The 55,337-nt window shown below is 63.8% G+C and carries 57 protein-coding genes and 1 tRNA gene (1 of these 58 running past the window's edge); 52 read left to right on the top strand and 6 right to left on the bottom strand.

Going from position 1 to position 55,337, the window contains the following annotated elements:
* The 44 genes from fliQ to ACODRW_RS21675 form a co-directional block, all read left to right on the top strand.
* Positions 1–83: the end of a flagellar biosynthesis protein FliQ gene (fliQ, locus tag ACODRW_RS21890; RefSeq protein ID WP_488878180.1), read on the top strand. The gene continues 184 nt to the left of window position 1, outside the view; only the last 83 of its 267 coding nucleotides appear in the window; its start codon lies off the left edge, out of view; it ends in the stop codon at positions 81–83.
* A gap of 11 nt (positions 84–94) precedes the next feature.
* Positions 95–859: a flagellar biosynthetic protein FliR gene (locus ACODRW_RS21885; RefSeq protein WP_488878179.1), complete on the top strand. Its 765-nt coding sequence runs from the start codon at positions 95–97 to the stop codon at positions 857–859.
* A complete protein-coding gene (locus ACODRW_RS21880; protein ID WP_486636605.1) occupies positions 860–1,921 on the top strand; it encodes an EscU/YscU/HrcU family type III secretion system export apparatus switch protein in 1,062 nt (353 codons plus the stop codon).
* A 37-nt stretch (positions 1,922–1,958) separates the two neighbouring features.
* Positions 1,959–4,010 carry a flagellar biosynthesis protein FlhA gene (gene flhA / locus ACODRW_RS21875; RefSeq protein ID WP_488906682.1) on the top strand — a complete coding sequence of 684 codons (2,052 nt, stop codon included), beginning with the start codon at positions 1,959–1,961 and terminating at the stop codon, positions 4,008–4,010.
* A gap of 12 nt (positions 4,011–4,022) precedes the next feature.
* Entirely contained in the window at positions 4,023–4,703 is a 681-nt protein-coding gene (locus tag ACODRW_RS21870; protein WP_166451308.1) for a flagellar hook-basal body protein, read from the top strand.
* A 15-nt stretch (positions 4,704–4,718) separates the two neighbouring features.
* Complete coding sequence (gene flgG, locus ACODRW_RS21865; protein ID WP_166451307.1) at positions 4,719–5,498, top strand: flagellar basal-body rod protein FlgG; 780 nt, start codon at positions 4,719–4,721, stop codon at positions 5,496–5,498.
* The gene (gene flgA / locus ACODRW_RS21860; protein WP_488906681.1) at positions 5,498–6,421 is read left to right on the top strand and encodes a flagellar basal body P-ring formation chaperone FlgA; all 924 of its coding nucleotides are present in this window, start codon (positions 5,498–5,500) and stop codon (positions 6,419–6,421) included. The genes flgG and flgA overlap by 1 nt, the downstream gene beginning before the upstream one ends.
* Before the next feature lie 30 nt (positions 6,422–6,451).
* Entirely contained in the window at positions 6,452–7,576 is a 1,125-nt protein-coding gene (locus ACODRW_RS21855; protein ID WP_488906680.1) for a flagellar basal body P-ring protein FlgI, read from the top strand.
* Between the two features lie 14 nt (positions 7,577–7,590).
* Entirely contained in the window at positions 7,591–7,932 is a 342-nt protein-coding gene (locus ACODRW_RS21850) for a flagellar basal body rod protein FlgB (RefSeq protein WP_166451304.1), read from the top strand.
* Positions 7,933–8,376, top strand: coding sequence for a flagellar basal body rod protein FlgC (locus ACODRW_RS21845; RefSeq protein WP_166451303.1), 444 nt, complete (start codon positions 7,933–7,935; stop codon positions 8,374–8,376). It abuts the gene before it with no gap.
* Entirely contained in the window at positions 8,373–8,651 is a 279-nt protein-coding gene (gene fliE / locus ACODRW_RS21840) for a flagellar hook-basal body complex protein FliE (protein WP_235084201.1), read from the top strand. Before ACODRW_RS21845 ends, fliE begins: the two co-directional genes overlap by 4 nt.
* Positions 8,652–8,831: 180 nt before the next feature.
* Complete coding sequence (gene fliF, locus ACODRW_RS21835; RefSeq protein ID WP_488906679.1) at positions 8,832–10,214, top strand: flagellar basal-body MS-ring/collar protein FliF; 1,383 nt, start codon at positions 8,832–8,834, stop codon at positions 10,212–10,214.
* The gene (locus ACODRW_RS21830) at positions 10,214–10,753 is read left to right on the top strand and encodes a hypothetical protein (protein ID WP_486636610.1); all 540 of its coding nucleotides are present in this window, start codon (positions 10,214–10,216) and stop codon (positions 10,751–10,753) included. The genes fliF and ACODRW_RS21830 overlap by 1 nt, the downstream gene beginning before the upstream one ends.
* Complete coding sequence (locus tag ACODRW_RS21825; RefSeq protein WP_486636611.1) at positions 10,746–11,429, top strand: FliH/SctL family protein; 684 nt, start codon at positions 10,746–10,748, stop codon at positions 11,427–11,429. The genes ACODRW_RS21830 and ACODRW_RS21825 overlap by 8 nt, the downstream gene beginning before the upstream one ends.
* Positions 11,426–12,748 carry a FliI/YscN family ATPase gene (locus tag ACODRW_RS21820; protein ID WP_488906678.1) on the top strand — a complete coding sequence of 441 codons (1,323 nt, stop codon included), beginning with the start codon at positions 11,426–11,428 and terminating at the stop codon, positions 12,746–12,748. The genes ACODRW_RS21825 and ACODRW_RS21820 overlap by 4 nt, the downstream gene beginning before the upstream one ends.
* Positions 12,749–13,186, top strand: coding sequence for a flagellar FliJ family protein (locus ACODRW_RS21815; RefSeq protein WP_488906677.1), 438 nt, complete (start codon positions 12,749–12,751; stop codon positions 13,184–13,186).
* Complete coding sequence (locus ACODRW_RS21810) at positions 13,183–13,860, top strand: hypothetical protein (RefSeq protein ID WP_488906676.1); 678 nt, start codon at positions 13,183–13,185, stop codon at positions 13,858–13,860. The genes ACODRW_RS21815 and ACODRW_RS21810 overlap by 4 nt, the downstream gene beginning before the upstream one ends.
* A gap of 2 nt (positions 13,861–13,862) precedes the next feature.
* Positions 13,863–14,279, top strand: a complete 417-nt coding sequence (locus ACODRW_RS21805) for a flagellar hook assembly protein FlgD (RefSeq protein WP_166451295.1) — start codon at positions 13,863–13,865, stop codon at positions 14,277–14,279.
* Complete coding sequence (locus ACODRW_RS21800; RefSeq protein ID WP_253314305.1) at positions 14,276–15,469, top strand: flagellar hook-basal body complex protein; 1,194 nt, start codon at positions 14,276–14,278, stop codon at positions 15,467–15,469. The genes ACODRW_RS21805 and ACODRW_RS21800 overlap by 4 nt, the downstream gene beginning before the upstream one ends.
* Positions 15,466–16,251, top strand: coding sequence for a FliM/FliN family flagellar motor switch protein (locus ACODRW_RS21795; protein WP_488906675.1), 786 nt, complete (start codon positions 15,466–15,468; stop codon positions 16,249–16,251). The genes ACODRW_RS21800 and ACODRW_RS21795 overlap by 4 nt, the downstream gene beginning before the upstream one ends.
* Positions 16,248–16,565 (top strand): FliM/FliN family flagellar motor switch protein, encoded by a 318-nt coding sequence (locus ACODRW_RS21790; protein WP_253314303.1) that lies wholly within the window; start codon positions 16,248–16,250, stop codon positions 16,563–16,565. Before ACODRW_RS21795 ends, ACODRW_RS21790 begins: the two co-directional genes overlap by 4 nt.
* Before the next feature lie 5 nt (positions 16,566–16,570).
* Entirely contained in the window at positions 16,571–16,984 is a 414-nt protein-coding gene (locus ACODRW_RS21785) for a flagellar biosynthetic protein FliO (protein ID WP_488906674.1), read from the top strand.
* A 5-nt stretch (positions 16,985–16,989) separates the two neighbouring features.
* Positions 16,990–17,703: a flagellar type III secretion system pore protein FliP gene (gene fliP, locus ACODRW_RS21780; RefSeq protein ID WP_235084191.1), complete on the top strand. Its 714-nt coding sequence runs from the start codon at positions 16,990–16,992 to the stop codon at positions 17,701–17,703.
* A 6-nt stretch (positions 17,704–17,709) separates the two neighbouring features.
* Entirely contained in the window at positions 17,710–18,426 is a 717-nt protein-coding gene (locus ACODRW_RS21775) for a sigma-70 family RNA polymerase sigma factor (protein WP_253314301.1), read from the top strand.
* Between the two features lie 157 nt (positions 18,427–18,583).
* Positions 18,584–19,264 (top strand): flagellar basal body L-ring protein FlgH, encoded by a 681-nt coding sequence (locus tag ACODRW_RS21770; protein WP_488906673.1) that lies wholly within the window; start codon positions 18,584–18,586, stop codon positions 19,262–19,264.
* Between the two features lie 28 nt (positions 19,265–19,292).
* Positions 19,293–19,886, top strand: a complete 594-nt coding sequence (locus ACODRW_RS21765; protein WP_488906672.1) for a hypothetical protein — start codon at positions 19,293–19,295, stop codon at positions 19,884–19,886.
* A gap of 27 nt (positions 19,887–19,913) precedes the next feature.
* Positions 19,914–20,291, top strand: coding sequence for a hypothetical protein (locus ACODRW_RS21760; protein WP_488906671.1), 378 nt, complete (start codon positions 19,914–19,916; stop codon positions 20,289–20,291).
* A complete protein-coding gene (locus tag ACODRW_RS21755) occupies positions 20,288–21,430 on the top strand; it encodes a tetratricopeptide repeat protein (RefSeq protein ID WP_488906670.1) in 1,143 nt (380 codons plus the stop codon). The genes ACODRW_RS21760 and ACODRW_RS21755 overlap by 4 nt, the downstream gene beginning before the upstream one ends.
* 725 nt (positions 21,431–22,155) lie before the next feature.
* Entirely contained in the window at positions 22,156–22,677 is a 522-nt protein-coding gene (locus tag ACODRW_RS21750) for a fimbrial protein (RefSeq protein ID WP_488906669.1), read from the top strand.
* Entirely contained in the window at positions 22,658–23,452 is a 795-nt protein-coding gene (locus ACODRW_RS21745; RefSeq protein WP_227107118.1) for a fimbrial biogenesis chaperone, read from the top strand. The genes ACODRW_RS21750 and ACODRW_RS21745 overlap by 20 nt, the downstream gene beginning before the upstream one ends.
* Before the next feature lie 10 nt (positions 23,453–23,462).
* On the top strand, positions 23,463–26,039 hold the full coding sequence (locus ACODRW_RS21740) for a fimbria/pilus outer membrane usher protein (RefSeq protein WP_488906668.1): 2,577 nt from the start codon (positions 23,463–23,465) through the stop codon (positions 26,037–26,039).
* Positions 26,040–26,047: 8 nt separating this feature from the next.
* Positions 26,048–27,466: a fimbrial protein gene (locus tag ACODRW_RS21735; RefSeq protein ID WP_488906667.1), complete on the top strand. Its 1,419-nt coding sequence runs from the start codon at positions 26,048–26,050 to the stop codon at positions 27,464–27,466.
* On the top strand, positions 27,456–28,223 hold the full coding sequence (locus tag ACODRW_RS21730) for a fimbrial biogenesis chaperone (protein WP_227107121.1): 768 nt from the start codon (positions 27,456–27,458) through the stop codon (positions 28,221–28,223). Before ACODRW_RS21735 ends, ACODRW_RS21730 begins: the two co-directional genes overlap by 11 nt.
* A 112-nt stretch (positions 28,224–28,335) precedes the next feature.
* Positions 28,336–28,938, top strand: a complete 603-nt coding sequence (locus tag ACODRW_RS21725) for an HD domain-containing protein (protein ID WP_227107123.1) — start codon at positions 28,336–28,338, stop codon at positions 28,936–28,938.
* Positions 28,939–29,049: 111 nt separating this feature from the next.
* Positions 29,050–30,384 (top strand): protoporphyrinogen oxidase, encoded by a 1,335-nt coding sequence (gene hemG / locus ACODRW_RS21720; protein WP_488906666.1) that lies wholly within the window; start codon positions 29,050–29,052, stop codon positions 30,382–30,384.
* Between the two features lie 37 nt (positions 30,385–30,421).
* Positions 30,422–31,156 (top strand): substrate-binding periplasmic protein, encoded by a 735-nt coding sequence (locus tag ACODRW_RS21715; RefSeq protein WP_488906665.1) that lies wholly within the window; start codon positions 30,422–30,424, stop codon positions 31,154–31,156.
* 137 nt (positions 31,157–31,293) lie between these two features.
* Positions 31,294–32,184 (top strand): glycine--tRNA ligase subunit alpha, encoded by an 891-nt coding sequence (gene glyQ, locus ACODRW_RS21710; protein WP_107798300.1) that lies wholly within the window; start codon positions 31,294–31,296, stop codon positions 32,182–32,184.
* 44 nt (positions 32,185–32,228) lie between these two features.
* Positions 32,229–32,654 carry a surface-adhesin E family protein gene (locus tag ACODRW_RS21705; RefSeq protein WP_227107127.1) on the top strand — a complete coding sequence of 142 codons (426 nt, stop codon included), beginning with the start codon at positions 32,229–32,231 and terminating at the stop codon, positions 32,652–32,654.
* A 14-nt stretch (positions 32,655–32,668) separates the two neighbouring features.
* Entirely contained in the window at positions 32,669–34,729 is a 2,061-nt protein-coding gene (gene glyS / locus ACODRW_RS21700) for a glycine--tRNA ligase subunit beta (RefSeq protein WP_488878160.1), read from the top strand.
* 48 nt (positions 34,730–34,777) lie between these two features.
* A complete protein-coding gene (gene gmhB, locus ACODRW_RS21695; RefSeq protein WP_019103520.1) occupies positions 34,778–35,323 on the top strand; it encodes a D-glycero-beta-D-manno-heptose 1,7-bisphosphate 7-phosphatase in 546 nt (181 codons plus the stop codon).
* A gap of 26 nt (positions 35,324–35,349) precedes the next feature.
* Positions 35,350–36,126 (top strand): lysophospholipid acyltransferase family protein, encoded by a 777-nt coding sequence (locus ACODRW_RS21690; RefSeq protein ID WP_107798303.1) that lies wholly within the window; start codon positions 35,350–35,352, stop codon positions 36,124–36,126.
* The gene (locus ACODRW_RS21685) at positions 36,086–36,796 is read left to right on the top strand and encodes a M48 family metallopeptidase (protein WP_488906664.1); all 711 of its coding nucleotides are present in this window, start codon (positions 36,086–36,088) and stop codon (positions 36,794–36,796) included. The genes ACODRW_RS21690 and ACODRW_RS21685 overlap by 41 nt, the downstream gene beginning before the upstream one ends.
* 19 nt (positions 36,797–36,815) lie before the next feature.
* Positions 36,816–37,196 (top strand): lactoylglutathione lyase, encoded by a 381-nt coding sequence (gene gloA, locus ACODRW_RS21680; protein WP_488906686.1) that lies wholly within the window; start codon positions 36,816–36,818, stop codon positions 37,194–37,196.
* A gap of 363 nt (positions 37,197–37,559) precedes the next feature.
* Positions 37,560–38,969, top strand: a complete 1,410-nt coding sequence (locus ACODRW_RS21675; RefSeq protein WP_107798304.1) for a sodium:proton antiporter — start codon at positions 37,560–37,562, stop codon at positions 38,967–38,969.
* Between the two features lie 58 nt (positions 38,970–39,027).
* Here ACODRW_RS21675 and ACODRW_RS21670 read toward each other — a convergent pair whose 3' ends face one another.
* Entirely contained in the window at positions 39,028–41,130 is a 2,103-nt protein-coding gene (locus ACODRW_RS21670; RefSeq protein WP_488906663.1) for a multicopper oxidase family protein, read from the bottom strand.
* Positions 41,131–41,355: 225 nt separating this feature from the next.
* Here ACODRW_RS21670 and mpl point away from each other — a divergent pair, with 225 nt between their 5' ends.
* The gene (gene mpl / locus ACODRW_RS21665; RefSeq protein ID WP_488906662.1) at positions 41,356–42,735 is read left to right on the top strand and encodes a UDP-N-acetylmuramate:L-alanyl-gamma-D-glutamyl-meso-diaminopimelate ligase; all 1,380 of its coding nucleotides are present in this window, start codon (positions 41,356–41,358) and stop codon (positions 42,733–42,735) included.
* A gap of 64 nt (positions 42,736–42,799) precedes the next feature.
* On the opposite strand, the gene ACODRW_RS21660 is transcribed toward mpl, so the two are convergent.
* Positions 42,800–43,354 (bottom strand): flavodoxin family protein, encoded by a 555-nt coding sequence (locus ACODRW_RS21660; RefSeq protein ID WP_048415037.1) that lies wholly within the window; start codon positions 43,352–43,354, stop codon positions 42,800–42,802.
* 243 nt (positions 43,355–43,597) lie between these two features.
* Entirely contained in the window at positions 43,598–44,896 is a 1,299-nt protein-coding gene (gene aceA / locus ACODRW_RS21655) for an isocitrate lyase (protein ID WP_019101049.1), read from the bottom strand.
* 461 nt (positions 44,897–45,357) lie between these two features.
* Between aceA and grpE the strand changes: the two genes are divergently transcribed.
* The 6 genes from grpE to ACODRW_RS21625 all read left to right on the top strand — a co-directional run bounded on the left by grpE (position 45,358) and on the right by ACODRW_RS21625 (position 52,423).
* Positions 45,358–45,906: a nucleotide exchange factor GrpE gene (gene grpE / locus ACODRW_RS21650; RefSeq protein ID WP_107798307.1), complete on the top strand. Its 549-nt coding sequence runs from the start codon at positions 45,358–45,360 to the stop codon at positions 45,904–45,906.
* 116 nt (positions 45,907–46,022) lie between these two features.
* A complete protein-coding gene (dnaK, locus tag ACODRW_RS21645; RefSeq protein ID WP_107798308.1) occupies positions 46,023–47,954 on the top strand; it encodes a molecular chaperone DnaK in 1,932 nt (643 codons plus the stop codon).
* Positions 47,955–48,097: 143 nt separating this feature from the next.
* A complete protein-coding gene (gene dnaJ / locus ACODRW_RS21640) occupies positions 48,098–49,225 on the top strand; it encodes a molecular chaperone DnaJ (protein WP_107798309.1) in 1,128 nt (375 codons plus the stop codon).
* Positions 49,226–49,500: 275 nt separating this feature from the next.
* On the top strand, positions 49,501–51,012 hold the full coding sequence (locus ACODRW_RS21635) for an alanine/glycine:cation symporter family protein (RefSeq protein ID WP_488906661.1): 1,512 nt from the start codon (positions 49,501–49,503) through the stop codon (positions 51,010–51,012).
* Between the two features lie 153 nt (positions 51,013–51,165).
* The gene (hemB, locus tag ACODRW_RS21630; RefSeq protein ID WP_107798311.1) at positions 51,166–52,170 is read left to right on the top strand and encodes a porphobilinogen synthase; all 1,005 of its coding nucleotides are present in this window, start codon (positions 51,166–51,168) and stop codon (positions 52,168–52,170) included.
* Between the two features lie 61 nt (positions 52,171–52,231).
* Positions 52,232–52,423 carry a hypothetical protein gene (locus tag ACODRW_RS21625; RefSeq protein WP_107798312.1) on the top strand — a complete coding sequence of 64 codons (192 nt, stop codon included), beginning with the start codon at positions 52,232–52,234 and terminating at the stop codon, positions 52,421–52,423.
* Here ACODRW_RS21625 and ACODRW_RS21620 read toward each other — a convergent pair.
* From ACODRW_RS21620 to ACODRW_RS21610, 3 genes are all read right to left on the bottom strand, one after another.
* Positions 52,420–53,199 carry a DODA-type extradiol aromatic ring-opening family dioxygenase gene (locus ACODRW_RS21620; protein WP_488878150.1) on the bottom strand — a complete coding sequence of 260 codons (780 nt, stop codon included), beginning with the start codon at positions 53,197–53,199 and terminating at the stop codon, positions 52,420–52,422. The two genes, ACODRW_RS21625 and ACODRW_RS21620, sit on opposite strands and share 4 nt — an antisense overlap.
* 147 nt (positions 53,200–53,346) lie before the next feature.
* Positions 53,347–53,487: a hypothetical protein gene (locus tag ACODRW_RS21615; RefSeq protein WP_488906660.1), complete on the bottom strand. Its 141-nt coding sequence runs from the start codon at positions 53,485–53,487 to the stop codon at positions 53,347–53,349.
* A gap of 559 nt (positions 53,488–54,046) precedes the next feature.
* Positions 54,047–55,030 (bottom strand): recombination-associated protein RdgC, encoded by a 984-nt coding sequence (locus tag ACODRW_RS21610; protein ID WP_488906659.1) that lies wholly within the window; start codon positions 55,028–55,030, stop codon positions 54,047–54,049.
* A 94-nt stretch (positions 55,031–55,124) separates the two neighbouring features.
* Between ACODRW_RS21610 and ACODRW_RS21605 the strand changes: the two genes are divergently transcribed.
* Positions 55,125–55,201, top strand: a tRNA-Pro gene (locus ACODRW_RS21605).
* The last annotated feature ends 136 nt before the right edge of the window (positions 55,202–55,337 follow it).

Here is a 55,337-nt window from a genome sequence, read left to right as displayed (position 1 = left end):
TGCTGTTGTTTGGCCCGTGGATGCTGAAGTCGCTGGTGAACTACGCCGCGGGCGTGATCGGCAGTATCCCGTCCTTGTTCTGAAACGCTTCTCAATGTCTTTTCCCCTGGATTTGGCCTGGCTATACGCCTCTTTTTTGCTGTCGCTGCGTTTGGCACCGGTCTTGTTGCTAACGCCGGTGATAGGCGCGGCCAATGTGCCCGGGGTGGTGCGCGGCTTGCTGGGTTTGAGCCTGGCGGCGCTGATGACGTACGGCCTGGGGTTGAGGCTGGCTTTGCCCGCCAATGGCTGGGTGCTGGCCGGGCAGGCTTTGACCGAGTTGTTCATCGGCGCTGTGCTTGGTTTTGGCGTGCAGTGCGCGTTTGGCGCGCTGGCGTTTGCGGGACGTTTGTTGGACACCCAGATCGGCTTTGGCTTGTCGGGCGTGATCAATCCGTTGACGAAGCAATCCGGCGCGGCCATGGGCCTGGCGTTCGAGCTGCTGGCGGTGGCTTACGTCTATGCGGTGAACGGGCACCACATGTTGTTGCAGGCGATGGTTTTCCTACTGGAGGCCCTGCCGGTGGGCGAGCCGGTCAGCCTGATGCTGGCGGAGCGGGCGCTGGGGCAGTTTGGCGTGCTGTTTGCGTTGGCGCTTTCATTGGCGGCGCCGCTGCTGATCGCCTTGTTCGCCATTGATGTGGGCGTGGCGCTGATTTCCCGCTCCATGCCTCAGTTCAATGCCTTCGTGATGGCCATGCCGGTGAAGGTGGGTGTGGGTCTGGCGGTGCTGGCGGTGATCTTGCCGCGTTTGGGCGGTTTTTTTGAACGCTGGTTTGCCTCGATATTGAATTATCTGGCGAGCTTCCAGGGGAGCTAGGTGGCGGAGCAAGAGCAGGACCGGTCGGAAGAGGCGACGCCGCATAAGCGCGAGGAGGCTCGCAAGAAGGGGTCGGTGGCGCGCAGTCAGGATGTCTTGGGCGTGGTGTCGGCCCTGACCCTGTTGCTGGCGCTAATGGCCTTGGGTCCGGGCATGGCGCGGCATTGTCTTGGCCTGTTCTCTCTGTTGTTGTCGCATGCGGGGGAGTGGTCGTTTGCGCAGCAGGCCTTGTCGGTGTGGATGCGGCAATTGGCGCTGGAGTTGTTTCAGACCCTGCTTCCCTTATGGCTGTTGTTGGCGCTGACGGCGGGCGTGGCCGGAGCCGCTCAGGTGGGGCTGCTGTTCTCCACGGAGCCCTTGAAGCCGGATTGGCAGAAGCTCAATCCGATGGAGGGTTTAAAGCGCTTGTTCACCTTGAGATCCGTGTTTGAGGCGGCGAAGTCCAGCATCAAGTTTCTGGCTTTCTCTCTGGTGCTGTACTGGATCATCCGGGAGATGCTGCCGGACTGGCTGTTGTTGACCGGCGCGGGGCCGGGCCGGGTGGCTGCGGCCACCGGCAACGCCCTGCTGCAAGTGCTGCGTTATATGGCCTTGGTCATGCTGTTGGCGGCGGTGGTGGATTGGCTGTTTGTGAAGCGCACGCTCAGCAAGAAGCTGCGGATGTCCAAGCGCGAGGTGAAGGAAGAGTACAAGCGGCGCGAAGGCGACCCGCGGATCAAGTCCAAGCTGAAGGAAATCCGCCAGCAGTTTTTGCAAAAGACGCGCGCCGCGTCGCGGGTGCCTGAGGCGGATGTGCTGGTGGTGAACCCCCGCCATCTGGCGCTGGCGATCCAGTATCAGCGCGGCAAGATGGCGGCGCCGATGCTGCTGGCCAAGGGGGCCGGCGAGATGGCTTTGAAGATGAAAGAGACCGCCAGGCGGCATGGCGTGCCGATTCTGGAGAACCGGCCGTTGGCGCGCGGTTTGTTTCGCGATGTGGATGTGGATGAATGGATTCCCGATGCTTATTTCAGCGATGTGGCCAAGGCGCTGGTTTGGGCGTTTCGGGTCAAGAAGGGCTGAACCGCCGGAGACAGGCGGTGTTGCGATGGCGTTTTAGATGAGTAGCTTGCTCAAGTTGTTCAAAGAAGGGGCGAACGTGTCGATCATCCTGCTGATGGTCGGCATTTTGTTCGTCTTGTTCACTCCGGTTTCGGCCCGAGTGCTGGATGCGCTGTTGCTGGGCAATTTCAGTTTGGCGCTGTTTGTGCTGTTGCTGACCTTCTATGTGCGCAAGCCGGTGGATTTTTCCACCTTCCCGTCGGTGTTGCTGATCGCCACTTTGCTGCGTCTGGCGCTGAACGTGTCCGCCACCCGGCTGATCCTGTCCGACGGCGACGCCGGCCGGGTGATCGGCGCCATTGGTTCCTATGTGGTGGGCGGCAACTATGTGATCGGGGTGATCGTGTTCCTGATCCTGGTGGTGGTGCAATACGTGGTGGTGACCAGCGGCGCGCAGCGGGTGGCTGAGGTGGCGGCGCGGTTTACGCTGGACAGCATGCCCGGTCAGCAGATGAGCATCGACGCCGATCTGAACATGGGCTTCATCGATCAGACGGAGGCGCAGCGTAGACGCAAGGAGCTGGAGAAAGAGGCGGGCTTCTATGGCGCGATGGACGGCGCCAGCAAGTTCGTCAAGGGCGACGCCATCGCCGGCATCATCATCATGCTGATCAATATCGTGGGCGGTTTCGCGGTGGGCGTGGCCCAGCACGGTATGCCGTGGCAGGAGGCCTTGCAGACTTACACCTTGCTGACCATTGGCGACGGCATCGTGACCCAGGTGCCGGCGCTGGTGATTTCGGTGGGCACCGGCATCATCATCACGCGCTCGGCGTCGGACGACAGGCTGAGCAGCGAGGTGCTGGGCCAGTTCACCGCCTATCCCAATATTTTGCTGATGGTGGCGGGCGCGTTGGGGCTGGCCGCGTTGCTGCCCGGCTTGCCGGCCTTGCCTGCCTTGATGCTGGCCGCTTTGTTCGCCGGCGGCGGCCTGGCGCTGCGCCGTTTGCGGGGCGGCGCCGAAGACGGCGGCCTGGTGGATGAGGCCGCCGCGGAGACGGAGGCGGTCGACGCCTCGCTGTACGACGAACTGAGGGTGGATCTGTTGTCCATCGAGCTGGCGCCGGATCTGATGCCGCTGATGGGGCAGGACGGCAGCCTGCTGTTGGAGCGCATCGCTCTATTCCGCAAGCAATACATGCTGGATTCCGGTCTGGTGCTGCCCAAGGTGAAGGTGAGGGAAAGCAAGAGCTTGCGCGACGGCGCTTACCAGATCCGTTTGCAGGGCGACAAGGCGGGCGAGGGGCGTTTGGAGCCCGGCGCCTGGCTGGCGATCCATCCCGGCGGCGAGCGCGGCAAGCTGGAAGGCACGCCCACTACCGATCCCGCCTACAACCTGCCCGCCATCTGGATTCAGGACGCGCAGCGGCCGCGCGCGCGCGAGCTGGGCTACACCGTGGTGGACGCCGCCACGGTGTTCATGACGCATTTTTCCGAAATTGTGAAGCGACACTCCGCGGACTTGCTGACCCGCGAGGAAGTGGAGCGCCTGGCGCAGCATTTGCGCCAAACCCAGGCCAGCCTGTTGGACGAGCTGCTGCCCAATGTGATGACGCTCAGCGAAATCCAGAAGGTGCTGCAGGCCTTGTTGCAGGAGAAGGTGTCTATCCGGCGCATGGACACGATTCTGGAGGTGCTGGTGGACGCGGCGCGCGCCAGCAAGGACGTGGACGAATTGACCACGCGCGTGCGTCAGCGTCTGGGCAGCGTGATTTGCGCGCCGCTGCTGGATGGCGACGGCGCTTTGCACGTGATCACCTTGGACGGCGGCATCGAGCAAACCTTGTACGACGGCTTGCGCCGCAGCGAGGGCGGCGCCGCTTCGCTGGCGCTGGACCCGCGGTTTGCCGAGCAACTGCTGAAGAAGATGTTGGCCGAGTCCGAAAGGATGGCCGGCGCCAATCATATGCCGGTGCTGTTGTGCGCGCCGGAGGTGCGCGCCAATTTGCGCAAGCTGACCGCGCGGATGATGCCGCACCTGCATGTGCTGGCCTTGAACGAAGTGCCGCCGGGCGTGGGTTTGAAGGCCTTCGCCGCAGTGACGTTTTGACGGAGGGCTCGGATGAGCGAGTTATTGAACGCGATGGCGGCTTCGATGCAAGCCGATATGAACCGGGTCAACACCGTGGCCCACAACATCGCCAACAGCAATACGACGGGTTACAAGCGCTTGTTCACCCTGGGCGGGGACGTCCAGGCCGGCGCGCTGGCGGATGGGCGGCAAGGCGCGATGAGCCGTACGGGTTCCGATTTGGATCTGGCGATAGAGGGTCCCGGTTATTTCTCCGCGCAGGATAACGGCGGTGCTTACCTCAGCCGCGGCGGCGCGTTGCGGCTGGACAGCCGAGGCAGGCTGGTGCTGGCCCAATCCGGCATGCCGCTGGAGGGGGAGCAGGGGGAGATCTTTCTGCAGCCGGGCGCTTTTCGCGTGGCTGACGATGGTCAGGTTTTCCAGAAGGAGCTGGCGGTGGCTCGCATCAAGCTGGTTTACCCGGCCAAGGACGCGCGGCTGGAGGCCGCCGGCAACGGCTTGTACCGGGTCAGCGGAGCCATGGTCGATCCCAAGGACTTGGGCGGCCCGGGCCGTTTGCGACAGGGTTTTCTGGAAATGTCCAATGTGAACTCCACGCGGGAAATGGTGGAGTTGATGGAGGCGACCCGCCATTTCGAATCGGTGCAGAAGGCGGTGCAAGGCATGGACGCGGTGTGGGACAAGGCGCTGCGCAGCTTGGGCGAGTTTTAAGACGAGGACGGAATCGTGATTGATGCATTGTATGTGGGCGCCACCGGCATGGCGGCGCAGCAAGGCGGTTTGGAGGCGGTGGCCAATAATCTGGCCAATATGAACACGCCGGCTTACAAGCGTTCGCAAGCGGTGTTCGAGGATCTGGTCTACCGCGAATCCGCGCGGCAGACGCCGGCTCAGGGCGAAACCGCCGGCGCGGCCTATTTGGGCCTGGGCACGCGGCTGAGCGCGGTGGAAAAAGTGTTCAGCCAGGGGGATTTGCGGCCGTCGGAGTCGGAGTTCGACGTTGCGCTCAATGGCGAGGGTTTTGTCGCCGTCGGCAACCCGGACGGCAGCCAGCTGTTCAGCCGCTTGGGTTCGTTGCGGGTGGGCGAGGACGGTTTGTTGCAGCTGCGCAGCGGCCAGCCGCTGGAGCCCGCCATTACGCTGCCGCGAGACGCCCGCGGCCTGCGGGTGGCCGAGGACGGCCGGGTTTCCGCGTTGACCGAGGACGGCAAGACGCTGGACGTCGGCCGGATCGAGCTGGCCATGTTCAATAATCCGGCCGGGCTCAAGCCGGTGGGAGAGGGCCTGTATCAGGCGACCGAGCAGTCCGGCGCCGCGCAGATGGGGCTGGCCGGGGAAGAGGGGCGCGGCAAGTTGGCGCAGAAATACCTGGAAGGCTCCAATGTGAAGATGGCGGACGAACTGGTCAGCATGATGCTGGCCCAGCGCGCGTTTGAAGCCAATTCCCGCATTATCCAGGCCGCGGACGAGATGCAGTCCATCGTCAACAATTTGCGGCGCGGCTGATGAAGCGAGCCGCGCTGCTGGCGGTGTGGGCGGCGTCGATTCCGGCTCAGCCGCTCACGGCACGGAGCACGCTTGAAGTGGAGGGCCGCAGCGTCAACCTGGCTCAGGCGTTGGAGGGGGAGGTTCCCGCCGCGTTGCGGCGCGCGCTGGAGGCGCGGCCGCTGGCCACCGGCCTGAAGGCCGGAGAAACCCGGACGCTGGGGCGCGCGCAGTTGTTGAGCGCGTGGCGGATGGCGCTGGGAGTGGAGGCGGAGCGCTGGCCGGTACGGTTGCCCGAGCGGCTGACGGTTACGCGCGCGGGCGGAGAACCGGCGGCGCCTGCGCTGGCCAAGGAGGCGGAGCAGGCTTTGCGCGCCGGGTTGGCCGGCGAGTGCGAGCGTTTGGAGCTTCAGCCTGAGCGGAACGAGATCAAAGCGCAGCTGCCGGCTCAAGGCGTCCGCCTAGCGGCGCGTTTGCCCGCCGCGCCCGCTCTGGCGAGACGGATGGCGGTGTGGCTGGATGTGTTCGAAGGGCTTGAGTTGTACGGCAGTTGGCCGGTTTGGTTTCAGGTGAGTTGTTTGCGGCCGGTGTATCGCGCCAGCCGGGCGGTGGCGAAAGGCGAAGCCTTGTCCGCGGCCAATGCCGAGCAAACGCTGGCGGACTGGACGGAAGCAAGGCCGCTGTCCTCTTTGCAGGGCATGGCCGCCGCCAGGGACCTGGCAGCGGGAACGGTGCTGCGGCTGGCGGACGCCAGGCCGGCGGCGCGGGTGCGCAAGGGAGAGCGGGTGTTGGCTCGTTTGAGCAGCGGGGCGATCCGTTTGGAAGTGGGCGCGGAAGCCTTGGGCGACGGTGCCATCGGGCAGCTGGTTTACGTCAGACGGGAGCGGGATCAATCCGTGTTCAAGGCCATCGTCGTGGCTGACGGCGTGGTGGATGTGTTGTGACAACAGGCGGCCTGGCAGGGTCGAGCGGAAATGAATAAGAGAACATGGTGCTTGCGGGTGTTGCAAGGCGGTGCGTTGCTGGCGCTGACCGTTGCGCTGGCCCAGGCAGGCGAGCGTATCAAGGACTTGGGCCGCTTCAATGGCTGGCGTGATAACCAGTTGATCGGCTATGGCCTGGTGACGGGCCTGGCGGGGAGCGGCGACAGCGCGCGCAGCCAGATGACCCAGCAATCGCTGGCCAACCTGCTCAAGCAGTTCGAGCTCAATCTAGGGCCGGACCAGGTCAATAGCCGCAACGCGGCGGCGGTGATGGTCACCGCCAATATGCCGCCCTTGCTGGAGCCCGGCGCGCGAGTGGACGTCACCGTGACGTCCATCGGCGATGCCCGCAGCTTATTGGGCGGCAGTTTGCTGCAGACGCCGCTGAAGGGCGGCGATGGCCAGGTCTACGTGCTGGCGCAGGGGGCGCTGTCGGTTGGCGGCTACCGTTACGACAGCAATGGCAACCGGGTGCAGAAAAACCATCCCACGGTAGGACAGATTCCCGCCGGCGGCATTGTGGAGCAGGCTGTGGCCACCCGTTTCATCCGCAACGGCATGGCCGAATTTCTGCTGTCCGCGCCGGACTTCACCACGGCCGAGCGCATTGCGCGGGCGATCAATCAGAAGCTGGGCGGCAATCTCGCCAGCCCGCTGGGGGCCGGCAAGGTGGGGATTCGGGTGGACGCGGCCTCGGCGGCGGGCACGACCAGCCTTTTGAGCCGGATCGAAGCGATCGAGGTGACGCCGGACGACCGCGCGCGGGTGGTGGTGAACGAACGCACCGGCACTGTGGTGGCGGGCGGCAATGTGATGCTCTCCGCCGTCACCGTGGTACATGGCGACTTGAAAATATCGGTGGAAACCGATTATCTGGTGTCGCAACCGCCTTCGCTGTTTGGCTCCGCGCGCAACGTGCGGACAACGGTGGTGCCGCAGACCCGCGTCGCGGTCCAGGAAAAGCCCTTGCCGGGGATCAGCCTGAAAGGCAATTCCACCATCGCCGATCTGGTTGCGGCGCTCAATCGCATTCAAGCCAGTCCGCGCGACGTGATCGCGGTGTTGCAGGCGGTCAGAACCGCCGGCGCGCTGCGCGCGGAGCTGGTCATTCAATAAGGGAGGAAGGGGCAATGCAAATCGCTTCGCTTGGCGAAACCGTCTCGCGCTCACTGGACGGCCTGGTGCTGCGGCAGCAGGTCATCGCGCAGAACATCGCGAATCTCAATACCCCCGGTTATACGCCGCTGCGCGTGGACTTCGAATCCGCCTTGCAAGGCGCGGAGGGCGCCGGGCCGCGCATTCTGCCGGATCGGCGTCCCGCGATTGCTCCCGGAGCGGCGGGTTCCGCCGCGGAGTTGAGCCACCAGGTGTCGCAGCTGGCGGATACCACGCTGCGTTACCAGACCCTGATCAAGGGCATCAATAAGCAACTGGCCATCATGCAGTTGGCGATTTCGGACGGGAGGCGCTAAGTGGCCGGGCTTTGGGAGTCGCTGGCGATCAGCCAGAGCGGCATGGACGTGGAGCAGCTGCGGGCGGAAGTGGCCGCGCGCAATATCGCCAACGCCAATGTGGCGGCGGCGCCGGGCGCGCCGCTGGCCAAGCCCTTGCGAGTGATGACCCAGCCGGTGGGCGCGCAGTTTGGCCAGGCGCTGGCGCGGGCGGAGGCCGGCTTGCCTCCGCCTGGGGGCATCCGCGCCGTGGTGGTGGAGTCCGACGCGCCGGCCCGCAAGGTGTTGGAGCCGTCCAGCCCCCTGGCCGACGCGCAAGGCTATGTGCAATACGCCGGCGTGAACACTTTGGAAGAGATGTTTGCGCTGACCATGGCGGTTCGGTCTTATGAAGCGAACGTGACCGCGTTCAACGCGGGGCGCTCGATGATGCAGAAGGCGCTGGAAATTGGAGGCAAACAATGATTGAGGCCATTGCCGGCAGCGCGCTGGCGGATTCTCTGTCCGTCGCGACGGCCAAGCCCTTGGCGCCGACCGGATTTGAAAAAGTGCTGACCCAACTGGAGAAGTCCGAAAACAGCCTGGGCGGCTTGCTCAACGACGTGGCGACCGGCCAGGCGGGCAGCTTGCACCAGGTGATGTTGCGGATGGAGGAGACCCGCATGCAGTTCGAACTGTTCATGCAGGCGCGCAACAAGGTGTTGGACGCTTATCAGGAAGTGATGAGGATGCAGGTGTGACGAGCGGTTTAGGACCGATACGATCTGCTGCGCGTCGTCTTAACGTTGCGCGGTGAATACATCTTCGGAGTGTTCATTGATTTGATGGCAACTCCGCTTCCTCTGCTGTTTTCGCCTGGTCTCGCTCAAGTTCGCGAGATTGTAAACAGCGATATGGATATTTGATTGGATAGGCGAGAGATGGTCGATTTTTTCAAGGCGCTGTGGCAGCGCTCTTCGGGCGCGGGGCGCGCCCTCCTGGTGGCGGGCGCGCTGGCGGCGGTGGCGTTGCCGGCCGGTGCGTTCTGGTGGTCCGGGCGCGTTGATTACCAGGTGTTGTTTGCCGATCTGGACGCGCGCGACGCGGCCAGCGTGGTGGCTGCGCTGGAAAAGCAGAAAACGCCCTATCAGCTGACGGATGAAGGCAAGACCGTCCAGGTGGAAAAGGATTTGTTGTACAAGACCCGGATGAAGCTGCTGGGCGGCGGCCTGGACCTGAAGAGCTCGGTGGGCTTCGAGCTGTTCAACAATGCGGAGTTCGGCGTGACCGAGTTTGCGCAAAAGATCAATTATCTGCGCGCGCTGCAGGGCGAATTGGCGCGCACCATCATGGGCTTCGACGAAGTTCAGAATGCGCGCGTTCACCTGGTGTTGCCGGAGGGCGGAATGTTGCGCAAGCGCGGCGCCAAGGCCAAGTCTTCGGTCTGGGTGACGCTGAAAGGCGGCAAGAGCCTGCAGCAGGAGCAGGTCAGCGGCATCCAGCGGCTGGTCGCGGCTTCGGTGCCGGACCTTGACGCCGCCGCGGTGACGGTGCTGGACCAGCGCGGCGTGGCCTTGTCGGCGCGCGCGCAGGACGAAGAAGGCGTGGCGGGCATAGATGCCGGCTTGCAGTTGAAAAAGGAAACCGAAGCTTATTTGGCCGACAAAGTGAGCCGCATTCTGGATACGGCGCTTGGGCAGAACCAGGCGGCGGTCAGCGTGGATGTGGCCTTGGATCTCTCCTCGCACAAGCTGACGCGCGAGTCGGTGATCGGCGATGGTTCGGACAAGGGCATCCTGGTTCGCCGGAAAGAGCAATGGCAGGACGGCGATGCTTCGCGGCTGGCGCCGTCGTCGGCCGGGGGCAATAAATCCCTGGACGCGGAATACCAGGTTGGCCGCGAGTTGCGGCAGACCAGCAGCGGCGGCGGGGCGGTCAAGCATATCAGCGTCGGCATCGTGACCAATACCAGCTTGTCCGACGCCACGGTGGAGCGGCTGCGCGAAGTGATCTCCATGGCGGTGGGACTGGATAGCGGCCGCGGCGACGGCATCGCTTTTTCCGTGATGGACAATGTGACCCCAGTGGCGGCGACGCAGGCGGCGGAGGCCGTGCCGGCTTCGCCCGCCCGCCAAAAAGAGCAAGGCGTCGGCGAATGGGTCTTGTGGGGCGGCGCGGCCATACTGTTGGCGCTGGGCTTGATCGGCGGCGGTTTGCTGCGACGCAGAACGACTGAGCGCACGCTGACGGAGTCCGAGCGCGAACGCTTGCTGCGGCAGGTGCAGCGCTGGCTGGCGGCGGAGCAGGCCGGAGGCGGCAAGTGATGGGGCAGGAGGGTTTGCGAGCCGCCTTGGCGGTGTCCGCGCTGCGGCCCGAAGAGCGGACTTGGCTCGAATCCCGGTTGACGGAGGAGGAGCGCGTTTTGCTCGGCCAGGCGCTGGAGCAATTGGACGATAGGCCGTTGACCGAACAGGCGGATGAACTGGAGCCGCCGGCGTCTTCTGCCGGCGCGGATCTGTTGAACCGCGGCGCGGAGCCCTTGCTGGAGGTTCTGCTGGCCGAGCCGGTGTGGATGCTGGCGGCGCTTGGGCATGCGCTGGGCGCGGAGCAGCGCGGCAAGCTTCTGAACGCGGCTCAGGATGCGGAAGCCTGGCGCGGGCGCATTGACAGCCTGCGCCGTGAGTGGTCCGGCGGAGAGACGCAAGCGGCGCCGGCTTTGCGTGAAGCCATGCGGGAGCGCTTGCAAGCGTTGACGGCGGCGGTGCCGGAGCGGCCTTCGGTGCGTTCGGCCGGCATGGAGCAGGCTCCGACCGGCTTGGGTTTGAGGCTGCGGGCCTGGTTGGGGAGGCTGCGCCATGAGTGAGATCCTCCGTAATCCCGGCATTCGAGAAAGCGCGGATTCGGCCGCCGCCCCTGAGCGGCCGCGTGCGGATTCGGCGCCTTCCCAGGCGGCTCGGCAGCCGGCGCTAGAAGAGATCCAGGCCATGCGCGAGCGCGCGATGGCGGAAATCGACGCCGCGCGCGCCAAATGCCAGGCCGAGTGCGAAGAGCTGCGCGCCGCGGCGCGCCAGAAAGGGTATCGAGAGGGCATGGCGCAGGCCGAGGCCGAATCGCTCCGTGTGCGCGAGGCGCTGGGCGCTCAGGGCAAGGCCTTGCTGGCCGCCTTGGGCGGCGTCCGCGAAGCGGTGCATGAGGAGGTGGAGCGCATGCTGTCGCCGCTGCTGCTGGAAGCGCTGGCGCGCATGATAGGCGAGATGCCGCTGTCCGCCGAACTGGCGCGTTCCTGCGTGCGTAACGCCTTGAGCGAGGCGGCGGGACGCGAACCGGTGCGAGTGCGCCTCCATCCGGCCGATGCGGCCTTGCTTGCGGGCGACGATGCGGCGTTGAGCGAGGCGGGCCGCGAGGTGAGCGTGGTGGCGGACGCCAGTCTGGACGGGGGCGGCTGCATCGTTGAAACCCTGCATGGCGATATCGACGCACGCATGACCACGCAGATGGAGCGTTTGCGCCGGAGCCTGCAAGAGGCCAGAGCGCGATGACGCCCGGACTTGAGCAATTGCGAGCGGCGATCCACGCCTCCGATCTGGTGGAACGCGTGGGCTACGTCAGCCGTAAAGTCGGTCTGTTGGTGGAGTCTTGCGGACCCGCCGGCATTGGCTTGGGCGATCTGTGCCATATCGAGCTGGCCGGCGACAGACCGGCGGTGTTGGCCGAAGTGGCCGGCCTGGATCGGGACCGCTTGCAGTTGCTGCCCTACGGCCCGGTGGACGGCCTGCTGCTGGGCGCCCGAGTGGTGTCCGCCGGGCATGCGTTTTCGGTGCCGGTGGGCGATGCGCTGCTGGGGCGGGTGGTGGATGCGTTTTGCCGGCCGCTGGACGGTAAGGGAGAGATCGAGTTTGCCGGGCGAAGGCCGGTGCGCAGCGCGCCGATTCCGGCGTTGGGCCGCAGCCGGATCAACCGGGTGATGGAAACCGGCGTCCGGGCGATAGACAGCATGCTGACCATAGGCTACGGGCAGCGGCTTTCCATCATGGCGGGCAGCGGCGTGGGCAAAAGCACGCTGCTGGGCATGCTGGTTCGCAATTGCGCGGCCGACGTGGTGGTGGTGGGCCTGATTGGCGAGCGCGGCCGCGAAGTGCTGGAGTTTATCGAGGAAAGCCTGGGCGAGTCCGGGCTGGCGCGTTCGGTGCTGGTGGTCGCCACCGCCGACGAGCCCGCGCTAGTGCGCGAGGCGGCGGCCTTGAGCGCGGTGACGGTGGCCGAGCATTTTCGCGATCAGGGCCGCTCGGTGTTGTTGATCGTGGATTCGCTGACCCGTTATGCGATGGCCCGCCGGGAAGTGGGCCTGGCCATTGGCGAACCAGCCACCTCGCGCGGTTACACCCCGTCGGTGTTCTCCGAGCTGGCCGGCATGCTGGAGCGCTGCGGCACGCGCAAGGAGGGCGGCTCGATCACCGGCTTGTTCACCGTTCTGGTGGAGGGCGACGATATTCACGATCCGGTGGCCGATAGCGTCCGCGGCATTGTGGACGGCCACATCGTGCTGTCGCGCGAACTGGCCAATACCGGACATTTTCCGGCGATCGACGTGTTGGGCAGCGTCAGCCGTCTGTCGTCGGCGTTGGCCTCGGAGGACGAGCAAGACGTTATGAAGGCTTGCCGCAAAACGCTGAGCGTGCTGGCGGCGAGCAAGGACTTGCTGGAGTTGGGCGCCTATCGTCCTGGCGGCAATCCGGAGCTGGATCAGGCTTTGGAGCGCAAAAGCGGCTTGGAGGCTTTTTTGCAACAGGATACTCGGCAGCGCGAGGGCAGAGCGGCGGCGCTGACGAGTTTGGCCGCTGTGCTGCAAGGAGGCTAAATGACGGGTTTTCCTTACCGCCTGGAACCCTTGCTGGGCTTTCGCCAGTCATCATTGCAACTGGCGCGTCAGGCCTTGTCGGCGGTCGAGAGCCGTCTGGAGGGCGCTCGTCAGATTCTGAGTCGGGCGCAGGAGGACATGCGCGTTTGCGAACAGGCCTTGGGCGTGTTGGCGGGCAACCCGCCCCTGTATTTGTCCGCCTTGAATTTCTTGCGGGAGCAGCGGCTGCGCTGCCAAGCGCTGTCGCAGGACGTGAGCGAGGCAGAGCGGGATTGGGCGCAGGCGCGGGCCGTTTTGCAGCATGCGCGCACGGAACTGAGGCAGGTGGAAAAACATAAAGAGCGTCATCGGCTGGCCGCGCGCGAGCGGGAGCAACGCAAAGTGTTCCGCGAGCAGGACGAGGCTTGGCTGCAACGCCGCAGGCAAGGAGGCGCATGAGCGTCATCGTGTTGGATGGAGAGCCGGGCGGCGCGCCGGCGCGTTCGCGGCGCGAGGCGCCGGAGCCGCAGGCGGGCCGGCAATGGCAAAGACAGCTGGAGGCCGAACTGGCCAAGCACAGCGTGTGCAGGGCGATACGGCTGGGCGATGGGATGGACGCGAGCGCCGAATTGGCGGTCGAGGGCCGGCCAGGCTCCTTGCCAAATGAGGCCGAAGCCTTGCCTTGGATCGCCCCGCGCGGCGCCGAACCGGCCCCGAAGGGCCTACGCGCCGTGGACGCGGGAACGCCGGTCGCGATGGAGAGCTTAGGCTTGAAGGCGGTGGCGAAGGCGAGGGCAGAGGGTGGACAGGCGGCGCCGGTAAGGCCGGCGGCGGACGGCGGGGACAGCGCGGAAGCGCCGCTCGCCACGGAGGCGGCCTTGGACGCCGAGACGGCGGCGACGCTGAGAACTTGGTTGAAGCCCTGCAAGATTACGGTCTTCGCCGATCAGGGCGCAGTGCGGGTCTGGGTGAGGGATGCCAGGCTTGACGCCGGAGAAGCCGAGGCTCTGGGGCAACGGCTGGCTCGTCAGCTCCGGGACAAGGGAGGGCGGCTGGCGATGCTGGCCGTCAACGGCGCGGTGGTCTTCCAGGAAAACGCCGCAGGCGGCTTGCCTATTTTGAAACAGGGGTGAACATGGCAACTACAGGTTTGGGCATTTCGAGCGGCGGCAGCGTTGCGCAGACGAGGGGAATCACCCAGCAGGATTTTCTGCGGATTCTCTCCACGCAACTGACTTTCCAGGATCCGCTGAAGCCTATCGACAATCAGCAATTCATGGCGCAGATGGCGCAGTTCTCCTCCTTGGAGCAGACGAGGATGTCCAATGAAAAGCTGGATACCCTGCTGGCGCAGCAAGCGGCCAATCAGTCCTTGGGGCTGATCGGCAAGACGGTGGAGGTGGCGACGGCGAGCGGCAACGTGCCGGGCCAGGTCACCACTATTTCCTTTGCCGGCGGCCAGCCCATGCTGACGGTGAAGTCCGCCAGCGGCGAACTGATGACCGGCGTGTCGCTGACCCAGGTGGCGCTGGTGCGCGGGAGCGCGACATGATCGATACCATGTTCGTCGGCTTGAGCGGGCTGCGCACCTTCCAGAAAGGCTTGTCCAATATCGGCAATAACGTTGCCAATCTGAACACGCCGGGCTTCAAGCGCACTTCGCTGCAATTCACCGACATGATGTACCAGTACGACACCCAGGGCGGCAATGGCGGTCAGCACGGCGTGGGCGTGAAGATAGGTTCCACGGTGACGGATTTCTCCTCCGGTGAGCTGCAAGCGTCGGCCAACCCTTTGGATGTCTCGGTGGACGGCGCCGGTTTCCTGGTTTCCAAGAACGGAAACCAGCTCAATTACAGCCGGGTGGGACAGTTTGAACTGGATCTGGACGGCGTGCTGAGTTCTCGGCAAGACAAATCGCGAATCCAGATGCTGGGGCCCAACAAGGAGTTGCAGGACTTCTCCATCGGCGCCTTGCGCAACCAGGCCGCCAAGCCGACCTCCACCATCAAGTTTGCGGACAACCTGTCCACCGGCGCGACCAACAGCAGCGTCGAAACCACGGTGTTCGACAAGGACGGGGTTGCGCGGCAGTTGAAGATCAGCTTCACCGGCACCGGCACGCCCCGCAATTGGAAGGTGGAGGTTCAGGACAAAGTGGCCTTGAGCACGCTGGGGAGCGGCGAGATTCGTTTTGACCCGGACGGCTCGCCGTCCTTTGGCTACAACCAGGTCTCGGTCCGTTTGAACACGCCCAGCAGCGGAGGCGGCATTCTGAAACTGTTCTTCGGCGAACCGGGCTCCATCTCGGACACCACCAGCCTGTCCGGCGGCACCTCGTCCACCATCCGCGTGGCCAGCCAGGACGGCTATGCGTCGGGCGCGTTGACCAAGCTGAGTTTCGATCAGGACGGCAAGGCGCAGATCAGTTACTCCAATGGGCAAACCGCGGTCGCAGGCAAGCTGGCGCTGGCCTGGTTCGCCCAGCCGGATCAGCAGTTGGAGCGCATTGGTTCCGGCTACTACCGCGCGCGTCCGGGACAGACGGCCGAGTACGGGGCGGCGGGCAGCGGCGTTTTCGGCAAGGTCGCGGCAGGCAAGGTGGAGCTGTCCAATGTGGAGCTGTCCGCCGAATTCAGCGACATGATGATCACGCAGCGCGGCTATCAGGCGGCGTCCCAACTGATTTCCGCCGCCAATGAAATGATGCAGCAGGCTCTGCAGATGAAGGGGGGGCGATGAGCGTTGCCCTGCCGTATCGCCTGTACGCCGGCGCGGAGCTGGCGCAAATCGAGTCGCGCTTGCGCGAGCGGTGCTCGTATTGGCTGCGGGATTGGTCAATTGCGGAGGGCGAAGTCGACCTAAGGCTGCGCCCGGTCGCCTTGTCGGATCTGGCCGGCTTGGCGTGGCTGGATGGCGGCGAAGCGCTGCCGGCGATGGCGAACGATGCGGAAGCGGATGGTTTTTTCTCTGCCTTATGCCTTGGCGTGAAAAAAAGCCGCGCTGCGCTGGACGCGTCGAGCCTGGCCGGCCCGGTGCTGGACGCCGCCCGTCTGGCCTTGGGCCGTCAGCTGACCGCAGGAGACGACGCTAGCCTTTACCGGGACAAAGCGGTGAGCGCGGCGGAGTTGTCGCCCCTGTATTCCGTGCTTGGCGCGCTGTGTCTGCAACTGAGCGCGGCGGGCCAGACATTGGCTGTGCTCTTGTCGCCGGAGCAGGCCGCGGGCTTGTTGCCGGCCAGGGCGCAGCCAGCGGCGTTGGAGCCGCTGAAGTTGAGGGATTTGCCGCTGGAACAGCTAGTGGAGCTGGAAGTGCGCGCCGCGCCGGCACGCCTGTCCTTGGCGGACCTGGAGTCCTTGCAAGCAGGGGATGTGCTTCGGCTGGATCAGAAGGCGGATGGATTATTTGAGCTTTGCCTGCCTGACGGCATGGCTTTAGGACGGGCGAAGTACGGTGTGGATCAGGGACGTCTGGCGGTGAAAGTCGTCCGACCGGCGCGGCCCATCAAAAAGAGTGAAACATGAGCAAGGAAGTTGAAATTTTCAATCCAGCCCCTTTGGACGCCAAGGCGGATGCGGCGGCGCAGGGTTTGCTGGGGGGCCGTCTTGAATTGCTGAAAGACGTGGAAGTTCGGTTGGATACCCGGATTGGCCGCTGCCAATTGAGCATCGCCGCACTGGACGCGCTGAAGGAGGGCGAGGTGCTGGCCCTGGACAAGACGCCGGGGGACCCGGTGGAGATCCTGCTGGGCGGTCAGGTGGTCGCGCGCGGCGCCCTGGTGGTGGCGGGCGACCATCTTGGCGTCCGCATCGAGCAGGTGGCGCGTTTTTCCGCGTGAACGGCATGGTGAAGATGAAATACGCGTTTGCCCTGATAGTGTGCGTCCAAGGCGCGAGCGCGCTTGCCGGTGTGTGCGCAAGCGGGACTTCCGCGCCTGCTTGCGCGGTTTCGGCATCCGAGCCGGCGCGGGCTCCGCTGCAGTTTCGTCGTGATCCGCCGGCAAGCAGCGGCGGTCTGCTTGGCCCTTATGAAATATTGGGCGGTTTGGCGCTGATCGGCGCTGCGGCGTGTTGGTGGCGATTGCGTCGTCCGCGCCTTGGCCAAGCAGGGACCGGCGCGGATAGTCTGCGGGTGGTGGATAAATGCCGCTTGTCCGCCAAATCAACGGTGTATGTGGTCCAGCACCGCGACCGTGAAATCATGTTGGCGGAAAGCGAGCATGGCGTCACGGTGCTCAGGGATGAGTCCAGAGCATGAGAAAAATGCAGCAATGGATTTGGGCGCTTTGCTGGCTGCCCCTGGCGGCCAACGCCCAAACGCAAATGGTGGACGTGGCGCTGAACGGCGCAGGCGTCAGTCAGGCGGTCAACATCGTGCTGGCGTTGACCTTGGTGGCCTTGCTGCCGGGCATGATGGTGGCGATGACTTCGTTTACCCGCATCGTGATCGTGCTGTCCATGTTGCGGCACGCGATGGGCATGCAGGAAACCCCGCCCAATGTGGTGTTGATCATGCTGGCCGCGTTCCTGACCTTGCTGTCCATGGGGCCCACCTTCGAGAAGCTGGATCAGCAGGTGGTGACGCCCTTGTACCAGCAACGTTTGCCGGCTTCGTCCGCTCTGCGGCAAGGAGGGGTCATCATGAAGGAATACATGATAGGCCGGACTCGCGAGCAGGATATGAGCTTTGTGCTGAGCAGCGCGGGCAAGGACATGCCCGACAATGCCGAATCCATCAGTCTGGTGCATGTGGTGCCTGCCTTTCTGTTGAGCGAACTTAGGCTGGCCTTCCAAATCGGTTTCGTGATCTTCCTGCCTTTCCTTCTAGTGGACATCATCGTTTCCAGCGTTTTGATGGCGATGGGGATGATGATGGTGCCTCCGGTTTCCATCGCTTTGCCGATCAAGGTGCTGATGTTTGTATTGATCGACGGTTGGACGCTGGTGGCCAGGGCGGTGTTGTCCGGCGGCTCATGATCCGCGATGCCGGCTCTGAATTCGTCCTTGGATGCTGAGGCGCGCGATGTGCTCCAAGCCGCCGCCGCCTCAGCCGAAGCCCGAGCCGCATTGGTGGAGGCTCATCAGCCCTTGGTGCGCATTCTGGCGGCGCGGATTTATGCGCGGCGGGTGGGGGACAGTTACGAGTTTCACGATGTGTTCCATTGGGGGGTGATAGGGCTGCTGGAGGCGATTGACCGTTATCGTCCCGAATGCGGCGTGGCGTTCAAGACCTATGCCGAATATCGGATTAGGGGGGCGATCTTGGATCAGCTGGCGCGAACGTCGGAAGTGGCGAGCCAAGCGTCCGCGCGCCGGAAAGCCTTGCAGGAGCGGGTTGAGGCAATGGAGCCGGATGCGGCGGAACCCTTCGATATTTTGCGGGAGCTGTCGGTGGGGCTGGCCATCGGTTTCATGCTGGAGGACAGCGGGATGTATTTGGCCGAGCCGGAACCGGCGTCCGAGGATCTGGCCTACCGTTCGCTGGAGTTGAAGGAAACGAAGCGGGACTTGTTGGCCGGCTTGAGCGGGGTGCCGGACAAAGCGCAAAAAGTGCTGCGACTGCACTATCTGAACGGGGTGCCGTTTTCCGAGATCGCTCAGCTGATAGGGCTGAGCAAGGGGCGGGTTTCGCAGTTGCACAAGGAAGGCTTGGCCGCCTTGCGCGCCAGCCTGTCTTCGGCGAAAGAGAGGGAGGCCTGAAAAGATGCGTGAGGCGCCTAAACTTTTCCGCCGCGGACGAGATAAGACTGTTACAGGCGTGTGCTGTCGAGCGGTAGAGACGAGCCCTTGGTTTCGCTTGCTGCGGATGGACTGCCGTCCAATTGAAAGACCGATTATGTCTTGTTGTGCCAGAATAATGTTGTTGTTTACCGTCTTGTCCGCGCTGGGCGGATGTGTAGCAACGCCCAAGCCATTGGTTTCCGGACCGACCAGCGCGGATCCCGCGCCTGTTCCCATGGCGCAGACCACCCCCGGCAGTCTGTATCAGCCTGGCCGTTATCGTTCCTATTTCCGCGACGATGTGCCGTCCCGCGTTGGCGACAGCCTGACGGTGGTGATTCAGGAGCGCGCCAGTTCCAGCTTGTCCGAAGAGGCCAGAGGCAGCCGGGATACTCGGCTAGGCAACGAGATCGGAGTGGAAATGGACGCTCCCGCAATCAACCGGATGTTTGGCTGGTCCCCGGGAAAGAAGTCCTTGTCCGGCGAACTGAGCGCCTCCGGCGGCGAGAAGATGGATGGCCGAGGCAGCCGCAACAACAGCAGCAGTTTTACCAGTTCCATCTCAGTGACTGTGGTGGGGATTCTGGCGAACGGATATTTGCGGGTGAGCGGGGAGAAGCAGGTCCAGATAAACGAGGATAGCGAGCAGATCCGGCTGTCCGGAACAGTCAATCCTCGCGACATCCTGCCTGGCAACCTAGTGTCCTCCACCAAGGTCACGGATGTTCGATTGGAGCAGCAGACCGCCGGTAATCAGAGCTTGTTCGCCAAGCCCGGCTGGCTGACTCGTTTTTTCATGAGCGTGCTGCCGTTCTGATGCGGCGATGTGTTGAAATGGAGTACTAATGGATTACGCGGTATTGGATCAGGAAGAGCTTTTTCAGTTGGCTTTGCAAGCGATGGAAAGCCAGCAACATGCGGAAGCGGTGGCGCTGCTGAAGCAGGGGGTGAGAAACGATGGCGAAGATGCCCGCCTGCGTTACTTGCTGGGAGCGGAGTATGCGCAGATCGGCTTGTTTGACCGCGCTGTGGTCGAAATGGAGCAGGCGGTGGCTTTGCAGCCGGGGCTGGTGATGGCGGTTTTCCAGTTGGGCCTGTTGCATCTGACCCAGGGGCAGCCGGACCGGGCCGAGCAAGCGTGGCAAGGGCTGGGCGAGTTGGCGGAGGATCATCCGCTGCAACTGTTTCGCCAAGGCCTGCTGCATCTGATCCGGGATGAGTTTGCCGATTGCAGGGAGTATTTGACGCGAGGCATCGCGGCCAACCAGGCCGCGCCCATGCTGAACGAGGACATGCGGCGGATTCTGGCGCAGATCGATGCCCAGCAGGGCGCCGGCTCTGAGGCGCCGATGGTGGAGGCCGAGCCGGCCGCGGGCGCCTCGGCAGGCAACTTGCTGCTGCGAGGGTACGCCTCCAGCGGAGACGATAAGCTACATTGATGCGGGTGTTTGGCTGGAATTGAACCGATGGAGCCGATAGACAAAGCCAGTATTTTACAGCGCTTGTTGGCCAGAAACCGATCGGTAGAGGGCCAAAGGCCGGCCGGGTCAAAATCCGCGCCGGCGGCCGGCACGGCCAAGGCCGCCGGTAGCGCCGACGTGCGTCGACAGATTGCCAAGCAGTTGCGGGCGATCGATCCAAGCTGGCCCGATGCGGAGTCGCGCGTGCTGGAAGTGCATGTGCGCGCTTTGCTTTCGGAAGAGTTTGGCGCCGGCGCGGCAACGGATCCGGCTTTCGGCGGCTTGGTGGCGGATGTGGCTGCGGCCCTTCGTCAGCACCCCCAATATGAAAAGCTGGCCGCGTACTTGCGGCAGCAATTGCAACAATCCCATAAGCAAGCATGATGACCGAACCCAATCAGCGATTAAGCCAATTACAGGCTTATCTAGCGGCCGATCCGGCCAATCCTCATTTGCTGCTCGAACTGGCCGATCTCCATTTGCAGGCCGGCAGCCTGCATGAGCATGAAGCCGCTCTGCGGCAATTGTTTGCGGCGGCGCCGGGACACTTTGGCGGCCGCTCCTTGCAGGGCGTCGCCTTGATGCGGCAGGGACGTCTTGACGAGGCGGTGGCGGTGTTCCAGGCCTTGCGGGACGAAGCTTGGGAGGAGCCCGCCTTATTCTACAACCTGGCCTACGCGCTGATGTTGCAAGGGCGTTATGAGGAGGCGGAGCCCCAAGCCGCCAGAGCGTCCAAGAGTTTGGCGCTCTTGCCTCAAGCCGGCCCCTTGCATGTCCGCGCCTTGCACTTTTTAGGCCGGCTGGAGGATGCGGTTGTAGCGGCGGAAACGGCTTTGCGGCAGTTCCCGGAGCACCTGAGTCTGTATGGTTTGTTGGCGACCTTATATCTGGATCAAGAGAATCTGGCCGCTGCGGAACGCGTCGCTCGTCAAGTCTTGGAGCTTTCGCCTTCCGATCCGGATGCGGCGACAGTGTTGGGCATGTTGGCCTTAAGCAAGCAGGACCTGACCGTCGCAAGCCCCTTGTTGCGGCAGGCCTGCGCCAGCAAGCCGAATTCAGGCCGGGCGCAGATGGGGCTGGGTCTGGTTTCCATGCTGGAAGGCAAACTGGATGAGGCGGAGTCCAGCGTGGCTCAAGCGCTGCGTTCGATGCCGGGGCATGTGGGCAGTTGGCATGTGCTGGCCTGGTGTCGAATCTTGAGCAATCGACCTGCGCAGGCCAAGGAGGCTTTGCTGGAAGCCTTGCGGCTGGATCGGAACTTTGCCGATACCCATGGCGGCCTCGCCATCGTCGCGATCATGGAGGGGCATTTGCAAGAAGCCCAGCAGTCCGCCAGACGGGCTTTGGGACTGAACCCCGACAGCTTCCCCGGCCAATATGCGCAGAGCTTGTTATTGCAGTCCGCGGGCCAGGCCGAACAAGCCAGGCTCATTCATGAGCGCTTGTTGAATAGCGCGGTATTGCCTGATGGCACCAAGCTTAGTGAAGCGGTGGCCAGAGCGATGGCCTTGTCGTCGTTTTAAGAGCCTGTTCAAATTTCTCGGTCGCAAGGTCTTGTCTCGCTCTTGCGCGTGAGATCGTGAACCGGTTCGACATGTAATGTCAGCTTGCTTGATGGTTGTCTTGCTGTTGTAGACAGCTGGGATTAGTTGTATGGCATGGCCCCTTGTCCTCTTGGCGGGACAAGGGGTTTTTTGTTTTTATAAACTCTCCTGCCAGGCGTGGCGCTTGACATGATGTTCTCTGAAGTTTTGATAGGTTCTTTTTGTGAAATGGATAGGGTGTTAGCTGTTAAGGATAGTATTAAAACATAACACTGTCTGAGATGAATTCATTAGGAGGGGGCGCTTGAGGCCTAGGAGATGTCAGATTCAGGCTCGGTTGGAAAACGCTGATGTGGCGCAAGATATGGCAATACTGGCTGAGCGGACGGCGCATATTGCCTGGATGGCACCCATGTAAGCAGGGGACTGAGTTGGTGGTTTTGGTTATCTATAAATAGATCCATTATGTAATTTTTGAGAATATTCTGCTTGTTATGAATATATTAATTTTATCATTATTTTAAATTCGTTTTTGGTAAATACGTTTGCGTTTTTTTGTGTCGACATGATTTTTTTAGGAAAAATCCTATTTGTCTGTTTAGGGGGGCTAAGTACAATCGGCCTGTCTTTATTTTGGGCTCGATTAAAATGGTTTCGGCGAGTTTGAAATTGAAGATATTTAAATATCAATGGAGAGTCGTTTCATGAAAAAGATCGTCGTTTTGGCCAGTTTATTTCTGCCGACTTTAGCGCTGGCGGGCAACACCATTAACTTCCAGGGCGAAGTGTCTTCGCAAACTTGCAAGGTGGATATCAACGGCAATGACAGCAACCCGGTGGTTCTGTTGCCTACGGTGCCGACGACCAGCCTGAGCGCGGCGGGCGCGGCGGCGGGGCAAACCGATTTCACCATCCGTCTGACCGGTTGTGAAGCGGCGCCCACCGGCGGCACCGAGATCAAGACCGTGTTCGTCGCCAATAGCCTGACTAAGGACGGCAATATCGTTAACACCGGCACCGCCAAGAACGTTGCCCTGCAATTGCTGGACCCGGCTGCTCCGGCTAATCCGTTCGACCTGACCGGCGGTTACAAGGCGTCGGGCCTGGTATTGGAAGCAGGCAAAACCACGGCTGAGCACAAGTTCGCCGTCCGCTACTACGCCGAAGGCGCCGCCACCGTAGGGTCGGTGCTGGGCAGCGTGCAGTATGCGGTTTCCTACTTGTAAACCTAGCGGCAGTCAGCCGGAGCGTGGCGCGTTTAGCGCCGCCGCGCTCCGGCGCGCGCTGCTGCCGGGACTGATTCTGCTGACGGCGTGGCCGGCGGCCTGGGCCAGCGTGGTGCTGAACAACACCCGCATCGTTTATCCCGGCCAGGCTCGCGAGAGCAGCATCCAACTGAGCAACGAAGACGCCACGCCCAATGTGGTCCAGGTCTGGCTGGATTCCGGCGACGTGGACTCCACGCCGGAGTCCGCTTCGGCGCCGTTCGCCGCCATGCCGTCGGTGTTCCGCATGGAACCCAAGGCGGGTCAGACCGTGCGGCTGGTGTTCGACGGCAGCGAGCTGCCGCAGGACAGGGAGTCGGTCTACTACTTCAACATGCTGCAGATCCCGTCGGTTACCGGCGAGTTCTCGGAGCAAAACCAGATGCTGGTGATGCTGCGCAGCCGGCTCAAGCTGTTTTATCGCCCGGCGGGCATTCAGGGCCGGGTTGAGCAGGCGCCGGAGCAACTGCGTTTCTCCTTGCAGCGTCAGGGCCGCGCATGGCAATTGGTTGCGGACAACCGCAGCGGCTACTACCTGACGCTGATGGGCGGCGAGGTGATGAGCGGCGGCAAGGCCCACGCTTTCAAGGCGGACATGCTGGCGCCGTTTTCCCGAGCCAGTTGGCCGGTATCGGGGCTGACGCAGACCAGCGCGCCGCTCTCCGTGCGTTACAAGCATGTCAATGATTACGGCGGCGTGAACGAAGTCGAGTCCGCCGCCGTGGCAGCGGAGTGATTCCCCGGATATGACTTCAACTTCCTATCGCGGCCAGTGGCTTCCTGGTCTTCCCCCCATGCTGGCCGCCGGCGCGGTCTGCCTGTCGCCTGGCTTGGTCTGGGCCGAGCCGGGTACGGCCGAGGCCGCGCCGGCGCTCTTGGCTTACCGTTTCGACAAGCGGCTGCTGCAAGGCAACTCGCTGGCGGACGACATCGAGCGCTTCAACAAGCCCAGCCAGGTAGACCCCGGCGAGTACCTGGTGGATGTTTTCGTCAACAACACGTTTTACTCTCGCCAAACCGTGAGCTTCCGGCGCGAGGAAGACCACCCCACGTCCGCTTGTCTGGATCGGGCTTTCCTGATCAAGGCGGGGGTCTTGCCCGAAAGCTTGCCGCCGGACGAGGAGGACGCGGCGGCGTGCTGGCCGCTGGCGCTGCGCATTCCCGGCGCCGGCAGCGAGTTCGACCTGCCGCGGCTGCGTCTGAATCTGTCGGTGCCGCAGGCGGCGATGAAACGGCTGCCGCGCGGCTACGTGGCGGAAGAGGATCTGGATGTCGGCGCGGCCATCGGCTTCCTCAACTACGACGCCAACAGCTACCGCTCCAGCACCGGCGATATCAGCAACACCTATCACTACGTTTCCGCCGACGCCGGGGTGAACCTGGGGCTGTGGCGTTTGCGTCAGCAATCCAACTACAGCAGCGGCATGGCCGGAGGCGGACGCTGGAATCATATCCGCAGCTATGTGCAGCGCGCCTTGCCCGCCCTGCAGAGCGAGCTGACGCTAGGAGACAGCTCCACCGGCGGCAGCCTGCTGAGCGGGCTCAGCTATCGCGGCGTGCAGCTACGCAGCGACGACCGGATGCTGCCGGAAGCCGTGCGCGGCTACGCGCCGGTGGTGCGCGGCGTGGCGGACACCAACGCCAGGGTGGTGGTGCGTCAGGGCAAGCAGGAAATTTATCAGACCGTGGTGGCGCCCGGGCCCTTCGTGATCGACGATCTATTCCCCACCAGCTATCAGGGCGACCTGGAGGTGGAGGTGACGGAGGCGGACGGACAGGTGAAGCGTTTCACCGTGCCGTTTGCCGCGGTGCCGGGATCGATGCGGCCGGGCCAGACGCGTTACAGCCTGACGGTGGGCCAGCTGCGCAATACGCTGGAAGACAAGCCGGTGTTCGCCGATTTCACTTATCAGCGCGGCGTCAGCAACGCCTTGACCGCCAATATGGGCGCGCGGGCGGCGTCCGATTACGCCGCGCTGCTGGGCGGGGCGGTGTGGGGGTCTCGCTACGGCGCCTTGGGCGCGGACGCCACATTGTCGCGCTCCCGCGACAGCGACGGCAGTCAGATCCACGGCTGGCGCGCGGCGCTGACTTACAGCCACACCATCCAGCCCACCGCCACGTCCATTACTTTGGCGGGCTATCGCTACTCCACTCGCGGCTACCGCGATCTGGTCGACGCGCTGGGCGCGCGCGAGGCCTATAAGCAGGGCCGGACCTGGAACTCCGGCAGCTTCCAGCAGCGCAACCAGTTCACCGTCAGCGTCAACCAGCGGCTGGGCGATTACGGCAGCCTGGGACTGTCCGCCGCGATCAGCGATTACTACAACGGCAAGGAGCGGGACACCCAGCTGCAACTCAGCTATCAGAACCAGTTCCGTTCCATCAGTTACGGGGTATCGGTGGCGCGCCAGCGCATGGGGCAATCGCAAGACGGCGGCTCCAGATTTCAGCCGCTGGACAGCGGACGGGTGCGCAATACGGTGATGTTCAATCTATCCATGCCCTTGGGGAAGGTCCGGCGCGCGCCGATGTTGGCTGCTTCGACCAGCCGCAGCGACGGTGAAAATAATCTGCAACTGTCCTTGAGCGGCACCGCGGACGAGGCGCAGACGGTCAGCTACGGCGTCAACGTGTCGCAGACCTCGCAAAACAGCGCCACCGCATTGGGCGGCAATGTGCAAAAGCGCTTCCCGCTGGTCACCGTGGGCGGCAGTTATTCGCGCGGACGCAATTTCACCCAAACCGGCGCCAGCGCGCGCGGCGCGGTGGCGGTGCACCGCGGTGGCGTGACCTTCGGCCCCTATCTGAGCGAAACCTTCGGCCTGGTGGAAGCGCCGGGCGCCAAAGGCGCGGAAGTGCGCTACGGCATGGGTGCCAAGGTGGACCGCGCCGGTTACGCGCTGATCCCGTCGCTGACCCCTTACCGTTACAACGACGTGTCGCTGGACAGCAAGGGCCTGGCCGATGGCGTGGAGCTGCAAGGCGACCAATTGCGCACCGCGCCTTACGCCGGCGCGGCGGTCAGGCTGAAGTTCGCCACCCGCCGCGGCCAGGCGCTGTTGATCAAGGGGTGGCTGGCAAACGGCCAGGCCCTGCCCATGGGCGCGATGGTGTACGCGGAAGACGGCTCCAATATCGGCATGGTGGGCCAGGGCGGGCAGGCCTATGCGCGGGTGGCCTCCCGCAAGGCGCGCCTGCTGGTGAAGTGGGGCAAAGAGGCGGACAGGCAGTGCGCGCTGCCGTATGAACTGGCCGACGACGCGCCAAGCCGGCCGATTATCCGCCTGGAGGCGGAGTGCGCGCCGCCGCTCAAACAATGAGGACCAAGATGAAATTTCAAACTGACGCCGCGGCGCGGAGGCATGGCGCGGCGGCCTTATTGGCCCTGCTGCTGGGAGGGTTGTGGAGCGCGCAGGCGGAGGCCGCGTGCTATCGCGTGTCGCGCGCCACGCCGTCGACCAATCCCAACGATGTGGATTATGTTGAACCGGGCAAGGGAGAAGTGCGGTCCTGGTTGGGTTCGACGGATACCGCCGGGCAGGGCGCGATGGCGATGACCATCAACATCAACAATGAGGTCTTCCAGCCGGACGGCACTTTGCTGGGCAGCAAGATACTGAGCATTTACGATTTGGGTTCCGACAATATCGGCAGTTATACGCCGGAGCAAGTGCTGTTCCGTTGCTCGCCGGAGGAAAGGCCGAGCACTTTTTACGAATATTATTCGACCAATGGCGATAACCTTTGGGCAGGCAAGGACGAGGAGGGCAGCGCCATCGGCCTGCCGCAAGCTTACCGCACCGTGCAGCGCGGTTTGATGGCGCGGGTGACCAATTTGAATACCGGCGAGTTCGCGTCGCGTTATTGGAAACGACGCCCGCTGAAACTGGACATGGCGCGCGACCGGGATTCGCGTGGCTGGTATCTGATCAAGGCCCGGCATTTCAGCAACTACAAGGTGGAGTTCTTCAAGTACAGCCAGTCCAAGGGCTCGGGAGATATCGGCTGGCAGGACAGCGTGGCTGGCCAGAACTGGGTGTATACACAGCCCATCGCCTATAGTGCGTTTCAAGGCGGCGGCCTGTCGCCCTTATTGGGCGAAGGCGTGGATCATGCGACGCAGTGGTCCGGCTTCTACAACGCCTGGCCCGGCTCCATCAACCCGTATAACACTGTCAAGATCCGCAGAACCGCCAGCTGCCGGGTGGTAACGGTGACGCCGGTAGTGGCTTTTCCGCCCATCAGCGCGGTTGAGATGGAGAAAGGCGGGCAGCGTACGCTGCCGATCGAGATCAACCTGCAATGCCAGACGGGCTCGCCGGCCAATATCGGCCTGTCTGGTTTTCAAAGCGGAACCGGAGCGGGACAGACGGCGATGGGGGTGCTGGTGCAAGCCGCCAACTACCAGGCGGCCTTGAAAGAGGGCTTGGGCACCGGCGGCGGCGGGGTCACACATCTGCTGTCCGACGGTTACGGGGTCAACCCCGCCGTGGCCACCGGCGTGGGCGTGGCCTTGAGCCGGCTGGGCGGCCAGCGCTTGAACCTGTTGAGCAATGAGCTGATCACCGGCGGCGGGGCCCTAGCCGGCTGGTATCCGGTGTTGCAGGACGCGGAAGCGACGGGTAACCAGAGCGGTCTGACCCATTACCGCGCCCGGATGCGCGCGACGCTGATCCGCCTGCCGGGCAAGAAGGTCAAGCCGGGTTCCTTGAACGCGACCGCGCAAGTGGTGGTCCGTGTCCAGTAGCGCATGGGCGCGCTGGAGCGCGGGCGGTCTGTTGTGCCTGTTGTGCGGCAGTAGTTGGGCCGGCCTGATGGCGGAGTCCACGCGGGTGGTGTTCGAGGCCGGCGGCGCCGAGCAGTCGCTGCAACTGGTCAATCTCAACCCCTATCCGGTGGTGGTGCAGGCCTGGGTCGACGACGGTCATTTGGAGTCCGGCCCGGACGCGGCCGGAGCGGCGGGCGCGGCGGTGATGCCCATTCCGCCTATCTTCCGCTTGAACCCGAAGGGACAGATCAGTCTGCGCCTGCTCGCCACCGGCGTGCCCTTGCCCGTGGATCGCGAATCGTTGTTCTGGTTGAACCTGTACGAAATCCCTCCGACGCGGACGGATTTGCCGGCGGACGCGCAGACGTTGACCGTCACGCTGCGGACTCAGATGAAGGTCTTGATGCGGCCGGCCAAGCTGCCCGTCTCGGTTGAGGACTTGCCGGAGCAACTGCGTTTCACCCTGGAGCAGCGGACGGACGGTCCGCGTTTGCGCATCGACAACGCCAGCCCTTATTACGCCACCTTCCGCGCGCTGGAACTGGCCTGCGCCAGGGGGCCGGCGCAGCCATTGGCGGCGGAGATGGTGGCGCCCTTAACGGCGGAGACGCTGGCCTTGGATTCGTCCCCGCCCTGCGCCGTCGAGCAGGCGGAAGTCCGTTTTTTGCTGGTGGGCGACGACGGCAACCCGGTGGCGGGCAAGGCGGCCCTGGCTTCGAGCGTCAGCGGTTCCTGATGGATGTTTATGAAAATAGAGTAGAATTGAAATGGTTTTGATCGTTTTGGCATTGTCGGGCCGACCCTGGCGCTGAGCCGGAACGCGAGCCGCCGCATCCACAGGAGCCGTGATGACGAGTAATGCCGCCTTAAGCCAGAGCATCCAGTTTTTCCTTGAACTGGATAAATTGAAAGAAGTGATCCGCAAAAACTGGATCGCTTCGCAGCAGAGGCGGGAAAACTCCGCCGAGCACAGCTGGCAGGTGGCGATGCTCGCCATGGCCTTGCAGCCGCACGCCAACGAGCCGGTGGCGCTGGACCGAGTGGTTAGGCTCTTGCTGGTCCACGATGTCGGCGAAATCGTCGCCGGCGACGTCAGCGTATTCGACCGAGGAGAAGGCCCTGAGGAGAAAGAGGCCGAACGCGCCGGCGCGGCTCAGGTGTTCAACCTGCTGCCGCAGGCGCAGGCGGAGGAAATGTTGGCCTTGTGGGACGAGTTCGAACAAGGCTTTACCGCGGAGGCGCGTTTCGCCAATGCGATAGACCGGCTGGCGCCGGCTTTGTTGAACCTGCACTCCGACGGCAAGGGCTGGAAGGAGCAGCAGGTGCGCAAGTCCCAGGTGCTGGAGCGCGTGATGCCGGGGGTCAGGCAGGGCTGCCGCGCCGCGGCCGGATGGCTGGAGCAGGCCTTGGAGCAGGCCGAGCAACGCGGCGTGTTCCCGCCGGAACGCTAGGCCGGCGCGCCGGCTTGCGGCGGATCAATTGGCCGGCCGGCGTCTTGCCGCATACTGTCTTCCATCGAGGGCCGCCGCTGGGCGGCCTTTTGGCTTTGAGGGGGACGGGAAATGATTGCGGTGATCGGCGCGGGAATGTCCGGCCTGGCCTGCGCCTGGCAGTTGCGCCGGCGCGGCGTGGACGCGGTGGTGTACGAGGCGTCCGACCGGGTGGGCGGCAAGGTGCTGAGTCTGGACCTGGCGCCGGGCTTGATGGAGGCGGGGCCCAATACTTTGCTGGCGGATGAGGCCTTGTGGCAATGGCTGCTGGAGCTGGGACTGACGCCCTTGGCGCCGGCGGCGGGGCCGCAGCGGCGCTTCGTGCTGCGGCACGGCCATTACCGCGCCTTGCCCGACGGTCCCGCCTCCCTGTTGGCCGGCGGCTATTTCAGCCCGGGCGCCAAATGGCGGCTGTTGAGCGAGCCTTGGCGCCGCCCCGCCGAGCCGGACGCGTCGGAAACGGTGGCGGCCTTTTTTCGGCGCCGCTTGGGCGAGGAGGTGCTGGCCACTCTGGTGGACCCGTTCATCGGCGGCGTGTTCGCCGGCGATCCGGAAGAATTGCTGATGAGGGAATGCCTGCCCGCATTGGCGGCGGCGGAGCGGGAGGCGGGATCGCTGGCCCTGGGCATGTGGCGGCGCTGGCGGCGCGGCGAGATCCGGCGCAAGCGGATGTGCACGCTGGCGGGCGGGCTGTCCAGCCTGGCGGAGCGGCTGGCGAGAGATCTGGACGTGAGGCTGGGCTGTCCGGCGCTGGCGCTGGAACGCGCGGGCGAGGGCTGGCGTTTGTGGACGCCGCAGGGGCCGCAGCCGGCCAGCGCGGTGGTGCTGGCTTTGCCGGCGCCGCAGGCGGCGCGGCTGCTGGAACCCTGCGAGCCGGAATGGGCGCGGGCCTGCGCGGCGCTGCCCTATGCGCCGCTGACCGTGGTGGCCACCGTGGCGGCGGAGCGGACGCTGCGCCGGCCGCTGGAGGGTTTCGGCGGCTTGCACCCGGCCAGCGAGCAGGCTTTGGCCTTGGGGCATTTGATGTCCAGCCGGATTTATCCGCATACGGCGGCGCCCGGCTCGCGCTTGTTGACCAGCTTCATCGGCGGCCGTCGCCAGCCGGAGTTGGCCGCTTTGCCGGATCAGGCCTTGTTGCGGCGCTTGAACCTGGAGCTGGCGCGCCTGTTCGGCCTGGAGGGCGAACCCTTGAGTCAGCGCATCGTGCGTTGGCCGCAGGCGCTGCCGCAGGGCACGGCGGTGATGGCGGCCTTGCGGCAGCTGGCGGCGGCCGCGAGCGAGCGCGGCCTGCATGCCTGCGCCAACTGGCTGGACGGGGTGTCGCTGCCGGACTGTCTGGCCAAGGGGCGGGCGCTGGCAGATCGGCTGGCGGCGCAGGCTTTGCATTGCCGCGGATCCGGCATATAACAAATCGTCGCGGACAGCGGGACGAAAGGAGAGGCCGATGCGGGCGAGTCTAGGGATGACGGCTGCCGGGGCCTGTCTGCTGGCGGCGGGCGCGGCGGCGCAGGCCCCGGTCAAACTGTGCGGGGTGGAGTGGCAGCCGTTCAGCTATGTGAAGAACGGCAAGGTGGATTCCGGCATCAGCCACGACGTGCTGCAAGAGGCCTTCCGCCGGATGAAAGTGCCGGTGACGATGGAGGCCGCGCCTTGGGAGCGTTGCCTGCGCGGCGTCAAGACCGGCGACTACGACGCGGTGATAGATAATGAAGTGGCCGCTCAGACGCCGCGCTTCAAGAACGTCTATTCCAGCTATCCGGTGGCTTTGTGCGTCAAGCGCGGCTCGCCGGTCAAATCCTTCGACTGGAAACTGGTGCAAGGCCAGGCGGTGGGCATGGTGCGCGGTTATACCTATACGCCGAAGATTCTGAACTATCCCAACTGGAAGCTGGAGCCGAGCAACGACGAGGATCAGCTGTACGCGATGCTGACCGGCGGCCATCGTCGGTTCGTCTTGTGCGATGTGTGGGGCGCCTCCCTGCGGCCGAACGTGGAGATCTTGCAGCCGGTGATAGACCGCACCGATCTGTCGCCCAATTTCAGCGCCCGGCAGGCGGCGCTGGCGGCCAGGCTGGACGCGACGATAGGCGATCTGATCCGCGACGGCAGCGTGGAGCGCATCTACGCCAAATACACCCAGCGCAAGTTCCGGGATATGGTGCCGGCGGCGGGCAAATGAGGGCGCCGCAGCGCGAGGCGGGCCGGCGCGAGGGCGTTTCGCCGGCCTTTTTGATTTGCCGCCAACGGCTTGGCTTTGCGCGGGGGGCGCTAGGCGGTAGAATCTGCCTTTGACTTTTCACTTTGCTTGCCACCTCTATGCTTACCTTCCAGGAAATCATCCTCACGCTCCAGCACTATTGGAACCGCCAGGGCTGCGCCTTGCTGCAGCCTTACGACACCGAAGTGGGCGCGGGGACTTCCCACACCGCCACCTTTCTGCGGGCGCTGGGGCCGGAGCCGTGGAACGCGGCCTATGTGCAGCCGTCGCGTCGACCCGCGGACGGTCGTTACGGCGAAAACCCCAACCGCCTGTTCCAGCATCATCAATTCCAGGTGGTGCTGAAGCCGGCTCCGTCCAATATCCAGGAACTGTATCTGGGTTCCTTGAAGGAGCTGGGCCTGGATCCGACGGTGCAGGATATCCGCTTCGTCGAGGACGACTGGGAAAACCCGACCCTGGGCGCCTGGGGCCTGGGCTGGGAAGTGTGGCTGAACGGCATGGAAGTGACCCAGTTCACCTACTTCCAGCAAGTGGGCGGCCTGGACTGCAAGCCGGTGCTGGGCGAGATCACCTACGGTCTGGAGCGTCTGGCCATGTATCTGCAGGGCGTGGAGAACGTCTACGACCTGATCTGGACCCATCTGCCGGACGGCCAGCCGGTCACGTACGGCAATGTGTTCTTCCAGAACGAAGTGGAGCAGTCCAAGTACGCGTTCGAACACAGCAACGTCGAGCTGCTGTTCCGCCAGTTCAACGACTACGAGGCCGAGGCCAAGTCGCTGCTGGAGGCCAGCCTGCCGCTGCCGGCCTACGAGATGATTCTCAAGGCCGGGCACACCTTCAACCTGCTGGACGCGCGCGGCGCGATCTCGGTGACCGAACGCGCCACCTATATCGGCCGTATTCGCACCCTGTCCCGCGGCGTGGCGCAGGCGTATTACGACGCCCGCGAAGCGCTGGGTTTCCCGATGTGCCGGCAGGCCTGAGCTTGGCTTGCCGCCCCGGCCGTTTCTTGACAGAGGGAATGCGCATGAAGGCCTTTTTCGCATGTCTGTGCGCCGCGCTGGCGCTGCCGGCGCAGGCCGAGCCCGCCGCCGACTGGGTGGCGTATCAGGACGGCAAGGCGCTGCAATTGGCGATAGACGGCAATTCGCTGTGGCTGGGGCAGGACGGGCTGGTGCACTTCGTCAACCAGGAACGGTTCGACAAGATCCAGTACGAGAAAAGCTACAAGCTGAAATTCAATATCCGCCGCAGCGTAGGCTACGCCGACTGCGGCAAGTACCAGTACGTGTTTGTCAGTTCCGATTATTTCGATCGCAACAACAAGCACCTGTTCTCAACCCTGTTTCCAGTGCCGCGTCACGCCTGGAAATGGCAGCCCGTGTATAACGGATCGGTCGCCGACGCCATGATGAAGGTGATCTGCGAAGCCGCCGGGGCCGCCAAGCGTTAAGTTTTAGAGTGAATATGAACCAGACATTGCTGATTGAGCTGCTCACCGAGGAGCTGCCGCCCAAAGCGTTGGAAAAGCTGGCCGCCAGCTTTGCCCAGACCATAGGCGACGAACTGAAAAAGATGCAGTTCGCGCCGGCCGACGCCGAAGCGACGGTCTACGCCTCGCCGCGCCGCCTGGCGGTGCAGTTGGCCGATGTGGCCGCCTTGCAGCCGGACCAGAAGATTAGCCGCAAGGGCCCGGCCGTGGCCGCCGGGATGAAAGACGGCCAGCCCACGCCGGCGCTGGCCGGTTTCGCCCGCTCCTGCGGCGTGGACGTGTCCGCGCTGTCCACGATGAGCGACGGCAAGCAGGACGTGTACGTCTACGAGAGCGTCAAGCAGGGCCAGCCGCTGGCCGCGGTGCTGGCCGACGTAGTGGCCTTGGCGCTGAAAAAGCTGCCGGCGCCCAAGCTGATGCGCTGGGGCAGCCTGGACGTGCAGTTCGTGCGTCCGGTGCACGGCCTGATCATGCTGCACGGCGACGCGGTGGTGCCGGGCGAGGTGCTGGGCCTGCAAAGCGGCCAACGCACCCGCGGCCATCGCTTCCTGTCCGAGGGCGAAGTGACCGTGGCCAACGCCGACGCTTACGCCCGCACCCTGCATGAGTCCGGCAAGGTGGTGGCCAGCTTCGACGCGCGCCGCGAACTGATCCGCCACAAGCTGGCCGAGGCCGCCGCCCGCCTGAACGCCACCATCGCCGCGCCGGAGGCCTTGTTCGACGAGGTGACCGGCCTGGTGGAATGGCCGGTGGTGCTGGAAGCCGGCTTCGAGGCCGAATTCCTGCGCGTGCCGCAGGAATGCCTGATCCTGACCATGCAGCAGAACCAGAAATACTTCCCGCTGCTGGACGCGTCCGGCAAGCTGATGAACCGCTTCCTGCTGGTGTCCAACCTGGAAACCGCGGATCCGTCCTTCATCGTCGGCGGCAACGAGCGCGTGCTGCGCGCGCGCCTGTCCGACGCCAAGTTCTTCTTCGAACAGGACCAGAAGGCGCGGCTGGACAGCCGGCTGCCGCGTCTGGCCAATGTGGTCTACCACAATAAGATCGGTTCGCAGCTGGAGCGCGTGGAGCGCTTGCAGAGCATCGCCGGCGCCATCGCCCATGAGCTGGGCGCCGACGCCGCGCTGGCTGCCCGCGCCGCCTATCTGGCCAAGGCCGACCTGGTGTCCGGCATGGTGGGCGAATTCCCCGAGCTGCAGGGCGTGATGGGCATGTATTACGCCCAGTTCGACGGCGAGCACGCCGAAGTGGCCGCCGCCATCGAAGGCCATTACCACCCGCGTTTCGCCGGCGACACGCTGCCGGAAGGCAAGATCGCCACCGCGGTGGCGTTGGCGGACAAGCTGGAAACCATCGTCGGCATCTGGGGCATAGGCCTGATCCCCACCGGCGACAAGGATCCGTTCGCCCTGCGCCGCGCCGCTCTGGGCGTGGTGCGCATGGCGCTGGACGCGGATCTGGACCTGAAGGCGCTGCTGAACATCGTCGCCGCGGCCTTCCCGGCCGGCAAGCTGTCCGCCAGCGTGGCCGACGAGGTGTTCGGCTTCATGATGGACCGCCTGAAGAACTTCCTCGCCGCCGATTACAAGGGCGACGAGATCGACGCGGTGCTGGCGCTCTCGCCCAGCCGGCTGGCGGAAGTGCGCGCGGTCTTGTCCGCCGTGGCCGCTTTTAAAGCGCTGCCGGAAGCGGCCGCGCTGGCCGCCGCCAACAAGCGGGTGAAGAACATCCTGAAGAAGGCCGAAGGCGAAGTGGGCGCGGTGAATCCGGCGCTGCTGGGCGAAGCGGCCGAGCAGGCGTTGTTCGCCGCCGTCGAGCAGTTGGCGCCGCAGGTGGACGATAAGTTCGCCGCCCGCGACTTCGCCGCCGCGCTGACTCAGCTGGCCTCGCTGCGCGCGCCGGTGGACGCCTTCTTCGACGGCGTGATGGTGATGGCGGACGACGCCGCGGTGCGCAACAACCGCATCGCCTTGCTGGCGCGTCTGGCCGGCTTGTTCAACCGCGTGGCGGACATCTCGCTGCTGGCGGAGTAATCCGATGGGGCGGCCGCGGCCGCCCCGGCGCTCTGGACGGGGAAAACCGTGAAACTAGTGATACTCGACCGCGACGGCGTGATCAACGAAGACCGCGACGATTTCGTCAAATCGCCGGCGGAATGGGTGCCGATCGAACACAGCCTGGAGGCGATCGCCAATCTGACCCAGTCCGGTTGGCGCGTGGTGGTGGCCACCAATCAATCCGGCATCGGCCGCGGCCTGTTCGACATGCAGGCGCTCAACGCCATGCACGAGAAGATGCATAGGCTGGTGGGCCAGGCCGGCGGCCGCATCGACGCGGTGCTGTTCTGTCCGCACGGCCCCAGCGCCGGCTGCGACTGTCGCAAGCCGCTGCCGGGCATGGTGCTGGAGATCGCGGAGCGCTTCAATGTGAAGCTGGACGGTTTGCCGCTGATCGGCGACAGCCGGCGCGATCTGGAGTCGGTGGCGGCGGTGGGCGGCCTGCCCATCCTGGTCAAGACCGGCAAGGGCGCCAAGACGCTGGCCGACGGCGAACTGCCGGCCGGTACCCTGGTGTTCGACGATTTGTACGACGCCGCGGAATATCTGATCGATTCCCGCGAACGTTGATTTCAGAAAAGGATAGTGTTCCAAGCATGCTGAGTTTATGGCTTCGTAACCTGCTGTACTGGCTGGTGCTGATGATCGTCACGCCGCTCTTCTTCTTCCTGCTGCTGCTGTCCGCGCCGCTGCCGCGCCGCGCGCGCCATGTGTTCGGCGTCAGCTGGGCCTTGAGCCTGCTGTGGATGCTGGAGCACGTGATCGGCCTGAAATACAAGGTGCTGGGCGCGGAAAACCTGCCTGAGCAGCCGTCGGTGATCTGTTCCAAGCACCAGTCCGGCTGGGAAACGCTGGCCTTGCAGAAGATCTTTCCGTGGCAGGTGTACGTGGCCAAGCGCGAGCTGACCTGGATTCCGGTGTTCGGCTGGGGCCTGGTGCTGATGAACCCCATCATCATCAACCGCTCCGACCGCGCCAACGCCAACCAGCGCCTGCTGGAGCAGGGGCTGGAGCGCAAACGCCACCGCTTCTGGATCACGGTATTCCCGGAAGGCACCCGCACCAAGCCGGGCGTGGCGGGCAAATACAAGCTGGGCGCGGCGCGTATGGCCAAGCAGTTCGACATGCCGCTGGTGCCGGTGGCGCACAACGCCGGCGAATTCTGGCCGCGCAACGCCTTCCTGAAATACCCCGGCGAGATCACCGTGGTGGTGGGCAAGCCCATTGTGCCGAGCGAAGAGCTGGGGCCCGAGGCGATGATGAAGGAAGCCGAGCAGTGGATCGAGGCGCGCCAGCGCGAGATCGGCGGCGTCGGCCCGTTCGCGGACGCGGATGAAAAGCGCAAACGTCTGGCTGCGTCTGCCGCTGCCTGACGGCGAGGTGGACGTGGTGCTGACCCGGCGCCCGCGCAAAAGCGTGGGCATACGGGTCAGCGCGGGCCGGGTGGAGCTGGTCGCGCATCCGGCGGTCAGCGCCGCCCGCCTGCGCGAAGTGCTGTTGGAGCGCCGCGACTGGATCGCCGGCCATGTGGAGCGGCAAAGGCAGGCGCGGCGACAAGCCGAGGATCTCAGCCAACTGAGTTGGCAGGGTCAGGCTCTGCCCATCGTGCTGGCGGCCGGCGTGCGGCGCACGGCCAGGCTGTCGGCGGAGGGCTTGATTGTTACCGGTATCGTCGAGGGCGACGCGGCCGCTTTGAAGCTGGCGGTATGCCGTTTCTTCAAACGTGAGGCGGCCTTGCGTTTTCCGGCGCGGATGGAGGCACTGGCGCGCGCCTGCCGGCGCCGGCCCAGCGGCCTGCAGCTGTCGTCGGCGCGCACGCGCTGGGGCAGTTGCACCGCGGCCGGGGTGATCCGGCTGAACTGGCGCTTGCTGCAGGCGCCGCCGGCGGTGCTGGATTACGTGATCGCCCATGAGCTGGCTCATCTGGAACACATGAACCATTCACCGGCGTTCTGGGCGGAGACCGCGCGCCTGTATCCGGACTGGCAGGCGGCGCGGCGCTGGTTGAAGCTGCACGGCGCCGGGCTGTTCCATTTTGATTGATGAATTAAGGAGAGTGATGATGCGTTTACTGCACACCATGCTGCGAGTGGGCAATCTGGAGCGCTCGCTGGCGTTTTACCAGGAAGTGCTCGATATGAAATTGCTGCGCCGCCAGGATTATCCGGACGGCCGCTTCACCCTGGCCTTTGTCGGCTACGGCGCGGAAGAAGAGCAGACGGTGCTGGAGCTGACCCACAACTGGGACACCGGCTCCTACGAGTTGGGCAACGCTTACGGCCACATCGCCATCGAAGTGCCGGACGCTTACGCCGCCTGTGACATGGTGCGCGCCAAGGGCGGCAAGGTGACGCGCGAAGCCGGTCCGATGAAGCACGGCACCACGGTGATCGCCTTCGTCGAAGACCCGGACGGCTACAAGATCGAATTCATCCAGCGCTGAGGCGTTCGTCTCCGCAGACAAGGCCGACGGCGTAGCGCCGCCGGCCTTGTTTCATCAAATGCTTAATTAGCGTGGCAATCTCGCAAAAACACTTGCTTCCGATACCGGTTTTCCTTGTCCGGACTGCCCGAGTTATGGGACGATGTAACGCTTTGTAACCGTTTGGGCCTAAATCAAGCGCGCCGCTTCCGCGCCGCGCGGATGCATGCCGGCCTGACTGGGAAGCGTCAGCGCAAGGGCATCCGGCTGCTCTTGCGCTTCAACAATATCGCCGGAATCCATACTTTGCATAGCCTGTCCAAGCTCGTCTTGAAGCAGGCGATGGCGCTTTTATCAATGGGCGTCATGCCCTCGGGAAGATAAATGACCAAAACACTCTTGAGCGCCGCCGCGCTGGCCCTGCTGCCGGCGCTGGCGCAAGCCGCGGAACTGGACGGCGCCACGCTGAGCCTGGCCTGGGGGCTGCCGTTCGCCGGCATTCTGCTGTCCATCGCGCTGTTCCCCATATTCGCGCCGGGCATCTGGCATCATCACTTCGGCAAGATCACCGCGGTGTGGACCGTGCTGTTCCTGGCGCCCTTCGCCGTGTCTTACGGCCTGGGCACTTCGACGGCGTTGATCGTCCACGCGCTGTTCGGCGAATACATACCCTTCATCGTGCTGCTGTTCTCGCTGTACACCGTGTCCGGTGGCATCCTGGTGTGGGGCTCCTTGCACGGTTCGCCCAAACTCAACACCGCCATTCTGGCGATAGGCACGGCGCTGGCCTCCATCATGGGCACCACCGGTGCGGCGATGCTGCTGATCCGCCCCCTGCTGCGCGCCAACGAGAAGCGCAAGCACAATGTGCACGTGGTGGTGTTCTTCATCTTCCTGGTGGCCAATATCGGCGGCGGTCTGACCCCGCTGGGCGACCCGCCGCTGTTCCTGGGCTTCCTCAAAGGCGTCAGCTTCGGCTGGACGGTGCAGCATATGGCGCTGCCGGTGCTGGTGTTGTCGCTGGCGCTGCTGGCCATTTTCTACGCGCTGGACAGCTATTTCTTCAAGAAGGAAGCGCAGGCGGGCGCGCTGCCGGAAATCGACCGTTCCAAGGACAAGCCGATCAAGCTGCACGGCAAGCGCAATCTCTTCCTGCTGGCCGGTATCGTCGGCGCGGTGCTGATGTCCGGCGTCTGGAAGCCGGGCGTGGTGTTCGACATCATGGGCACCCCTGTGGAGTTGCAGAACATCGTCCGCGATCTGGCGCTGATCGGCCTGGCCTTCGCTTCGCTGTGGATCACGCCCAAGCAGGTGCGCGCCGGCAATGAATTCAACTGGGATCCCATCCTGGAAGTGGGCAAGCTGTTCGCCGGCATCTTCATCACCATCGGTCCGGTGATCGCCATCCTGCGAGCCGGCGCCGACGGCCACCTGGCCGGCCTGGTGCACATGGTGTCCGACGCCAACGGCCAGCCGGTCAACGCGATGTATTTCTGGATGACCGGCATCCTGTCCAGCTTCCTGGACAATGCGCCCACCTATCTGGTGTTCTTCAACCTGGCCCACGGCGACGCCCAAGTGCTGATGGGTCCGATGGCGGACACCCTGCTGGCGATCTCCATGGGCGCGGTGTTCATGGGTGCCAACACCTATATCGGCAATGCGCCCAACTTTATGGTCAAGGCCATCGCCGAGCACCGCCATGTGAAGATGCCGAGCTTCTTCGGCTATCTGGGTTGGTCCTGCGTCATCTTGCTGCCGCTGTTCGTGCTGATGACGCTGATTTTCTTCTGAGTCGGCCGTCCTTCGGTAAAAAAGCCCGCTGTCGCGGGCTTTTTTCATGGCGGGCCGGTCAATGATGGCCGAGGGCGGTGCCGCCCCTGCCGTCCGGCAGCGCGATGCGAATATTCTGCATCATGCCCTGGTCCTCGTGATCCAGGATATGGCAATGCAGCACAAAGTCGCCGATATAGCGCTGATAGCGGGTGCGGATGGTGATGGTGTAGCGGCCGGCCGCGGCAATTTTCGGATCATTGCTGGCTTCGATGTTTTTCACCCATAAAGTGTCTTTCCAGACGTTTCTCAGGCCGCTGTATTGCGTATCGCCCGGGTCCATCGAATCCGGCGCGCCTTCCGCGCTAATGTCCTTGCCCTTGGGGTCTACTATCTTGACGATCTGGAACGGGTTGACGTGGATATGGTAGGGGTGGCTGACGAAGTCGGAGCGCAGCGTCCACTCGTCCACGCCGCCCAGCTTCAGGGTGCGGTCTATGCGTTCGCCGGCATAGGGTTTGCCGTCCACCTGGAAGAAGGCGGCGCCGGGTTGGGACACGTCGATGTTGAACGTCAGCGTCTGGGTTCCCGTCACTTCCTGAGGGCTTATGTCCGGATGCGGCACAAAGCTGCTCAGCTTCATCCCGTTGCGCAGTTCCGCGCTGACCTTGGTGGCGACGGCGGATGGAAAGTGGGCGCGGGCGGCGCCGATCAACACCTCCTGCAACGGACGCGAAGCCTGGCCGGGCGCAACGTCCACCACGCCCAGCAAGCGGGCCGACGGCGCCGAGCGGTCTATGGTGCTGCTGACCTTGACGTCGTTGATCAGGCAGTATTTGCCGGCGCTGGGGAAGGACACCAGAGCGTCCCAGCGATAGCCGGGCTGGAACACCACGCTCTTGCGGGTTTGCACCTTGCCCATGGTCAGGCCGTCTGCGGCGATCAAGGGCAGGTCCAGCTCCGTGCCGCTGCTGCAATAGCGGGCGACGTAATCATCCATCTGCCTGGCGAACAGGCCGGCCAGCGGCGGCGCATTGTCGCTGAGGCGGCGCAGTTTCAGGTTGATGGTGTCGCGCACGCCGGCGTGCACCATTCTCCAGCGTTCCACGTCGCCGGCCCGCGCCTGGGCCATCTTGCCCAAGACCACGCCGTTGATGCTGGTGTAGCGGCCGGACTCTTGCCAGGTCTTGGGGCCGAACTGGTCGTAGCCTTCTATGCCGCCCACGTCGTCGCCGTCGCAGCGATAGCGTTGGTCCTCCTCATTGGGCGGGGTGGCGGTGTTGCCGTAGGTCTTGATCATGCCCTTGTATTGTCCGGCCTTGAAGCGGCAGGCGTACTGGATCTGCTGAAACACCAGCACCCGTTCGCGGAAGTTGACCCCGGCATAGGGCCGCAGCAGGGTGTCGATATCGCCGTTCTGTTGCTGGGTGGGTTGCCGCGTGCCGCGCACGATCAGCGCGCCGGCCATGCCGCTGGACACTTGCAGCGCGGTGGAGCCGTGGCGATGGGTGTGATACCAGAAGGTGCCGGCCGGGTGGTCGGGCGGAATGTTGTACTCGTACTGGAAGCTGACGCCGGGATTGATGGAGATCAGCACATTGTCGCTATTGCCCGCCGGATTGATCCAGAGCCCGTGGGTATGCAGATTGGTGCCGTTGAAACAATGGGGCTGGTTGCCGCTGCCGCCCTGGTCGGTACAGCTGGGGTCGCGGATGGGTTTGCCGTCGGCGTCGCGGTTCAGCTTGTTGTTCAGGCCGATGCGCACGGTTTGTCCGGGGTAGACCTCGATCAGCGGGGCGATGAAGGGCGTGGCGCTGGGCTGAGAGGATGCCGGCGTCGCGACCGGGCTGAGCGCGCCGGGCAGGTAGCTGCGCAGCGCGACCTTGTCGTAATGGATCTGCCCGGGGCGTTCCAGCGAAGGATTGCGAATCCAGCCGTAGCGATAGCGGATGTCCAGATCGTAGGCGACTTCGCGCGGGGCGGCCTGCGGCTGGTCAAGCTCCAGCGGCGCGCGGAGCAGGGCGGCGGTATTGAGCGCGCCGGCGGGCTGAGCGGTCGGGATAGCCAGCAGCCGCGGCGGGTTGTCTATCTGCGGGAGGTCTTCGCCGTGGCCGGGCGCCGCGAGCAGCAGCGCGGCGAGGCCCAGCGGAAAGGGAGCGAAGCGAGCTTTGAGCATATTCATCTTGGTCTCCGAATTGGCGTGTTTGCCCATGAACAGTTGCAGGGCGGCCAATTCAGCCTAGTTCCAGATCGACGCCGTTTAAGCTGAATGTCATGTTTTGCCGGACGGGCCTGATCCGAAGGACAGGCGCGGCCGGACGCGCCCCGGCTTGCGAGCCTGGATGTCGGCGGCGGCCGCTTTCCGGTATGCTTGCCGTTTTGCCGTTTCAATACGCTGAACCGAACTATGCACATCCATATCCTGGGCATTTGCGGCACCTTCATGGGGGGCATCGCCGCTATCGCCAAACAGGCCGGTCACAAGGTCACCGGCTGCGACGCCAATGTTTACCCGCCGATGAGCACCCAGCTGGAAGCCATGGGCATCGAGCTGATTCAGGGCTTCGGCGCGGAGCAGGTCGACATCGGCGCGGACATCTTCGTGGTGGGCAATGTGGTGACGCGCGGCAAGCCGCTGATGGAGGAAATCCTCAACCGCGGGCTGCCGTATATTTCCGGCCCGCAGTGGCTGGCGGAAAACGTGCTCAAGGATTTGTGGGTGCTGGCGGTGGCCGGCACTCACGGCAAGACCACCACCAGCTCGATGCTGGCCTGGATACTGGAGGACGCCGGCCTGGCGCCGGGCTTCTTGATCGGCGGCATTCCGCAGAACTTCGGCGTGTCGGCGCGCCTGCCCGGCGCGCCGCGCCAGGACGCGGCCAGCGTCAGCCCCTTCTTTGTGATTGAGGCCGACGAATACGATACCGCCTTCTTCGACAAGCGCTCCAAATTCGTTCATTACCGGCCGCGCACCGCGGTGCTGAACAATCTGGAGTTCGACCACGCCGACATCTTCGCCGACCTGGCGGCGATAGAAACCCAGTTTCATCACCTGGTGCGCACGGTGCCGGGCCAGGGCCTGATCGTCAGCAACGGCCGCGAGGCCAGCCTGGATCGAGTGTTGGAGCGCGGCTGCTGGACGCCGGTGGAGCGCTTCGGCGCGGACGCCGGCTGGCAGCTGGGCGCGGCGGAGGTCAACGGCCACTTCGACGTGCTGCTCGACGGCCGGCTTCAGGGCCGGGTGCGCTGGGATCTGATGGGCGAACACAACCGTCTGAACGCGCTGGCGGCGATCGCCGCCGCCCGCCATGTCGGCGTGGCGGTGAGCGGCGCCATCGAGGCGCTGTCGCGCTTCCAGAACGTCAAGCGGCGTATGGAAGTGCGCGGCGTGGCAGCCGGCGTCACGGTGTATGACGACTTCGCCCATCATCCCACCGCCATCGCCACCACCCTGGCCGGCTTGCGTCACAAGGTGGGCGGCGAGCGCATCTTGGCGGTGCTGGAGCCGCGCTCCAACACCATGAAGTTGGGCACGATGAAGGCGGCGCTGCCGGCCTCTCTGGCCGACGCCGATCTGGTGTTCTGCTCCGCCGCCAATCTGGGCTGGAATCCCGGCGAGGCCTTGGCCGAGTTGGGCGAGCGCGCGCAGACCTTCAACGATTTCGACGCGCTGCTGCAAGCGGTGGCCGCCGCGGCCCGCCCCGGCGACCATGTGCTGGTGATGAGCAACGGCGGTTTCGGCGGCATTCACCAGAAGCTGCTGGAGCAACTGGCCGCGCGCGGCTGAGCGCGGGGCGCGGGCAAGAAAAAAGGGGGCCGCTTGGCCCCCTTTGACTTGTCTGAACGAGCTCTTAGCCGCGCAGCTTGGCGGCAATGCCGGCCACGCGCTGGCCGTAGGCCTTGGCGGTGTCCAGATCGCCTTGCGGGATTTCGTCGACGCTGGCGTCGGACGGGGATTGCACCAGCAGGCCCACCGAGCCGCCCAGATTGTTGATGTCCTCGCGGCTGGCGTTCTTGGCGTTGCTGGGCAGCAGGCCCAGGCTGACCCACAGACCGCCGTGCTGGGATGCCAGGGTTTGCAGATAGATCAGCGACACCTGCTTGTCGCCGTTCAGGCTGGCGCTATTGGTAAAGCCGCCGAACACCTTGTCCTGCCAGCCGCGGGTGAACCAGACCTTGGAACTGGCGTCGGCGAATTTCTTGAACTGCCAGCTCGGGCTGCCCATATAGGTGGGCGAGCCGAAGATGATGGCGTCGGCGCTGTTCAGCAGATCCCAGGCGCCGGCGGGCAGATTGCCCTCGGCGTCGATGGCCAACAATTGCGCGCCGGCGCCGGCGGCGACATGCTGGGCCACTTGCTGGGTGTGACCGTAACCGGAGTGGTAAACAACGACGACTTTTGCCATGACGGGCCTTTCATATTGCCGTGAATGAAGAAAGGCCTGCCGCGCGGCAGGCCTTTGCCCAGTATTGGGGATGATGAAGAATTGAAAAAGCGCCGTCGGATGAATTAATTATTTAGTTGAATTAAACAATCCCATCGGCTTGCTGCGTTGCGGGCCCTGCGTCCGAATAGCGGTGTTTTACCGCGCAGAACAGATAAAAACGCCCACGGGCGTGGGCGTTTTCCCGGCGTGAACGGCGGCGGCTTAGTGGAACTGCTCTTCCTCGGTGGAACCGGTCAGCGCGGTGACGCTGGACTGGCCGCCCTGGATCACGGTGGTGACGTCGTCGAAGTAGCCGGTGCCCACTTCCTGCTGATGGGACACGAAGGTGTAGCCGCGCTCGCGAGCGGCGAACTCCGGCTCCTGCACTTTCTCGACATAGGCGGACATGCCGCGGGCAACGTAATCTTGCGCCAGGTCGTACATGTTGTACCACATATTGTGGATGCCGGCCAAAGTGATGAACTGGTACTTATAGCCCATCGCGCCCAGCTCGCGCTGGAATTTGGCGATGGTGGCGTCGTCCAGATTCTTCTTCCAGTTGAAGGACGGCGAGCAGTTGTAGGCCAGCAGCTTGCCCGGATGCTTGGCGTGCACCGCTTCGGCGAACTTGCGCGCGAACTCCAGATCCGGAGTGCCGGTCTCGCACCAGACCAGATCGGCGTAGTCGGCGTAGGCGATGGCGCGGCTGATCGCCTGCTCCAGACCCTTCTTGGTCTTGTAGAAGCCTTCGGCTGTGCGCTCGCCGGTCAGGAAGGGGCGGTCGCGCTCGTCGCAATCGCTGGTCAAGAGATCGGCGGCTTCGGCGTCGGTGCGGGCGATCACCAGGGTGGGCACGCCGTAGACGTCGGCGGCCAGGCGCGCGGCGATCAGCTTCTGCACCGCTTCCTGAGTGGGCACCAGCACCTTGCCGCCCATGTGGCCGCACTTCTTCACCGAGGCCAGCTGGTCCTCGAAGTGCACGCCGCCGGCGCCGGCGCGTATCATCGCCTTCATCAGCTCGTAGGCGTTCAGCACGCCGCCGAAACCGGCTTCGGCGTCCGCCACGATGGGGGCGAAGTAGTCGATGAAGCCGGCGTCGCCCTGGGCCACGCCCTTGGAATGCTGGATTTCGTCGGCGCGGGTGAAGGCGTTGTTGATGCGTTCCACCACCTTGGGCACCGAGTCAACCGGATACAGCGACTGGTCCGGATACATCGCGGAGTATTCATTGTTGTCTGCGGCCACTTGCCAGCCGGACAGATAGATGGCCTTGACGCCGGCCTTGACCTGCTGCATGGCCTGACCGCCGGTCAGCGCGCCCAGACAGTTGATGTACGGCTCGCTGTGGAGCAGGCCCCACAGCTTGTCCGCGCCGTTGCGCGCCAAGGAGTACTCAATCTGCAACGAGCCGCGCAGGCGCTCCACATCGGCGGCGCTGTAGCCGCGCTTGATGCCTTTCCAGCGGGGATTCTCGTTCCAGTCTTTCTGGATGGCTGCAATGCGTTGTTCGCGAGTCGTCATGCTAAAACCCTTCTCGATACGTTTCTGTGCGCGCCGGCAGACGCCGGCGTCCTCATTAAGCGATCTGGCTATCCGGTTTTCCGGATTTTCTTGCGGTCGGCCCTCATGGGGCCGGCTCGGCATGTCCGCCGTGTCAGCCTTGCGGATAGCGGCTGTTCGGGCGGAGCACTTGCGGGTGTGGCTCAATTATTAGCACAAATAAAAACGCTTGTGTGCAGTGCAGCACAAAGAAAATGTTTGATTTTCAAAAGCTAACAGCAACTTTCCTAAAACGAATATTGCGACTCGCTCAAGCGTTTGCTTTTAGAAAATAAAAGTCCGCAAACGCACATCGGGGTTTGGGACGCCTAGGATGACGGTCTGAAGCCGTTCAGTCGTTCTCAGGGCTTGAATTCCGCGACGAAGCCCCTACCTTGAGTCGGGACTATTCGTACCGCTGAATCCAAATCCGAGGAATCGCCATGCAGGACAAGCAAAACATCGCGGCTGACGCCGTGGACAATGACAATATCGACGCGACGGTGGCGGAGCAGGCCGTAGAGCAAGAGCTGAGCGCGGAGCAACGCATCGCCGCGCTGGACGCGGAAGTGGCCGAACTGAAGGACGCGCTGCTGCGCGCCCGCGCCGATCTGGAAAACCAGCGCCGCCGCGGGCAGGAAGACGTGGCCGCCGCGCACAAATACGCAATCTCCAAGTTCGCCGGCGAGCTGGTGTCGGTGAAGGACTATCTGGAAATGGCGCTGCTGGACCAGAGCGGCCAGATCGACACCCTGAAGATGGGCGTGGACATGACGCTGAAGCAATTGGTGTCCGCCTTCGACAAGGCGCAGATCAAGGACATCGCTCCCCAGGCCGGCGACAAGCTGGACCCGCATCAGCATCAGGCGATGAGCGCGGAAGAGGCCGACGCCGAACCCAACACCATCGTGCGCGTGATGCAAAAAGGCTACCAGATCTCCGATCGCGTACTGCGTCCGGCCATGGTGGTGGTCGCCAAGGCAAAAGCATAAAAAAGGGCGGCGTGCTCCTCTTGAAATAATGGGCATAGCCAATACCTATTGAGACAACAGGCGGTCGCTATCGAACAAATGGCCGCTGAAACGAATTGAGATAAAGGAACTTCGACATGGGTAAAATCATTGGCATCGACTTGGGCACCACCAACTCCTGCGTATCGGTCGTGGAGGGCGGCGCGCCCAAAGTGATCGAGAACGCCGAAGGCGCTCGCACCACTCCGTCCATCATCGCCTATATGGACGATGGCGAAATCCTGGTTGGTGCGCCGGCCAAACGCCAGGCGGTGACCAACCCGCGCAACACCATTTACGCCGCCAAGCGCCTGATCGGCCGCCGCTTCGAAGACAAGGAAGTGCAGAAAGACATCGACCTGATGCCTTTCGAAATCCTGAAAGCCAAGAACGGCGACGCCTGGGTCAAAGTGCGCGACCAGGAACTGGCTCCGCCGCAACTCTCCGCCGAAGTGCTGCGCAAGATGAAGAAGGCCGCGGAAGACTATCTGGGCGAGGAAGTGACCGAGGCGGTGATCACCGTGCCGGCCTACTTCAACGACAGCCAGCGTCAGGCCACCAAGGACGCCGGCCGCATCGCTGGTCTGGAAGTGAAGCGCATCATCAACGAACCGACCGCCGCGGCGCTGGCTTTCGGCCTGTCCAAGCAGGAAGGCGACCGCAAGATCGCGGTGTACGACCTGGGCGGCGGCACTTTCGACGTGTCCATCATTGAGATCGCAGACGTGGACGGCGAGCACCAGTTCGAAGTGCTGTCGACCAACGGCGACACCTTCCTGGGCGGCGAAGACTTCGACCAGCGCGTGATCGACTACATCGTGACCGAGTTCAAGCGCGAACAGGGCGTGGACCTGAAGAACGACGTGATGGCGCTGCAGCGTCTGAAGGAAGCGGCGGAAAAGGCCAAGATCGAGCTGTCCAGCGCGACTCAGACCGAAGTGAACCTGCCCTACATCACCATGGACGCCACCGGCCCGAAACACTTGGCGATGAAGATCACCCGCGCCAAGTTCGAAAGCCTGGTGGAAGACCTGGTCGAGCGCTCCATCGAGCCGTGCCGCGTGGCGCTGAAGGATGCCGGCCTGTCGGTCAACGAGATCTCCGACGTGATCCTGGTCGGCGGCCAGACCCGCATGCCCAAGGTGCAGGAAAAAGTTAAGGAGTTCTTCGGCAAGGAGCCGCGCAAGGACGTGAACCCGGACGAAGCCGTGGCCGTGGGCGCCGCGATTCAGGGTTCGGTGCTGTCCGGCGACCGCAAGGACGTGCTGCTCTTGGACGTGACCCCGCTGTCGCTGGGCATTGAAACCCTGGGCGGCGTGATGACCAAGCTGATCCAGAAGAACACCACCATCCCGACCAAGGCGTCGCAGGTGTTCTCTACCGCCGACGACAACCAGACCGCGGTGACCATCCACGTGCTGCAGGGCGAACGCGAGAAGGCTTCCGCCAACAAGAGCCTGGGCCAGTTCAATCTGGGCGACATCCCGCCGGCGCCGCGCGGCATTCCGCAGATCGAAGTGGAATTCAACATCGACGCCAACGGCATTCTGCACGTGTCGGCCAAGGACAAGGCTTCCGGCAAGCAGGCCAACATCACCATCCAGGCTTCCTCGGGCTTGTCCGAAGCCGAGATCCAGCAAATGGTGAAGGACGCCGAGGCCAACGCCGAGGAAGACAAGAAGCTGCACGAACTGGTGACCGCCCGCAACCAGGCGGAAGGCCTGATCCACAGCGTGAAGAAATCGCTGGCCGAGCACGGCGACAAGATCGACGCCGCCGAGAAGGCCAAGATCGAAGACGCGGTGAAGGCGGCCGAGGAAGTGGCCAAGAGCGAAGACAAGGCCGAGATCGAAGCCAAGACCGAAGAACTGGCCAAGGCCAGCCAGAAGCTGGGCGAAATCATGTACGCCCAGGCTCAGCAGGCTGAAGCCGGCGCCCAGCAGGGCGGCGCGGACGCTCAGGCCGGCAAGCAGGAAGACGGCAACGTCGTCGACGCCGAGTTCGAAGAAGTGAAGAAAGACAAGGCTTAATCGCCAGCCGATGTCTTGACGCCTGATGACCGGGCCGGGCCCGCCGGAGTGTTCCGCGGCCCGGACCGGTCATTGGCGTATGGTGGCCGGCCGCGCTAGGGGGCTTGCTTCCCGAGCCGACTGAATTTGAGAGAGACAGGAACATGTCCAAGAAAGATTACTACGATGTGTTGGGCGTCAACCGCGACGCCTCCGACGACGACATCAAAAAGGCTTACCGCAAGCTGGCGATGAAGTATCACCCGGACCGTAATCCGGACAGCAAGGAAGCGGAAGAGAAGTTCAAAGAGGTCAAGGAAGCCTACGAGATTCTGTCCGACAGCCAGAAGCGAGGCGCTTACGACCAGTTCGGCCATGCCGGCGTGGACCCGCAGGCCGGCGCCGGCGGCGGCGCGGGCTTTGGCGGTTTCGGCGACTTCGCCGACATTTTCAGCGATATCTTCGGCGGCGGCCGTTCCGGCGGCGGCGGAGGCGGGCGTTCCAACGTCTATCGCGGCGCGGACCTGCGCTACAACATGGAAATCTCGCTGGAAGAGGCGGCCCGCGGCTGCGAGAAGCAGATCCGCATCCCTTCGCACGAAGAATGCGAAGTCTGCCACGGCAGCGGCGCCAAGCCCGGCACCCAGCCCAAGACCTGCTCCACCTGCGGCGGCCACGGCCAGGTGAGGATGAGCCAGGGCTTCTTCTCCATTCAGCAGACTTGCCCCACCTGCCACGGCACCGGCAAGCAGATTACCGATCCCTGCACCAGCTGCCACGGCGCGGGCCAGAAAAAGACCAACAAAACGCTGAACGTGAAGATTCCGCCCGGCGTGGACGAGGGCGACCGCATCCGTCTGTCCGGCGAAGGCGAGCCGGGCCAGAACGGCGGACCGTCCGGCGACCTTTACGTGGTCACCCACATCAAGCCGCACGCGGTGTTCCAGCGCGACGGCATGGACCTGCATTGCGAGATGCCGATCTCCTTCTCCACCGCGGCGCTGGGCGGCGAAGTGGAAATCCCGACGCTGGACGGCATGGCCAAGGTCAAGATCGCGGGGGAAACCCAGAGCGGGCGCGTCTACCGCTTGCGCGGCAAGGGCGTGAAAGCGGTGCGCGGCACCGATTACGGCGATCTGCATTGCCATGTGGTGGTGGAAACCCCGGTCAAGCTGACCGAACGTCAGAAAGAGCTGCTGCGCGAATTCGACGCCATCAGCCAGGGCGACGTGGCCACTCACAATCCGCGCTCCAAGTCCTTCATGGACAAGTTGAAGGATTTCTTCGGTTAAGACGTCTCTCAGCGACCCTCGCGGTCGCGGACGACAAAACGGCAAGCGCGCGCTTGCCGTTTTTTTTGTTGGAACATAAATATTTTTGGTGGTCAACTATTTTTGAGTAACTTGTTGTAATGAGCGATTTTTTAAAATGAATTATCTGGAGGGTTCCGGTATCCGGCCTTATCTTGGTGGGGCTCCGGAACCCCGCTCCGGAGCGAAAACATAAAAATTATCCGGGCCACCCTGCATCAGCGCGGTGAGCTTGGCTTCGCTCAAAGGAGAATGTCATGGAAGATTTGGTCAACGCCGTCAACGGCGTCATCTGGAGCCCGGCGCTGATTTACCTGTGTCTGGGCGTGGGTCTTTACTTGTCCGTGCGCACGCGTTTCCTGCAATTGCGCCACTTCCGGGAAATGCTGCGCCTGATGTTCAATACCGAGAGCAGCGCCAGCGGCGTGTCCTCGTTCCAGGCGCTGGCGATGACGCTGGCCGGCCGCGTCGGCACCGGCAATATCGCCGGCGTCGCCACCGCGATCACTTTCGGCGGCCCGGGCGCTATCTTCTGGATGTGGATGGTGGCCTTCCTCGGCGCCAGTTCGGCCTTCGTCGAATCGACGCTGGGCCAGGTCTACAAGGAAAAGATCGACGGCCAGTATCGCGGCGGCCCGGCTTTCTACATCGAGAAGGGCCTGGGCTTGAAGTGGTACGCCTGGCTGTTCGCCATCACCACCATCATCGCCACCGGCGTGTTGTTGCCGGGCGTGCAGGCCAATTCCATCGCCGCCTCGCTGAACACCGCCTTCGGCATCGCGCCCACCGTCACCGCGGCGGTGCTGGCCATCATTCTGGGCTTCATCATCTTCGGCGGGGTCAAGCGCATCGCGCTGTTCGCCGGCGCGGTGGTGCCCTTCATGGCCTTGGGCTACATCATCGTGGCCTGCGTGATCATCGCCTTGAACATCGAGCAGCTGCCCGGCGTGATGGCGCTGGTGCTGAAAAGCGCGTTTGGCATGGAGGCCGGTTTCGGCGCCATTCTCGGCCTGGCCATCCAGTGGGGGGTGAAGCGCGGCGTGTATTCCAATGAAGCCGGCCAGGGCACCGGCCCGCACGCCTCCAGCGCCGCGGCGGTGTCGCATCCGGCCAAACAGGGCCTGGTGCAGGCCTTTTCGGTCTATATCGATACTTTGTTCGTTTGCTCCGCCACTGCCTTCATGCTGCTGATCACCGGCCAATACAATGTGCAGGGTCCGGAAGGCCAGGCCATGTACACCGGCATCGCCGGCGTGGCGGCGGGGCCGGGTTATGTGCAGATCGCGATGGAAAGCATCATGCCGGGCTTCGGTTCCATCTTCGTGGCGCTGGCGCTGTTCTTTTTCGCCTTCACCACCATCGTCGCCTACTACTACATTGCCGAAACCAATATCGCCTACATCAACCGCAAGATTCAGCTGCCCTGGCTGAGCTTTGTGCTGAAGATCGCCTTGATGGCGGCAACGGTGTACGGCACGGTCAAGACCGCGGATCTGGCCTGGGGTCTGGGCGATATCGGCGTCGGCCTGATGGCCTGGCTCAACATCATCGCCATCGTCTTGATGCAAAAACCGGCTCTGGTCTGCCTGCGGGACTATGAGGCGCAGAAAGCGCGCGGCCTGGACCCGGTGTTCCATCCGGAAGCGCTGGGCATCGTCAACGCCGCCTACTGGGAAGGACGGCGCGCGGAGGACAATCTGGCCGCGGAATTGGCGGCGCAGGCCGGCAAGGCCGCGGAGGAAGGCGAGCTGGCGCCGCGCAAGCGCTGAGCTCAGGAGGGCGCGGACGGCGGCCGGTTTCCGGCGCTGTCCGCAAAGCCGGCGTGCAAAATCCAGAACACTCTGTTTTGCCGGCCGGCATCCGCTGCGGGTCGGCGGCAACAGGCGTACAATGGCCGGGCTAATCCTTCTAATGGAATTGTCATGATTTTCGCCAATCGCTATTTTCCCGCCACCCGCATGCGCCGCATGCGCAAGGATGAATTCTCCCGCCGCCTGATGCGTGAAAACGTGCTGACCGCCAACGATCTGATCTATCCGGTATTCGTGATGGAAGGGCAGAACCGGGTGGTGGAAGTGCCGTCGATGCCGGGCGCGCCGCGCCAAACGCTGGACAAGCTGCTATACACCGCCGAACAGGCGCTGGAACTGGGCATCCCGATGCTGTCGCTGTTCCCGGTGATCGAATCGGGCAAGGACAATAGCGCGCAAGAGGCCTACAACCCCGAAGGCCTGGTGCCGACCGTGGTGCGCGAATTGAAGAAACGCTTCCCCGAGCTGGGCGTGATGACCGACGGCGCGCTGGACCCGTACACCATTCACGGCCAGGACGGGGTGATGGACGAGAGCGGCTATGTGCTCAACGACGAAACCACCGAAATCCTGATCAAGCAAGGCCTCTGTCACGCGGAGGCCGGCGTGGACATGTTCGGCCCGTCCGACATGATGGATGGACGCATCGGCGCGATCCGCGAGGCTTTCGAGGAGGAGGGCTTCATCCACACCAAGATTCTGGCGTATTCGGCCAAGTACGCGTCCGGCTTTTACGGTCCCTTCCGCGACGCTTTGGGTTCGTCCGGCAATCTGGGCAAGGCCGACAAGAACAACTACCAGATGGACCCGGCCAATCTGGACGAAGCGATCCAGGAAGTGGCGCAGGATCTGGAAGAGGGCGCCGACGCGGTGATGATCAAGCCGGGCATGCCCTATCTGGACGTGATCCGTCGAGTGAAAGACACGTTCCGGGTGCCGACCTTCGCCTATCAGGTGTCCGGTGAGTACGCGATGTTGAAGGCGGCCTTCCAGAACGGCTGGCTGAACGAGGAAAAGTGCATGCTGGAAAGCCTGATCGCGTTCAAGCGCGCCGGAGCGGACGGCATCCTGACCTATTTCGCGCTGGACGCGGCGCGTTTGCTGCGCCAACGCTGAGCGCAGGCGGACAAGCCATCGCGCCCCGGCTCAGGCCGGGGCGTTTTGCATGGGAGCGGACATGGATTTGATGCATTCCACCCTGTTCTGGATTCTCATCGCCGCCGCGCCGGCGGCGACGGCGCTGGGCATCCTGATCCGGCTGTCCCGGCGCGAGCCGCCGCCGGATCTGCCGCCCGGGGTCAAGCCCTTGGGCTGGGACGACGAAGACGAGGAAGACGACGACAAGGCGCCGCCGGCGGCGGGCGGCTAGTCGAAGCGCCAGCTGGCCATGGACAGATTGCCCATGCGCCAGTCGTCGTGCAGCTTGAGCGCGGGCGCGCCCGGGGTGCCGGCGCCCAGCGCCACCCACAGCGGGGCGATGTGTTCGTCGCTGGGATGGTTGTGGCGCGGATAGGGCGCTTGCTGCAGCCAGTCGGCCAGCGTGTCCCGGGCGTCGTTCAGCAACTGCTGGTCCAGCCAATCGCGGAAGGCCAGCGCCCACGGCGCCGGCGCAGAGCCTTCCGGGGCCAGCGCGCGCAGATTGTGGGTGTAGCTGCCGGAGGCGATGATCAGGACGCCTTCGTCGCGCAGCGGGCGCAGCGCCTCGCCTATGCGCATCAGTTCAGCGGCCGGCGCCTGATGCGGCAGCGACAGATTGACGATGGGGATGTCCGCCTGCGGGTACATCAGCATCAGCGGCGTCCAGGCGCCGTGATCCAGCCCGCGTTGTTCGGTGCTCTGCGCCGGCAGTCCGGCGGCGGCGAACAATTCGTGCAGGCGCGCGCAGAGCTGCGCATCGGTGCGGGCCGGGTAATTCAACTGGTACAGGGCCTCGGGAAAGCCGTAGAAGTCGTGGATGGTTTCCGGATTTGGCTTGTGGTTGACCACCAGGCCGCGGGTTTCCCAGTGCGCGGAAACGATGACGATGGCGCGCGGGCGCGGCAACTCCGTTCCCAGCTGGGCGATGAAATGGCGGCTTGGGCTGTCTTCCAGCACCAGGGTGGGGGCGCCGTGCGAGATGAACAGCGCAGGTAGGCGAGTAGTCATGGCTGAAGCTTTCATTCAAGTGATGGCTTCAGCTTAAGCCACGGCGATTCTCTGATAAACCGCAGTTTATTGGCTTTATTGTTTACTCGTTGGAAACAATTTGGCGATGCGGCGGCTCGTCTTGCAAAGGGACGGCCTACTCCGGTTTTAACTCAATCCGCCAAGCAGGATGGCACAGCCGGCAATGAAGATGAGGACGCCCATGATGCGCCGCCAGTTACGCTTGCTCTGCCTGTCGCTCGATGGCTGCTGTTTCAACCTTCTCAGCTGTTGTCGATACATGGTCATTTGACGCTCCTATAATTGAATGATAATCATTCTTGTTTGAATGTCAAAATAAACGCTCGCTCAGGAGCGGCCGCTGTGGCGGAAGGCTTGAAACGGGAGCGTTGAAGCCGGGGGCCGGAGCGGAGGAGAAAGGCGGAATCCTTCGCTCCGTCAGGGGGCCGTAAGGCGGTATCAGGGCTTTGTAGGCCGCTCTTATTGCAGCCAGGCGAAGCCAGCCCATACTTCCAGCCAGAGCGCTTGCCAGTCGAATGTTTTCATTGCGATCTCTCTTGCTAAGGTATGCGGAGTATCGCTCAAGGCTTTGTATTTGTTAAATTGATTGTTTTTGCTTGCTGCTTAGCTGATTGCTATGAGGCTTGCGAACGGAGCGATGAAGAGCCGCCCCCGCAAGCGTGAAGCGCTTGCGGGGGCGGGAAGGCTCGGCGAGCCGGTCCAAGTCTCGCTCGTCAGAGTGAGACAAGGCCTTGCGGTCAAAGAGTTGGGCGGCGCACGCTGCATGCGAGCATGTGGCACTAGCCGTGCTTCGCCTCGGCGCGCGCGGCGAGTCTCGAACCCTCTCTTAGTCCCAGGGCACTTCCGCCGAGTTTTCGACGACGACGGCGGGCTGCTTGTCCTGCGTCGGGGCGACAGCCGCCGGGCTGGTCGCTTCTTCCAGGCCGCCCAGCGCGGCGACCAGTGCGTCCACCAGTTCGCCCAGTTCTTCGCTCATCAAGGTGAAGGTGGCTTCGAACAGGCTTTCGCGGTCATCGCCGGCCTGGCTGGCTTCGTCCTGCAGCAGGTCCAGGAACTGCAGCCGCTTCAGCTGCAGCATATCGGTCAGCTGGAAGCGGATCTTTTCCTGCCAGATCAGGCCAACCCGGGTCACTTGCTTGCCGGTGGCGATGTGCTGGCGGATCTCGTCCGCGGTCAGGTCGATGCGCGCGCAACGCACTACCGCGCCGTTTTCGCCGCTGTCCTTGAGCTCGCAATCGGAGTCCAGCTCAAAGCCGGCCGGCGCCTCGCCTGCCGCCAGCCAGTCCGTCATCGCGGTGTGCGGGGCGATCTTGGTGCGCGGCAGCGCGGCGGGGAAGGGCGGCAGCGCTTCGCGCAGCTTGGAGACCAGCGCCTCCGCCTTGCTGGCGGCTGCGGAGTCCACCATCAGCCAGCCGCGGCGGGTGTCCAGATAGGCGCTCATCCGGCTGCTGCGCACGAAGGCGCGCGGGAGCAGGTCGTCGGTGATCTGCTCTTTCAGGGCCAGCTTTTCCTTGCGGCCCACCTTGCGCAACTCCTTGTCTTCTATCTCGGCGACTTTCAAATCGACGAAGTCGCGGATCACCGAGGAGGGCAGCACTTTGTCCTCGCGGCGCAAAGACACCATCTGGCAGCCGCGCACGGTGTAGACCGGCGCCTCCAGGTGGCCGGCGGCGGGCACCCAGCCCTCGCTGAACCAGTCCAGTCCCATGCAATGCTGGAATGGACGCTTTTCCAGCGCGGCGGAAAGCTGTTCGTTGTTAGGGGCGTCGTCTTGATTCAAACGGTAAAAAGATAGTTGCCTAAACCACATATTTGTTCCATAATGCGCGTCCTCTGATGCCACAGATTGTACCGCAGCCAAGACAGCAGCGGGGTGGTTTTCAGACAAGCTTGAAGATGGTCGTCGGAGTGTAGCTTAGCCTGGTAGAGCGCTACGTTCGGGACGTAGAGGCCGGAGGTTCGAATCCTCTCACTCCGACCAGTCAATTAGAAAAAGCTTGTCAGAAAGCATCGGATGTAGTAAATTTCTGGTCCTCGGCGCTTGGCGCTGAAGGCAGTAAAACGGAGTGTAGCTTAGCCTGGTAGAGCGCTACGTTCGGGACGTAGAGGCCGGAGGT

This window comes from Chromobacterium sp. FG89 (genome assembly GCF_057808735.1).
Note: the sequence above shows the minus strand (reverse complement) of the source record. Positions and strands in the feature narration are given on the sequence as shown.

Coding starts and splice junctions, on each gene's coding strand:
- ACODRW_RS21750 (WP_488906669.1), top strand. CDS start 22,156: ATGAAAAAGATCGTCGTTTTGGCCAGTTTATTTCTGCCGACTTTAGCG.
- ACODRW_RS21735 (WP_488906667.1), top strand. CDS start 26,048: ATGAAATTTCAAACTGACGCCGCGGCGCGGAGGCATGGCGCGGCGGCC.
- gloA (WP_488906686.1), top strand. CDS start 36,816: ATGCGTTTACTGCACACCATGCTGCGAGTGGGCAATCTGGAGCGCTCG.
- ACODRW_RS21830 (WP_486636610.1), top strand. CDS start 10,214: ATGGGGCAGGAGGGTTTGCGAGCCGCCTTGGCGGTGTCCGCGCTGCGG.
- ACODRW_RS21670 (WP_488906663.1), bottom strand. CDS start 41,130: ATGAATATGCTCAAAGCTCGCTTCGCTCCCTTTCCGCTGGGCCTCGCC.
- ACODRW_RS21805 (WP_166451295.1), top strand. CDS start 13,863: ATGGCAACTACAGGTTTGGGCATTTCGAGCGGCGGCAGCGTTGCGCAG.
- ACODRW_RS21685 (WP_488906664.1), top strand. CDS start 36,086: ATGAAAAGCGCAAACGTCTGGCTGCGTCTGCCGCTGCCTGACGGCGAG.
- ACODRW_RS21660 (WP_048415037.1), bottom strand. CDS start 43,354: ATGGCAAAAGTCGTCGTTGTTTACCACTCCGGTTACGGTCACACCCAG.
- ACODRW_RS21755 (WP_488906670.1), top strand. CDS start 20,288: ATGATGACCGAACCCAATCAGCGATTAAGCCAATTACAGGCTTATCTA.
- fliF (WP_488906679.1), top strand. CDS start 8,832: ATGGTCGATTTTTTCAAGGCGCTGTGGCAGCGCTCTTCGGGCGCGGGG.
- ACODRW_RS21775 (WP_253314301.1), top strand. CDS start 17,710: ATGCCGGCTCTGAATTCGTCCTTGGATGCTGAGGCGCGCGATGTGCTC.
- ACODRW_RS21690 (WP_107798303.1), top strand. CDS start 35,350: ATGCTGAGTTTATGGCTTCGTAACCTGCTGTACTGGCTGGTGCTGATG.
- ACODRW_RS21800 (WP_253314305.1), top strand. CDS start 14,276: ATGATCGATACCATGTTCGTCGGCTTGAGCGGGCTGCGCACCTTCCAG.
- aceA (WP_019101049.1), bottom strand. CDS start 44,896: ATGACGACTCGCGAACAACGCATTGCAGCCATCCAGAAAGACTGGAAC.
- ACODRW_RS21740 (WP_488906668.1), top strand. CDS start 23,463: ATGACTTCAACTTCCTATCGCGGCCAGTGGCTTCCTGGTCTTCCCCCC.
- ACODRW_RS21870 (WP_166451308.1), top strand. CDS start 4,023: ATGAGCGAGTTATTGAACGCGATGGCGGCTTCGATGCAAGCCGATATG.
- ACODRW_RS21850 (WP_166451304.1), top strand. CDS start 7,591: ATGCAAATCGCTTCGCTTGGCGAAACCGTCTCGCGCTCACTGGACGGC.
- ACODRW_RS21615 (WP_488906660.1), bottom strand. CDS start 53,487: ATGACCATGTATCGACAACAGCTGAGAAGGTTGAAACAGCAGCCATCG.
- dnaK (WP_107798308.1), top strand. CDS start 46,023: ATGGGTAAAATCATTGGCATCGACTTGGGCACCACCAACTCCTGCGTA.
- mpl (WP_488906662.1), top strand. CDS start 41,356: ATGCACATCCATATCCTGGGCATTTGCGGCACCTTCATGGGGGGCATC.
- ACODRW_RS21885 (WP_488878179.1), top strand. CDS start 95: ATGTCTTTTCCCCTGGATTTGGCCTGGCTATACGCCTCTTTTTTGCTG.
- hemB (WP_107798311.1), top strand. CDS start 51,166: ATGATTTTCGCCAATCGCTATTTTCCCGCCACCCGCATGCGCCGCATG.
- ACODRW_RS21765 (WP_488906672.1), top strand. CDS start 19,293: ATGGATTACGCGGTATTGGATCAGGAAGAGCTTTTTCAGTTGGCTTTG.
- ACODRW_RS21625 (WP_107798312.1), top strand. CDS start 52,232: ATGGATTTGATGCATTCCACCCTGTTCTGGATTCTCATCGCCGCCGCG.
- ACODRW_RS21760 (WP_488906671.1), top strand. CDS start 19,914: ATGGAGCCGATAGACAAAGCCAGTATTTTACAGCGCTTGTTGGCCAGA.
- ACODRW_RS21675 (WP_107798304.1), top strand. CDS start 37,560: ATGACCAAAACACTCTTGAGCGCCGCCGCGCTGGCCCTGCTGCCGGCG.
- fliP (WP_235084191.1), top strand. CDS start 16,990: ATGCAGCAATGGATTTGGGCGCTTTGCTGGCTGCCCCTGGCGGCCAAC.
- ACODRW_RS21770 (WP_488906673.1), top strand. CDS start 18,584: ATGTTGTTGTTTACCGTCTTGTCCGCGCTGGGCGGATGTGTAGCAACG.
- ACODRW_RS21610 (WP_488906659.1), bottom strand. CDS start 55,030: ATGTGGTTTAGGCAACTATCTTTTTACCGTTTGAATCAAGACGACGCC.
- glyQ (WP_107798300.1), top strand. CDS start 31,294: ATGCTTACCTTCCAGGAAATCATCCTCACGCTCCAGCACTATTGGAAC.
- grpE (WP_107798307.1), top strand. CDS start 45,358: ATGCAGGACAAGCAAAACATCGCGGCTGACGCCGTGGACAATGACAAT.
- ACODRW_RS21745 (WP_227107118.1), top strand. CDS start 22,658: ATGCGGTTTCCTACTTGTAAACCTAGCGGCAGTCAGCCGGAGCGTGGC.
- dnaJ (WP_107798309.1), top strand. CDS start 48,098: ATGTCCAAGAAAGATTACTACGATGTGTTGGGCGTCAACCGCGACGCC.
- ACODRW_RS21815 (WP_488906677.1), top strand. CDS start 12,749: ATGACGGGTTTTCCTTACCGCCTGGAACCCTTGCTGGGCTTTCGCCAG.
- ACODRW_RS21810 (WP_488906676.1), top strand. CDS start 13,183: ATGAGCGTCATCGTGTTGGATGGAGAGCCGGGCGGCGCGCCGGCGCGT.
- glyS (WP_488878160.1), top strand. CDS start 32,669: ATGAACCAGACATTGCTGATTGAGCTGCTCACCGAGGAGCTGCCGCCC.
- flgA (WP_488906681.1), top strand. CDS start 5,498: ATGAAGCGAGCCGCGCTGCTGGCGGTGTGGGCGGCGTCGATTCCGGCT.
- fliE (WP_235084201.1), top strand. CDS start 8,373: ATGATTGAGGCCATTGCCGGCAGCGCGCTGGCGGATTCTCTGTCCGTC.
- ACODRW_RS21795 (WP_488906675.1), top strand. CDS start 15,466: ATGAGCGTTGCCCTGCCGTATCGCCTGTACGCCGGCGCGGAGCTGGCG.
- hemG (WP_488906666.1), top strand. CDS start 29,050: ATGATTGCGGTGATCGGCGCGGGAATGTCCGGCCTGGCCTGCGCCTGG.
- ACODRW_RS21825 (WP_486636611.1), top strand. CDS start 10,746: ATGAGTGAGATCCTCCGTAATCCCGGCATTCGAGAAAGCGCGGATTCG.
- ACODRW_RS21635 (WP_488906661.1), top strand. CDS start 49,501: ATGGAAGATTTGGTCAACGCCGTCAACGGCGTCATCTGGAGCCCGGCG.
- ACODRW_RS21705 (WP_227107127.1), top strand. CDS start 32,229: ATGAAGGCCTTTTTCGCATGTCTGTGCGCCGCGCTGGCGCTGCCGGCG.
- ACODRW_RS21790 (WP_253314303.1), top strand. CDS start 16,248: ATGAGCAAGGAAGTTGAAATTTTCAATCCAGCCCCTTTGGACGCCAAG.
- ACODRW_RS21620 (WP_488878150.1), bottom strand. CDS start 53,199: ATGACTACTCGCCTACCTGCGCTGTTCATCTCGCACGGCGCCCCCACC.
- ACODRW_RS21715 (WP_488906665.1), top strand. CDS start 30,422: ATGCGGGCGAGTCTAGGGATGACGGCTGCCGGGGCCTGTCTGCTGGCG.
- ACODRW_RS21855 (WP_488906680.1), top strand. CDS start 6,452: ATGAATAAGAGAACATGGTGCTTGCGGGTGTTGCAAGGCGGTGCGTTG.
- ACODRW_RS21725 (WP_227107123.1), top strand. CDS start 28,336: ATGACGAGTAATGCCGCCTTAAGCCAGAGCATCCAGTTTTTCCTTGAA.
- ACODRW_RS21785 (WP_488906674.1), top strand. CDS start 16,571: ATGGTGAAGATGAAATACGCGTTTGCCCTGATAGTGTGCGTCCAAGGC.
- ACODRW_RS21820 (WP_488906678.1), top strand. CDS start 11,426: ATGACGCCCGGACTTGAGCAATTGCGAGCGGCGATCCACGCCTCCGAT.
- flhA (WP_488906682.1), top strand. CDS start 1,959: ATGAGTAGCTTGCTCAAGTTGTTCAAAGAAGGGGCGAACGTGTCGATC.